General features: G+C 29.2%; 56 protein-coding genes and 1 tRNA gene (1 of these 57 running past the window's edge). 34 read left to right on the top strand and 23 right to left on the bottom strand.

Annotated features, from left to right (window positions below; translation table 11 throughout):
- Positions 1–663, top strand: the 3' portion of a protein-coding gene (lysA, locus tag EAH69_RS11995) for a diaminopimelate decarboxylase (protein WP_121935448.1). 549 nt of this gene lie to the left of the window's left edge; the window shows 663 of its 1212 coding nt (coding positions 550–1212); the start codon falls outside the window, past its left edge; the stop codon is at positions 661–663.
- An 88-nt stretch (positions 664–751) separates the two neighbouring features.
- Here lysA and EAH69_RS11990 read toward each other — a convergent pair whose 3' ends face one another.
- The 3 genes from EAH69_RS11990 to EAH69_RS11980 form a co-directional block, all read right to left on the bottom strand.
- Positions 752–1093 (bottom strand): hypothetical protein, encoded by a 342-nt coding sequence (locus tag EAH69_RS11990; protein ID WP_147439144.1) that lies wholly within the window; start codon positions 1091–1093, stop codon positions 752–754.
- An 87-nt stretch (positions 1094–1180) separates the two neighbouring features.
- On the bottom strand, positions 1181–1420 hold the full coding sequence (locus EAH69_RS11985) for a hypothetical protein (protein WP_121935446.1): 240 nt from the start codon (positions 1418–1420) through the stop codon (positions 1181–1183).
- Positions 1421–1552: 132 nt separating this feature from the next.
- A complete protein-coding gene (locus EAH69_RS11980; RefSeq protein WP_121935445.1) occupies positions 1553–2716 on the bottom strand; it encodes an MFS transporter in 1164 nt (387 codons plus the stop codon).
- Positions 2717–2908: 192 nt separating this feature from the next.
- On the opposite strand from EAH69_RS11980, the gene EAH69_RS11975 reads away from it, so the two are divergent.
- The 14 genes from EAH69_RS11975 to EAH69_RS11910 all read left to right on the top strand — a co-directional run bounded on the left by EAH69_RS11975 (position 2909) and on the right by EAH69_RS11910 (position 18437).
- Positions 2909–2993 (top strand) — tRNA-Ser (locus tag EAH69_RS11975).
- 302 nt (positions 2994–3295) lie between these two features.
- On the top strand, positions 3296–4537 hold the full coding sequence (locus EAH69_RS11970) for a site-specific integrase (RefSeq protein ID WP_121935444.1): 1242 nt from the start codon (positions 3296–3298) through the stop codon (positions 4535–4537).
- A gap of 64 nt (positions 4538–4601) precedes the next feature.
- On the top strand, positions 4602–5420 hold the full coding sequence (locus EAH69_RS11965) for an RteC domain-containing protein (RefSeq protein ID WP_121935443.1): 819 nt from the start codon (positions 4602–4604) through the stop codon (positions 5418–5420).
- A gap of 158 nt (positions 5421–5578) precedes the next feature.
- Positions 5579–5851: a helix-turn-helix domain-containing protein gene (locus EAH69_RS11960; RefSeq protein WP_121935442.1), complete on the top strand. Its 273-nt coding sequence runs from the start codon at positions 5579–5581 to the stop codon at positions 5849–5851.
- A gap of 899 nt (positions 5852–6750) precedes the next feature.
- The gene (locus tag EAH69_RS11955) at positions 6751–7416 is read left to right on the top strand and encodes a hypothetical protein (RefSeq protein ID WP_121935441.1); all 666 of its coding nucleotides are present in this window, start codon (positions 6751–6753) and stop codon (positions 7414–7416) included.
- A 15-nt stretch (positions 7417–7431) separates the two neighbouring features.
- Positions 7432–8037: an ATPase gene (locus EAH69_RS11950; protein WP_121935440.1), complete on the top strand. Its 606-nt coding sequence runs from the start codon at positions 7432–7434 to the stop codon at positions 8035–8037.
- A gap of 421 nt (positions 8038–8458) precedes the next feature.
- A complete protein-coding gene (locus tag EAH69_RS11945; RefSeq protein ID WP_121935439.1) occupies positions 8459–9445 on the top strand; it encodes a helix-turn-helix transcriptional regulator in 987 nt (328 codons plus the stop codon).
- Between the two features lie 61 nt (positions 9446–9506).
- A complete protein-coding gene (locus EAH69_RS11940) occupies positions 9507–9845 on the top strand; it encodes an HIRAN domain-containing protein (protein WP_121935438.1) in 339 nt (112 codons plus the stop codon).
- Between the two features lie 61 nt (positions 9846–9906).
- Positions 9907–11364, top strand: a complete 1458-nt coding sequence (locus EAH69_RS11935; protein WP_121935437.1) for a type I restriction-modification system subunit M — start codon at positions 9907–9909, stop codon at positions 11362–11364.
- Positions 11364–12467 carry a restriction endonuclease subunit S gene (locus EAH69_RS11930; RefSeq protein WP_121935436.1) on the top strand — a complete coding sequence of 368 codons (1104 nt, stop codon included), beginning with the start codon at positions 11364–11366 and terminating at the stop codon, positions 12465–12467. Before EAH69_RS11935 ends, EAH69_RS11930 begins: the two co-directional genes overlap by 1 nt.
- Positions 12468–12640: 173 nt before the next feature.
- A complete protein-coding gene (locus EAH69_RS11925; RefSeq protein WP_230466809.1) occupies positions 12641–13801 on the top strand; it encodes a Fic family protein in 1161 nt (386 codons plus the stop codon).
- 6 nt (positions 13802–13807) lie between these two features.
- The gene (locus EAH69_RS11920) at positions 13808–17152 is read left to right on the top strand and encodes a DEAD/DEAH box helicase family protein (protein ID WP_121935434.1); all 3345 of its coding nucleotides are present in this window, start codon (positions 13808–13810) and stop codon (positions 17150–17152) included.
- A gap of 126 nt (positions 17153–17278) precedes the next feature.
- On the top strand, positions 17279–18010 hold the full coding sequence (locus EAH69_RS11915) for a toll/interleukin-1 receptor domain-containing protein (RefSeq protein WP_230466808.1): 732 nt from the start codon (positions 17279–17281) through the stop codon (positions 18008–18010).
- A gap of 100 nt (positions 18011–18110) precedes the next feature.
- Positions 18111–18437 (top strand): hypothetical protein, encoded by a 327-nt coding sequence (locus tag EAH69_RS11910; protein ID WP_121935432.1) that lies wholly within the window; start codon positions 18111–18113, stop codon positions 18435–18437.
- 74 nt (positions 18438–18511) lie between these two features.
- On the opposite strand, the gene EAH69_RS11905 is transcribed toward EAH69_RS11910, so the two are convergent.
- From EAH69_RS11905 to EAH69_RS11880, 6 genes are all read right to left on the bottom strand, one after another.
- Positions 18512–20182 carry an ATP-binding protein gene (locus tag EAH69_RS11905; RefSeq protein ID WP_121935431.1) on the bottom strand — a complete coding sequence of 557 codons (1671 nt, stop codon included), beginning with the start codon at positions 20180–20182 and terminating at the stop codon, positions 18512–18514.
- Between the two features lie 108 nt (positions 20183–20290).
- Positions 20291–22081: a GmrSD restriction endonuclease domain-containing protein gene (locus EAH69_RS11900; RefSeq protein ID WP_121935430.1), complete on the bottom strand. Its 1791-nt coding sequence runs from the start codon at positions 22079–22081 to the stop codon at positions 20291–20293.
- Positions 22068–23411: a DUF262 domain-containing protein gene (locus tag EAH69_RS11895; RefSeq protein ID WP_121935429.1), complete on the bottom strand. Its 1344-nt coding sequence runs from the start codon at positions 23409–23411 to the stop codon at positions 22068–22070. Before EAH69_RS11895 ends, EAH69_RS11900 begins: the two co-directional genes overlap by 14 nt.
- A 15-nt stretch (positions 23412–23426) precedes the next feature.
- Positions 23427–23756 carry a hypothetical protein gene (locus tag EAH69_RS11890; RefSeq protein ID WP_121935428.1) on the bottom strand — a complete coding sequence of 110 codons (330 nt, stop codon included), beginning with the start codon at positions 23754–23756 and terminating at the stop codon, positions 23427–23429.
- Positions 23757–23832: 76 nt separating this feature from the next.
- Entirely contained in the window at positions 23833–24756 is a 924-nt protein-coding gene (locus EAH69_RS11885; protein ID WP_230466807.1) for a helix-turn-helix transcriptional regulator, read from the bottom strand.
- A 68-nt stretch (positions 24757–24824) separates the two neighbouring features.
- On the bottom strand, positions 24825–25046 hold the full coding sequence (locus EAH69_RS11880) for a hypothetical protein (RefSeq protein WP_121935426.1): 222 nt from the start codon (positions 25044–25046) through the stop codon (positions 24825–24827).
- A gap of 147 nt (positions 25047–25193) precedes the next feature.
- Between EAH69_RS11880 and EAH69_RS11875 the strand changes: the two genes are divergently transcribed.
- The 4 genes from EAH69_RS11875 to EAH69_RS11860 all read left to right on the top strand — a co-directional run bounded on the left by EAH69_RS11875 (position 25194) and on the right by EAH69_RS11860 (position 28299).
- Positions 25194–25508, top strand: coding sequence for a hypothetical protein (locus EAH69_RS11875; RefSeq protein ID WP_121935425.1), 315 nt, complete (start codon positions 25194–25196; stop codon positions 25506–25508).
- 87 nt (positions 25509–25595) lie between these two features.
- The gene (locus EAH69_RS11870; RefSeq protein ID WP_121935424.1) at positions 25596–25826 is read left to right on the top strand and encodes a beta propeller repeat protein; all 231 of its coding nucleotides are present in this window, start codon (positions 25596–25598) and stop codon (positions 25824–25826) included.
- 103 nt (positions 25827–25929) lie between these two features.
- Positions 25930–27966, top strand: coding sequence for an AAA domain-containing protein (locus tag EAH69_RS11865; protein WP_317124743.1), 2037 nt, complete (start codon positions 25930–25932; stop codon positions 27964–27966).
- A 60-nt stretch (positions 27967–28026) separates the two neighbouring features.
- Positions 28027–28299 carry a DUF3761 domain-containing protein gene (locus EAH69_RS11860; protein WP_230466806.1) on the top strand — a complete coding sequence of 91 codons (273 nt, stop codon included), beginning with the start codon at positions 28027–28029 and terminating at the stop codon, positions 28297–28299.
- 1336 nt (positions 28300–29635) lie between these two features.
- On the opposite strand, the gene EAH69_RS13995 is transcribed toward EAH69_RS11860, so the two are convergent.
- The 3 genes from EAH69_RS13995 to EAH69_RS13990 all read right to left on the bottom strand — a co-directional run bounded on the left by EAH69_RS13995 (position 29636) and on the right by EAH69_RS13990 (position 30247).
- Positions 29636–29776, bottom strand: coding sequence for a hypothetical protein (locus EAH69_RS13995; protein ID WP_230466805.1), 141 nt, complete (start codon positions 29774–29776; stop codon positions 29636–29638).
- Positions 29777–29786: 10 nt separating this feature from the next.
- Complete coding sequence (locus EAH69_RS11850) at positions 29787–29975, bottom strand: hypothetical protein (RefSeq protein ID WP_230466804.1); 189 nt, start codon at positions 29973–29975, stop codon at positions 29787–29789.
- A gap of 95 nt (positions 29976–30070) precedes the next feature.
- Positions 30071–30247 (bottom strand): hypothetical protein, encoded by a 177-nt coding sequence (locus EAH69_RS13990; RefSeq protein WP_230466813.1) that lies wholly within the window; start codon positions 30245–30247, stop codon positions 30071–30073.
- A gap of 193 nt (positions 30248–30440) precedes the next feature.
- Here EAH69_RS13990 and EAH69_RS11845 point away from each other — a divergent pair, with 193 nt between their 5' ends.
- The 7 genes from EAH69_RS11845 to EAH69_RS11815 all read left to right on the top strand — a co-directional run bounded on the left by EAH69_RS11845 (position 30441) and on the right by EAH69_RS11815 (position 41271).
- Positions 30441–30650: a hypothetical protein gene (locus EAH69_RS11845; RefSeq protein ID WP_121935419.1), complete on the top strand. Its 210-nt coding sequence runs from the start codon at positions 30441–30443 to the stop codon at positions 30648–30650.
- Between the two features lie 109 nt (positions 30651–30759).
- On the top strand, positions 30760–32298 hold the full coding sequence (locus EAH69_RS11840; RefSeq protein WP_121935418.1) for a T9SS type A sorting domain-containing protein: 1539 nt from the start codon (positions 30760–30762) through the stop codon (positions 32296–32298).
- Positions 32299–32301: 3 nt separating this feature from the next.
- A complete protein-coding gene (locus tag EAH69_RS11835) occupies positions 32302–35496 on the top strand; it encodes an RHS repeat domain-containing protein (protein ID WP_147439141.1) in 3195 nt (1064 codons plus the stop codon).
- A gap of 8 nt (positions 35497–35504) precedes the next feature.
- A complete protein-coding gene (locus EAH69_RS13985; protein ID WP_230466803.1) occupies positions 35505–39125 on the top strand; it encodes a DUF6443 domain-containing protein in 3621 nt (1206 codons plus the stop codon).
- A gap of 12 nt (positions 39126–39137) precedes the next feature.
- Positions 39138–39539: a hypothetical protein gene (locus EAH69_RS11825; RefSeq protein WP_121935416.1), complete on the top strand. Its 402-nt coding sequence runs from the start codon at positions 39138–39140 to the stop codon at positions 39537–39539.
- 349 nt (positions 39540–39888) lie between these two features.
- Entirely contained in the window at positions 39889–40146 is a 258-nt protein-coding gene (locus tag EAH69_RS14100; RefSeq protein ID WP_317124742.1) for a transposase, read from the top strand.
- A 588-nt stretch (positions 40147–40734) separates the two neighbouring features.
- Positions 40735–41271 carry a hypothetical protein gene (locus EAH69_RS11815; RefSeq protein ID WP_121935415.1) on the top strand — a complete coding sequence of 179 codons (537 nt, stop codon included), beginning with the start codon at positions 40735–40737 and terminating at the stop codon, positions 41269–41271.
- A gap of 225 nt (positions 41272–41496) precedes the next feature.
- Here EAH69_RS11815 and EAH69_RS13980 read toward each other — a convergent pair whose 3' ends face one another.
- Positions 41497–41727 carry a cold-shock protein gene (locus EAH69_RS13980; protein WP_230466812.1) on the bottom strand — a complete coding sequence of 77 codons (231 nt, stop codon included), beginning with the start codon at positions 41725–41727 and terminating at the stop codon, positions 41497–41499.
- 993 nt (positions 41728–42720) lie between these two features.
- Between EAH69_RS13980 and EAH69_RS11805 the strand changes: the two genes are divergently transcribed.
- Positions 42721–42912 carry a cold-shock protein gene (locus EAH69_RS11805; RefSeq protein WP_121935413.1) on the top strand — a complete coding sequence of 64 codons (192 nt, stop codon included), beginning with the start codon at positions 42721–42723 and terminating at the stop codon, positions 42910–42912.
- A gap of 404 nt (positions 42913–43316) precedes the next feature.
- On the opposite strand, the gene EAH69_RS11800 is transcribed toward EAH69_RS11805, so the two are convergent.
- Both EAH69_RS11800 and EAH69_RS13975 read right to left on the bottom strand, forming a co-directional pair.
- Positions 43317–43823: a hypothetical protein gene (locus EAH69_RS11800; protein ID WP_230466802.1), complete on the bottom strand. Its 507-nt coding sequence runs from the start codon at positions 43821–43823 to the stop codon at positions 43317–43319.
- Between the two features lie 69 nt (positions 43824–43892).
- Complete coding sequence (locus tag EAH69_RS13975; RefSeq protein WP_230466801.1) at positions 43893–44063, bottom strand: hypothetical protein; 171 nt, start codon at positions 44061–44063, stop codon at positions 43893–43895.
- An 867-nt stretch (positions 44064–44930) separates the two neighbouring features.
- Between EAH69_RS13975 and EAH69_RS11790 the strand changes: the two genes are divergently transcribed.
- Genes EAH69_RS11790 through EAH69_RS11780 form a run of 3 tightly spaced genes read left to right on the top strand, consistent with a single transcriptional unit; the run spans position 44931 to position 46380 of the window.
- Positions 44931–45137, top strand: a complete 207-nt coding sequence (locus EAH69_RS11790) for a hypothetical protein (RefSeq protein ID WP_121935410.1) — start codon at positions 44931–44933, stop codon at positions 45135–45137.
- The gene (locus EAH69_RS11785; RefSeq protein WP_121935409.1) at positions 45056–46036 is read left to right on the top strand and encodes an RHS repeat domain-containing protein; all 981 of its coding nucleotides are present in this window, start codon (positions 45056–45058) and stop codon (positions 46034–46036) included. Before EAH69_RS11790 ends, EAH69_RS11785 begins: the two co-directional genes overlap by 82 nt.
- 2 nt (positions 46037–46038) lie before the next feature.
- Entirely contained in the window at positions 46039–46380 is a 342-nt protein-coding gene (locus EAH69_RS11780) for a hypothetical protein (protein ID WP_121935408.1), read from the top strand.
- Positions 46381–46579: 199 nt separating this feature from the next.
- On the opposite strand, the gene EAH69_RS11775 is transcribed toward EAH69_RS11780, so the two are convergent.
- Both EAH69_RS11775 and EAH69_RS11770 read right to left on the bottom strand, forming a co-directional pair.
- Entirely contained in the window at positions 46580–48211 is a 1632-nt protein-coding gene (locus EAH69_RS11775; RefSeq protein WP_121935407.1) for an ABC-F family ATP-binding cassette domain-containing protein, read from the bottom strand.
- Positions 48212–48291: 80 nt separating this feature from the next.
- Positions 48292–48498: a (4Fe-4S)-binding protein gene (locus tag EAH69_RS11770; protein ID WP_121935406.1), complete on the bottom strand. Its 207-nt coding sequence runs from the start codon at positions 48496–48498 to the stop codon at positions 48292–48294.
- Positions 48499–48724: 226 nt separating this feature from the next.
- On the opposite strand from EAH69_RS11770, the gene EAH69_RS11765 reads away from it, so the two are divergent.
- Positions 48725–48967 carry a hypothetical protein gene (locus tag EAH69_RS11765; RefSeq protein WP_121935405.1) on the top strand — a complete coding sequence of 81 codons (243 nt, stop codon included), beginning with the start codon at positions 48725–48727 and terminating at the stop codon, positions 48965–48967.
- 28 nt (positions 48968–48995) lie between these two features.
- Here EAH69_RS11765 and EAH69_RS11760 read toward each other — a convergent pair whose 3' ends face one another.
- Positions 48996–50504, bottom strand: coding sequence for a carbon-nitrogen hydrolase family protein (locus EAH69_RS11760; RefSeq protein WP_121935404.1), 1509 nt, complete (start codon positions 50502–50504; stop codon positions 48996–48998).
- Between the two features lie 109 nt (positions 50505–50613).
- On the opposite strand from EAH69_RS11760, the gene EAH69_RS11755 reads away from it, so the two are divergent.
- Positions 50614–51660 carry a hypothetical protein gene (locus EAH69_RS11755; protein ID WP_121935403.1) on the top strand — a complete coding sequence of 349 codons (1047 nt, stop codon included), beginning with the start codon at positions 50614–50616 and terminating at the stop codon, positions 51658–51660.
- A gap of 45 nt (positions 51661–51705) precedes the next feature.
- On the opposite strand, the gene EAH69_RS11750 is transcribed toward EAH69_RS11755, so the two are convergent.
- Complete coding sequence (locus EAH69_RS11750) at positions 51706–52818, bottom strand: calcium:proton antiporter (RefSeq protein WP_121935402.1); 1113 nt, start codon at positions 52816–52818, stop codon at positions 51706–51708.
- 147 nt (positions 52819–52965) lie between these two features.
- Here EAH69_RS11750 and EAH69_RS11745 point away from each other — a divergent pair, with 147 nt between their 5' ends.
- Positions 52966–53265, top strand: a complete 300-nt coding sequence (locus tag EAH69_RS11745; protein ID WP_121935401.1) for a DUF3817 domain-containing protein — start codon at positions 52966–52968, stop codon at positions 53263–53265.
- Between the two features lie 43 nt (positions 53266–53308).
- Here the strand turns inward: EAH69_RS11745 and EAH69_RS11740 are convergent, their stop codons facing one another.
- The gene (locus tag EAH69_RS11740; RefSeq protein WP_147439140.1) at positions 53309–53860 is read right to left on the bottom strand and encodes a hypothetical protein; all 552 of its coding nucleotides are present in this window, start codon (positions 53858–53860) and stop codon (positions 53309–53311) included.
- Positions 53861–53871: 11 nt separating this feature from the next.
- Entirely contained in the window at positions 53872–56145 is a 2274-nt protein-coding gene (locus tag EAH69_RS11735; RefSeq protein ID WP_121935399.1) for a hypothetical protein, read from the bottom strand.
- A gap of 308 nt (positions 56146–56453) precedes the next feature.
- Between EAH69_RS11735 and EAH69_RS11730 the strand changes: the two genes are divergently transcribed.
- Positions 56454–56696 (top strand): hypothetical protein, encoded by a 243-nt coding sequence (locus EAH69_RS11730; protein ID WP_121935398.1) that lies wholly within the window; start codon positions 56454–56456, stop codon positions 56694–56696.
- A gap of 29 nt (positions 56697–56725) precedes the next feature.
- Here EAH69_RS11730 and EAH69_RS11725 read toward each other — a convergent pair whose 3' ends face one another.
- Positions 56726–57004, bottom strand: coding sequence for a hypothetical protein (locus EAH69_RS11725; RefSeq protein ID WP_121935397.1), 279 nt, complete (start codon positions 57002–57004; stop codon positions 56726–56728).
- A gap of 24 nt (positions 57005–57028) precedes the next feature.
- Positions 57029–57671: hypothetical protein (locus EAH69_RS13970; protein ID WP_230466800.1), on the bottom strand; the 643-nt coding region annotated here is incomplete at its 5' end.

Raw genomic sequence — 57671 nt, 5'->3', positions numbered from 1 at the left:
CATACAGGTTCTGATATTTTAGATATTGATGTTTTCTTACAAGGAGCAGAAATTTTATTTGAAGTTGCTGCAGAATTTAAAAACTTATCTTACATCGATTTCGGATCAGGATTTAAAGTTCCTTACTACCCTGGTGCTGACGAAACAGATATTGAGTATTTAGGTGAAAGATTATCAGCTCGTTTCAATGAATTTGAAAAAGCTTATGGTAAGCCATTAACATTAATGTTTGAACCAGGAAAATATATGGTTTCTGAAGCTGGATCTTTCTTAGCAAAAGTAAATGTTGTTAAACAAACAACTTCTACTGTATTTGCTGGAATTGATACTGGTTTCAACCACTTAATTCGTCCAATGTTTTATAACGCTCATCACGAAATTGAAAACATTTCGAATCCAGAAGGACGCAGCCGTTATTATACAGTTGTTGGATACATTTGTGAAACAGATACTTTCGGGTCTAACCGTAAGATTAATGAGATTAGCGAAGGAGATGTTTTATGTTTCCACAATGCAGGTGCGTACTGTTTCTCTATGGCATCTAACTACAACTCACGATTAAAACCAGCTGAAGTTTTATTGATTGATGATAAAGATTACTTAATTCGTCGTCGCGAAACTTTACAAGATTTAATCGGTACTACAGAAGAAATCAAATTCTAATTTAATATTACTTAAATAGAAATTTAATAGTTCAAGTTCATTTTTAAAGCCTTATCGAAAGATTAGGCTTTTTTATTTAGTTTAGATTTTACAAACGAATTGGTTTACTAAAAAACATTTCATGAATAACTGATCGTACAAAATTTTGACTGAATGACATCTTCTCATCATATTCATAAGGAATGTGTTCTTCGACTTTTTTCAGAGATGAAATTCTTGTTTTTTGATTGATTGAATTCATGAAACTTTGATTAATAAGTTCGTTGCTTTTTTCGAGTGATAAATCACTATTTTCTTTACGTTTTATTGAAACTGATGATTGATTAAACTCAAACCACAAGTTATTATTCACTGTATTATTTTTTACATCTACTTGAGCAAAACTACACATTGGAATGAATATCATAAATAATAAATATATCGTCTTCATATCTAAAGCTTAAAAATCAATTCTTTATACATTTTAAACATAAAAAAACTCAATCAAACGATTGAGTTTTTAAAAAAATATATTTAGTTACTTTTTCTTTCTAGCCTGAGATTCAACTCTTGCTTTTTCAGCTTCTACTTTTTTTCTTTTTTCTTCTTTAATTGCCGCTTCTTCTTTAGATACTTCTGCTAATTTAGCTGCTCTTGTTTCATTTTTTTTCTCAGCAGAAACTGTTGACTTTAAATCTTGTGTTGCTGCGCTTTTTGATTCTTGGGCAAAAGATGCAACTGGTAATAATACCAATGCTAATACTTTTAATAATTTCATATTTAGTGTTTTTAATTAATTTTATTAAATATACAAAAAACATTGATTTTCAATTTACTATTATTACATTTTTTTATTTAAAATTAAAAACCAATACAAATGAAGTAAGATCTTTATATAGTTATTAATGAATTATCCTTTAAATAATTTAATTTTAGTTACCATCATCGCTAAAATGTATCCGAAAATTGCGAATAAAGCATAAGAATATCTTAAATCAAACAACTCAGCAATGTATCCAATTAAAGGTGGTCCTAATAAAAATCCTAAAAAGGATATACTAGAAACCATAGCCAAAGCAACACCTGGATTAATTGTTTTGTGCTGCCCTGCAACGCTATAAACAGTAGGAACGGTACAAGCAACTCCAAGACCAACTAACATAAATGCCATTGTACAAAGTATCAACGTAGGAAAAAATACTGAAATCAATAATCCGGTTCCCATCAAAATTCCACTTACTTGTAACACGCGACGCTTACCGAATCTTTCAATAAACTTATCTCCAATAAAACGTCCTGAAGCCATCGTAATCATAAATGCTGCATAACCAAGTGTTGTCCATTTTTCAGGCGCTTGTACAATTTCGTGAAAATAAACACCACTCCAATCGAACATAGTTCCTTCAGTAGCCATACCTAAGAAACCAATAATTCCTAATTGAATTAAAGTTTTATCTGGTTTCACAAAACCTTTCTTTTCCTCATCTGAAACAGGTTCGTGATCGAATAAATATTTTTGTTGAGAAAAGAAGATTCCTAAAATAATAACTAAAATAATGATGAAATGAGTTAATATATCAATATCAAAATTCATCAGAACTAAACCAATTAATGCACCAACAAATCCTGCTAAACTCCACGCGCCATGAAATGACGACATAATTGATCGATTATACACCTTCTCTACATCAACACCTTGTGTATTGATTGCAATGTTACACGAATTACTAAATATTCCGAAACAAGTAAGAATAGCGGCAAGCGTCAAGAATGAAGTAGCAAAAGGAATCGCTAATAATAGAAATACATATCCTAAAATCCCAATACGAAAAACATTTTTACTACCATAAGTTGCAACCATTTTACCAACTAAAGCTAAAGTTACAACTTCACCGATTGGCATGACTAATAATAATCCACCTAATTCGCCTTCGGAAATTCCTAATGCATTTTTAATCGTTGGTATTCGACTTGCCCAAGAAGAAAAAATTAATCCTGTACAGAAATAGAAAATGGTAACAGCCAAACGTATTTGTTTGGATTGATATTTTGGCGTAGAAACTGTGTTTTGCATGTTGTATTAATAGAAGCGTAAAGGTAAAAAATCAAGTTTGAATAATTATTTTAATTTTTATTAAAAAATATTTCATTGATAATGAATTTAATAGATAATTTTATTAAAAAAAGTTTTAAATAGGATTTGGTAATTAAAATTATCGCTCTATATTTGCACCACAATTAACGCAATAGACCAGCGTTTACAACTGGAGAGTTGGCAGAGTGGTCGAATGCGGCAGTCTTGAAAACTGTTGAGGGTCATACCTCCGGGGGTTCGAATCCCTCACTCTCCGCAACTTATTTAATAAGTAACAGTAAAATCCCTTATTTCATATGAAATAAGGGATTTTTTTATGCCTTGAAATTAGATTCTACACATCTAAACACATTTCAAGAGCGACCCAATAGCGACCTAAAAAATAAAATCAAAAAAGGTCGTCAAAATCTCCCCTATCTCAATCGTACAATAGGATTACGGACAACTATCACTATAGCTGTACTCATAACCTAACCACGAACAAGTTCGATAAATGAACATCTTGATTCAAAACAAATAACCAGTTAATTTTTTACTAACCATTAAAAATTGAATCAAATGAAGAACAATTTTAAAATCCATGTCTACCCAAGACAAGCCAAAGCCAATAAACTAGGACAACAACCTATTTATTTTTGTGTACGAGTAAACGGAAAAAGATGGGAATTCAGTACAAAACAATACATTGATCCTAAAACTTGGGATGCTAAAAATTCCAAAATTAAAGGCAACAACAAAACAGCCAGTACAATAAATGCACAAGTTGAAATCACAAAATCAAAGATTAATACAATATTCTTAGAATACAATTTCAAGAACGAAACCCTAACTATTGACACATTAAAAGAAGAAATACAAGGAAAAACAAATAAGAATAAACGAACACTTATTCCAATATTCCAAAATCATAACAAACAAATGAAAGCCTTAGTTCCAAAAGAATATTCTCCAGGAACACTTGAAAGATACGAAACCTCACTAAGGCACACACAAAACTTCATCAAGCATCAATACAAAAAGGAAGATATTTCTCTGGACGAAATTAACCATGCGTTTATCATGGATTATGATTTCTACCTAAGAACAGAACGTAATTGCAGCAATAACACAACAATTAAATATCTTAAAAACTTCAAGAAAATAATCAATTTATGTATAGCAAACGATTGGATTCAAAGAGATCCATTTACAAACTACAAATCTAAGTTAGACAAAATTGAAAGAATATTCTTATCAACAGAAGAGATTCAATCCATATACAACAAAGAATATACAACAGATAGATTAACACTTGTAAAAGACATTTTCATTTTTTCATGTTTTACTGGTTTAGCCTATATAGACATTGTAAATCTTACAAAAAACAATATTGTAAAAGGTATCGATGGACAATTATGGATTCATACCTACAGACAGAAAACTTCAACTCCAACCAAAATTCCATTATTAGAAATACCACTTGCTATATTAGAAAAATACAAGGACAATCCAATATGTGCTACTGGAAAATTATTACCTATTTACTCGAACCAAAAAATGAACGAGTATTTAAAAGAAATAACTGCAATCACGAAAATTAATAAAGATCTAACCTTTCATTGCGCCAGACATACGTTTGCTACTACCGTTACTTTATCCAACGGAGTACCTATCGAATCTGTTTCTAAAATGTTAGGACATACCAATATTAAAACTACGCAACATTATGCAAGAATAACAGAACAAAAAATTAGCAATGATATGCAAAACTTAAAACAAGTAATTGAAAATAAATCGATTATAAATAAAAATGCAATATAGATTTATTGTTTAATTAATTATTTTTTGTAATTTATTCTAAATTAACTACTTAAATCCATATCTCATGCAATCGCCATTACTTGAAATGTATTACCAATTTGAAGAAGAAATTACTAAAATAGAGATGACTGATATTGATATTAACAAAAAAGCTTATCAAGCAATTAACATTTCTATTAAGTACTTAAATCTTTTAGAAGAACAATTATTAATCAATAAATTTCATTCAAAACAAAGTGAAATTGAATACTTCAAATTCTTTTATCCCAAATATTTCAATGTACATTATTATTACACCACGATATATAATTTAGAGAATGAAAAATATCAAAAATGTTTAACTAAAGAGCAAGAGATAGAATTTTATAACAAATTTAAAGAGAAACTAAAATATATTAACGATGCAAATTTAGACGTATTAAAACTGTTTAAACCAGAACCAGGTAATATCGATAAAAAATTATTTCTCAGGAAAAATTACAAATGGAGGCGTAAAAATTTCACTAATTTCATCAGTGAATCATTCGTATTTAATACTGTTTCAAATGTTGTCGGCAAGCACAAAGCCATTAAGAAACTTATTATTTATTCAGACAATAAAATTCACGAATTATCAAATTGCAGACCACCAACAACATATCAACTCAAATGGACAGCTTCAAAAGTATTATTAATGGAGCTTATATATTCATTATACCTTATCGGATTTATAAATCAAGGTAAAGTTGAATTAACAGAATTAGTTCTATTTTTTGAAACAAATTTTGATATTGAACTCAATAATCATAACAACATCATTCAAGATATTAAAATGAGAAAGATAAATAAATTCAAGTTATTAGATCAATTAAAAGAAGTCCTCTCAAACAAATTAGATACATAAAATAATCCGTAGTTGTTATTCAGCTACGGATTATTTTATTAACATAACTACCATAAATAAACACTTTCATTAAAAATAACACCATAGTATGTACCGTAGTATGGAAAAAATAAATTCTAAAGTTTTCAAATTTGTAAGAGTCATAAACCTAATAACAAATGAAAACAAAACGAATTAACCCAGAAGACATTCAACTAATTTCAGAAACTGTAATTAGCCTTCTAAAAAAAGAATTAGAAATTAAACAATCCTGCAAATGGATTACATCAAAAGAAGTTTCAAAACTTTTAGGTGTTTCAAATTCAAAACTCCAAAAGATGAGACAACAAAACCTCATCACCTATTCAAATTTTGGAAGAAACATTTATTACGACACAGACGAAATATTACATATACTCGAACAAAATAAAGTAGATAAAATTCTACAGTAAAATCTTATTTCATTTGGTTTTAAGTTGGTTAGGTTAGGCAGGTTTATTACGACAAAAAAGTAATTCTCCTGCCTTTTAATTTCAACCTAATCAATTACATCCTCTATTTAAGGGAAATTATAAATAAATGGCATAACGATTAGCAGACGAGTGTCAATTCATCAAAGTGAAATGTAAAAATGATTAGTGAGCGATAGCGAATCATTTAATCATTTTAATGTAACAAGATGCAAATTGACCGTCGAAAATCGAAGCCTTGATTTTTTGATTACTTTTTTATCAAGAAAAAAGTAATATACCTAAGCTCTACCAGAGCTTCTCCTTTTAATTTCAAATGTTTTTATGACGAAAAAAATGAACATAAAGTAAATATTAAAATCTGTCACCCTGAGCCTATCGAAGAATCTCTCGTCAGTTCGAGTGATTTTCGTTGCTCAGCAAAAGTGCATTGGAATAGAATGATAAATTTTAAGAATGGCATAACGATTAGCAGACGAGTGTCAATCCATTGAGTGAATCGCAAAAATGTTTACCGACTGAAAGGAGTGATTTAAACATTTTAGAGAAACGAAATGATGATTGACCGTCGAAAATCGTAGCCTTGACTTTTTTGTTTCGTTTTTGTGTCAAGACAAAAATGAAAGTAGAATAAATATAAACTAGTCATTCTGAACCTATCGAAGAATCTAAAATCTAAAAATATGAACTACATCAAACACCTTAATAACTTCTACAATAAAATACAAATAGATCCCGAAATAGCACCATGTCAAATCGCTTTGTATTTAGCACTATTTCAATGTTGGAACAAACAAAGGTTTGAAAATCCAATACACATCATTCGAGATGAAGTTATGCGACTAAGCAAAATCACATCCAAAAGCACTTATCATCGCTCCATGAAAATATTACACAATAATCAATACATCATTTACATTCCATCCTATAATCCATACATAGGAAGTCAAATCTATTTCAAAGACCTAACATTAGAATTAAAAAACAACAATACAACCCAACCAAAAAAGAATAAAGCAATAAACACAGTTATTGATACACCTTTAGAACAAACCAGTCCAAAAAAGAACAAACCAATAAACAAGGTTATAGACACACCTATAAACACACCCATAGAGCCTATATATAAACATATAAACAATAAACAGGAAAACATAAATAGCTTATGTAAGCAAGCACAAATTCCTTTTTTAATTTTTGATAAAAATTTTAAAAATAACATAGCTAAAAATCAATCAGCTGTTAAATCTGAAATGCTCCAAAAAGAAAAAAGTTCCGTCAAAAAAGAAAAAGGTACAAATCCAACATTAGACCAAGTCAAAGAATTCTTTCAAGAAAAAGACAATACATCAATCGAAGCTGAAAAGTTTTTTTACTATTTCGAATCCAATGGATGGTTAGTTGGAGGAAAAACCAAAATGAAAAACTGGAAGGCTGCTGCAAATAATTGGATGATTAACGCAACCGTATTCTCTAAAAATCAAAACAACGGATTACAAAAAACATTAGATACATCACCAAACAAAAAATACGACGAACCATTATAACCAAAATTTACAACCATGATCAATTACCAAAAACTTATATTTCACTTAGAACAACATGCACGTAAACAAATTCATCCAAATTATACCATTCACAAAGATGATTTTCCTTACATCGTTCGTTTAGCTGCATATTTTCTTAACGATGAAGAAAAGTGCAAAGAATTAAACATAGATCTCAGCAAAGGGATTTTATTAACTGGACCTATCGGTATTGGGAAAACAACCTGGTTTCGATTAATGCAAACGATTATGGTCAAAGAACAAAAATTCTATTACACAACATGCAGAGATATTTCATTTGAATTTATCCGAGACGGATATCAAACTATTAACAAGTACAGCAAAGGAATTCCTTTCGATTTCCCAATGAAAAACATTTGCTTTGATGATCTAGGAACAGAAAACAACATCAAATATTTCGGCAACGAATGCAATGTAATGGCAGAAATCATTCTTAGCCGTTACGATCTATTCATGAACCTCAACATCAAAACCCACATCACCACTAACCTATCAGCTTCCGAAATCGAAAAGTATTACACCGAACGTGTACGCTCTCGCCTTCGCCAAATGATGAATGTATTAGCAGTTCCTGCAGACCGTAAAGACAAACGATCCTGATGTCACCCTGAATTTATTTCAGGGTCTCATCACATCAATTCACTAATTTAATCAAATAGTAAATCCGGCATAACGATTAGCAGACGAGTGTCAATTCATCGAAATGAAATGTAAAAATGATTAGTGAGCGATAGCGAATCATTTAATCATTTTAATGAAACAAGATGCAAATTGACCGTCGAAAATCGTAGCCTTGATTTTTTGATTACTTTTTTATCAAGAAAAAAGTAATGTCATCGAACTCATATCAGGACCTCATCACATCAATTCTTCAATCTAATCAAGTAAACTAAATCATAATACCATTACACACAAAACATATAATCCAAAACCTAATAAAACATTTTACACACTTTTTTAATTATTTTGCCGTTCGAAGCATTTTTTATTTTATTAAATTTACAACTATTCGTATTCGTTTATGGCAGTCAATAAAAATGCATTAATTCGTTACAAAACATTAGACAAATGTTTTAGCAATCAATTTCGTAACTATTATATCGATGATTTAATCAATGAATGTTCTATTGTTTTAAAAGAACTTTATGGAGAAGATACATCTGTTTCTCGTCGTCAAATTTTATATGATATGGAGTTTATGGAAAGCGATGCAGGATATGAAGCACCTATCATTGGAATAAAAGACGGCCGTAAAAAATTTTACCGTTATGAAGATCCTAATTTTACAATTCAAAATAAACCATTAAACCAAGAAGAACAACTAGCCTTAGAAAATACGTTAGAATTACTTTCTCGTATGAAAGGGATTCCTGGGATTGATGCAATAGAAAATATTGAAGCTAAATTAAATGAAGTGAAAGATAACAAAGGCAATCAAAAATTAATTTCATTCGAGGAAAGCGAATTTTTGATAGGATTAGAACATCTAACACCCTTATATAATTTCATCAAAAACAACCAAACAATCAAAATAGTTTATCAATCATTTAAAACAGAAAATGAACAAGAATTCTGTATTTCACCTTATCACTTAAAACAATTCAATAAACGTTGGTTTTTATTTGGGTGGAACCATAAGGATCAATACCTTCAAAATTTGGCATTAGATCGAATTCAAGGGATCGAAATTAATAAGGAAACTTACATTCCAACAGAGGTGGATTTTGATGAGTATTTTGAGGATATCATTGGGGTTACAAATAATATAGAGAATAAACTTGTTTCTGTTAGGATAGAGCTGTCAGATCATATCATCCCCTACATCAAATCAAAACCGATTCATGGTTCTCAAAAAATAGCAGAGAATAGATTACAAATTAAAGTTAAGTTAAATTACGAATTAGAATCTTTAATTCTTTCGTATGGCGAAAATATGAAAGTAATAGAACCAATAGAATTAGTTCAGAGATTAAAAGAAAGAATTGAAAAATTACAAGATTTATACTAATGCAATTAAGCTGCATAGATCAAAACTAGTTTGCAAAATAATCTTTTAAAAAATTCAAATCATGAAAACAAAAAGAGAACATTTAGCAAACTTTCATATTGCAGGACTTACATTTTACGAAGCTGCATTATGTTTCAAAAAACTAAAAGTTGGAACAGAACTTAGGTTAGAATTAGAAACCGAAAATAAATTCGATGCCAGAGCCGTAGCTATATATTACAAAGATTACAAATTAGGTTTTGTACCACGTACCGAAAATAGAGTCTTTTATAAATTGCTTACGATGAACTATAATAAAATCTTTGACGCAGCGATACAACAAATAGATCCGACCGAGCATCCAGAACAACAAATTCGTGTGGTTGTGCATTTAAAACATAATAATCCAGAAAATATCTAATCAGTCGCAAACACTCATATACTATGCATTTTTATCTATCTTTACCCTTCAAACTTTTACCATGTTCACACAAGAATTACAGTCTAAAATAGACCAAGTTTGGTTAGCTTTTCACAGTGGAGGATTATCAAATCCTTTATCTGTTATAGAGCAAATCACTTTTTTACTTTTTATCAAACAATTAGATGAGTTACAGAATAGAGCCGAGCAACAAGCTATTATTACAGGTAATACATCAAACTACATATACACAGAAGAAAACCAGGATTTAAGATGGAGTAACTTTAAGAATGTTTCTCCTGAAGAAATGTATAAGCTTTTCCAAAAAGAGAATGGAGTCTTCGACTTTATGAAAAACTTTGGAGGGAAAAGTACTGCTTTTTCTAAGTTTATGAAGAATGCCAACTTTATGATTCCTACTGCTCGTTTATTAGCACAAGTGGTAGAGATGTTAGATAAAATTGACATGGATGACAAAGATACCAAAGGTGATGTATACGAGTATATGTTAGGTAAGATTGCTTCTGCAGGAAGTAATGGACAATTCCGTACACCAAGACATATCATCAAAATGATGGTAGAAATGATGAAGCCAACTCCTGAAGATACTATTTGCGACCCATCATCGGGAAGTTGTGGATTTTTAGTTGGTGCTGCAGAATATCTACAAGAAAATTATAAAGAGGATTTGCTAAAACCTGAAGTACAAAAACATTACTTAAATGAAATGTTTACAGGAATGGAGTTTGACCCAACCATGATTAGAATTGGGGCAATGAACTTAATTCTACATGGGATTGAAAATCCTCAACTAAAAGATGTAGATTCTTTATCACAAGCTAATGCAGATTTTGAAGAAAAAGTATCTTTAATCTTAGCTAATCCTCCTTTTAAAGGAAGTTTAGATAAAGATGCTGTAGACGAAAAAGTAATTGCTTTAGTTGATTCTAAGAAAACAGAATTACTTTTTCTTGGTTTAATACTAAAAGGACTAAAAGTTGGAGGTCGATGTGCCGTAATTATTCCTGATGGGGTATTATTTGGTTCTTCTACTGCACATAAAAAGATTAGAAAAGAAATTGTAGAAAACCAAGCGTTAGAAGCAGTTATTTCTATGCCAAGTGGTGTGTTCAAACCGTATGCAGGAGTTTCTACTGCCATCTTAGTGTTTACAAAAACCAATGCAGGTGGTACAGAAAATGTATGGTTTTATGATATGAAAGCAGATGGGTATAGTTTAGATGATAAACGTGCACCTGTTAAGGAAAATGATATCCCAGATATTATTACAAGATTCCATACAAGAGAGAACGAAGTGGACAGAGCAAGAACAGACCAAAGCTTTTGTGTACCAAAAGAAGAAATTGCAAAGAATGCGTACGACTTAAGTATTAACAAATACAAAGAAGTAATCTATGAGCAAAAGGTGTATGCAAAACCTGCGGATATTATAGCTTCTATTCAGCAATTGGATAAGGAGAGAAATGATTTGATTAAAATATTAACAGATTTATTATAATGGATATAGTATCAATTGAATCTATTGCTTTTATTGCAGATGGTAATTATTCGTCAAAATATCCTAGAAATGATGAATTTATAAGTGAAGGTGTACCTTTTATACGTGCAAATAATTTTGAAAACTCAACAATATCTGATAAGGATATGTTATTTATTTCAAAGGAAAAGCATTCTACAATTACAAAAGGACATCTAAAATATAATGATGTTTTAATTACTACTAGAGGGAATATTGGTAAAACTGCATTAGTTCCAAAAAGACATGAAAATTCTAATATTAATGCTCAGATAGTATTATTGAGATGTAAGGAAAATTGTTATCCTAAATATTTAATGCATAGTTTTTCTATACCATTTGTTAAAAATCAATTAGATAATAATACTACAGGTACAGCTTTAAAACAGTTATCTGTTGGAAATTTAAGAAAAATCCAAATCCCCCTTCCACCACTAGCAACTCAAAAAGCAATTGCAGAAAAGTTAGACAAAGCTGATGCTTTACGCAAAAAAGACCAAGAATTGTTAAAGCAATATGATGAGTTAGCCCAATCTATTTTTATCGATATGTTTGGTGACCCTGTGCAAAATGAGAAAGGGTGGGATTTAATAAATTTTGAAGAAGTTTTAAAGTTAAAAAGGGGATATGACTTACCAGTTCAAGATAGAAATCAAAATGGTAATATACCTGTTTATGGCTCAAATGGAATTTTAGATTATCATACAATTTCAAAAACTAACAAGCCTTGTATTGTTACAGGTAGATCAGGTACAATAGGGAAAGTTCATAGAACTGAACAAAATTGTTGGCCTTTAAATACTACATTATATAGTTATGAAATTTATGATAATAACATTACTTATTTAGAATATCTATTAAATAATCTAAGAATAGATAGATTTGCTCATGGGGCAGGTGTTCCTACTTTAGACAGAAAAATAGTTCATAAAGAATTCATACCTAATATTAAAGTTGAACTCCAAAACCAATTTGCAGAAAAAATCAAGAATATAGAAGCACAAAAAGAATTGGTGAAGAAACAAGCTGAAGCATCAGAAAACTTATTCCAAGCCTTGTTACAAGAAAGTTTTAGCTTCACATAAAAAAGCAAATAAAATTACGTAAATACGCAAATGTTTTATTTTAATCGTGCAAAAAATTGCACGATTTTTTTTTATATAAACTCTTGATAGTAGAGCATTTGTTGTTGTTGTTTGGCAAATAATTATTTTTTTATTGGCAAATAATTGTTTAATTTGGTGCAAATAATTTTATCATGTCAGCAACGTTTAGTCCTTACGAATTAAGTCTAATTCAACCAGATTTCGATTCGCCTCTTACCGACCTCATCATAGAGTTAGAACATTTACGTAAAAAAGACCTTGGTGGTTCTACACATCCTGCTGTTTTTTTTCAGTTAAAAAGTATTTTTCATTGGTTAGAAAGTATGGGATCTGCAAGGATTGAAGGAAACAATACAACAATTGCTGAATATGTAGAAACCAAAATTGATGATTCTCCAAGAGCGCTAACGTCAAAATTATTAGAAATAGATAACATTGATGAAGCAATGGAGTTTATAGAAGACAAGGTAAAAGAATATCCTATCAACAGAATAATGATTAGCGAATTGCATAAAATAGCTGTTAACAATTTACCTCCTCCACCTCATGGTGAAGGCGATTTAACACCTGGAGCATATAGAAATCATTCTTTAAAAATTAATAATTCTACCCATTTGCCACCAGAACCTTATTTGGTAGAAAGTTATATGGAAGAATTATTTTCGTTTATTAATTCAGAAAATTCAACCAAATACGATTTGTTAAAAGCAGCAATTGCGCATCATCGTTTTGTTTGGATACATCCTTTTGGCAACGGAAATGGAAGAACAGTACGCCTTTTTACTTATGCTATGCTTGTAAAAAGTGGACTTAACATAAATGCTGGTCGTATCATAAATCCAACTGCCGTTTTTTGTAGTAACAGAAACATATACTACGATATGTTATCAAAAGCTGATACAGGAACAAAAGAAGGAATCTTAGAATGGTGCGAATATGTATTGAGAGGATTAAAAGAAGAAATAGAAAAAGTAGATAAATTATCTGATTATAATTACCTGAAATCTAAAATTCTTATTCCTGCAATTAATTATTCTTTAGAAAGAAAATTTGTTACAGACGTAGAAGCAAAAATTCTAAAAAAAACGGTAGAATTACAAGTCATCAAAAACGATGATTTAAAAGATATTTTATCGAATAAAAACACTTCTCAAATTTCTAGAGAAATTAAAAAATTAGTTGATAAAAAGATGCTGATACCAGAAGAAGAAGGTGCAAGAAGATATATTTTGATGTTTCAAAACAATCACCTTCTAAGAGGAGTTATACATTTGTTAGATATAGAGGGGTTTTTACCAGTTAATGATAATTAAAACAACATGAGTAATTTTTATAATTATCCTACTGAATTCGAATTTGTTATTTCATCTGCCAAAGAAGCAGAAAAATACATCTACGAGAATTTAGACATTGCAGGTTTATATTTGAGGAAAACATTAGAAACGTGGGTAAACTTTATCTACGAGAGTGAGCCTACTTTGCGTTTGCCTTATGACACTTCCATCAATTCTTTGATGAAAGAACCTGCCTTTATAGAAATTATAGAAAGTCCAGAACTGTTGTCTATGATGCACGCTATTCGCCAATTAGGGAATAAAGCAGTGCATAATACAGGTAAAACCAAGATAACAGAAGACCAAGCTTTACATGTTTTGCAACTTTTGCATTCGGTTAGTTATTATTTAATGACCTTATATAGTGGAGATGTTGTTAGCAAACCTCTTTTTCAAGAAGATTTAATTCCACAATCTTTTTCTTCTCAGGTGAATGAGCAAAAAAAGATGATTCAACAACTGCAAGAAGAATTAAATGCAAAGACAGAACTTGAGAAAAAACAAAAAGAGGAACAAGAAGCTTTAGAAGCCAACAGAAAAGAAACCCAACAACAAATCTTACCACCTGCCGATCCTAATGAAGCCAAAACAAGAGAACTTCTAATCGATTATATGTTAGAGGAAATGGGTTGGGATATCTCTCAAGCCAATGTCAAAGAGTTTAGGGTAGAAGGAATGCCAAACAACAAAGAAGAAGGTTTTGCAGATTATGTCCTTTGGGGAGATAACGGAAAGCCTTTAGCCGTTGTAGAAGCAAAAAGAACTTCAAGAGATCTAAATTCAGGTAGACATCAAGCCGAATTATATGCCAAATGTTTAGAAAAAACTTTTGGTCAATTACCAAATATCTTCTTAACAAATGGGTACGAAATTTCTTTTTACGATTGGTTTTATCCAATTAGAGAAGTTCAAGGATATTACACCAAAGATGAGTTACAACTTAACATCCAAAGAAGAACCAATAAGCGTAATCTAAATGAGATGCCTATTGATGAAGATATTACCAATCGTTATTATCAGATAGAAGCTATTAAAGCTGTTGCCGAAAGATTTGAAGACAGACACAGAGGTGCTTTATTGGTAATGGCAACAGGTACAGGAAAAACAAGAGCTTCTGCTTCTTTGGTAGATGTGTTATCAAAAGCCAATTGGGCAAAGAAGATTTTATTTTTAGCAGATAGAACAGCTTTAGTTACACAAGCCAAGAACAACTTAAACGATTATTTGCCTAATCTTCCTTCTGTAGATTTACGAGAAGAAAAAGAAGATGTAGGAAGTAGAATTGTGTTTTCTACCTATCAAACGTTAATCAATTTAATAGACGAAGATAAAACAGGAGATACTCGCACTTATGGAGTTGGACATTTTGATGTGATTATTTTTGATGAAATTCACCGTTCTATTTACAACAAATACAAAGCAATTTTTAATTATTTTGATGGGTTAAAGATTGGTTTAACTGCAACTCCTGTCGATTTTTCTGAAAGAAATACCTACGAATTATTTGGATTAACTGTAGGAAATCCTACGTATAACTATGATTTAGATAAAGCCATAAAAGATGGATATTTAGTACCTTATAAGTCATTTTCTGTTCAGACAAAATTTCAACGTGAAGGAATTAAGTATAGTGAATTATCTCCCGAAGAACAGAAAGAATACGAAGAAGAATTTGCAGACCCAATCACAGGAGAATTTCCTGATGAAATAGAATCTACAGCTTTAGACCAATGGATTTATAACACCAATACTGCTGATGCCATTTTAGAGTATCTGATGGAGCATGGAATAAAAGTAGATGGTGGTAATAAATTAGGGAAGACCATCATATTTGCAAAGAAAAATAAACATGCAGAATTTTTAAGACAAAGGTTCAATGCTACTTATCCTGAATATGGAGATCAATTCTTAAAAGTAATTGATTATACAGTAGAATACAGACACGACTTATTAAATGATTTCAAGATTAAATACAAAAATCCTCAAATAGCTTGTTCTGTAGATATGCTAGATACTGGAATTGATGTGCCTGAAATTGTAAATTTAGTCTTTCTAAAACCTGTAAAAAGTAGGGTGAAATTCTGGCAAATGATCGGTAGAGGAACTCGATTATGCGAAAATCTATTTGGATTTGGTGAGCATAAAAAGGATTTCTTAATCTTAGATTTTTGTCAAAATTTTGAATTTTTTGAGGAAAATCCAAAAGGAATAGAACCTGTAAAACAGATGTCTTTAGCTGAACGTATTTTCAGAATAAGACTGAATCTTGCACAAGTTTTATTAATTCAAGAAGACGAAGAATTAAAAGCTTTAGGTGAAGAAATATTAGCTTATGTTCATCAACAAGTAGTAAATATCAACAATGAAAAGCGTAAAAGCTTTGTCGTAAAACCTTATCTAAAAACATTAGACAAATACCTGGAAAAGAAGAAATGGTATGACCTGTCTAAAGCTGATACTTATGAGTTATTAAATGACTTAGCTCCTTTAGTCTTTGAAAAGAGTCAAGATACTTCTGCATTATCTTTTGATTTGATGATGTTAGATTTTATGACAGCTAATCTTAATGGAGAAAGAAGACAAGTTTATTTAACTGAGAAAGTGATTGGAATATCGAATAAATTAAAGAAGCAAACTTCAGTTCCTCAAGTAAAAGCAAAGTTGAATACCTTAAATCATATTACACAAGAGGATTATTGGAGTGATATGAGTGTATTAGGTTTAGAACATATAAGAGTTGAACTAAGAGATTTGATAAAGTTTTTAACAGAAGAAGCGAAGAAAATAGTAACTACAAGCTTCGAGGATAATATAACTTCTGTTAAAGAATCACCTGAAATCTATGAAGCTCATTCATTTGATAAAGAAGCTTACAAAGAAAAGGTAGAAAGATATATCAAGGAGAATCAGTATGATTTAACCATAGATAAAATTAAAAAGAACATTAAGATAACTCCTGCTGACTTAAATTATATAGAAAGCTTCTTATTTGAGAAAGGAAGTCTAGGTTCTAAATCATTATTTCAGGAAGTTTATGGAGATAAGCCATTAGGTGAGTTTATACGTTCAGTAGTTGGATTAGATAAGTTAGAAGCGAAAAATGCATTTGCTAAATTGGTCAACTTTGCCAATTTAAATAATCAGCAAATTCAGTTTATGGACTTAGTTATAGATTACTTTGCAGTAAATGGAGTGATGGACTTAAATCAACTTTTTAATCCACCTTTTTCGGATGTGTATTCAGGAGGTATTATTAACTTATTTGGTCAAGAAGTTTCAACTAAGATTGCAGGAACTATCAGAGAAATAAATGATAATTGTGTTGCGTAAAATTAGATAACATATATTTTAAATATAAACCTCAACAGAAAACCTGTTGAGGTTTTTTTATGAACTAATATTTTAAAAATGTGGTTTATTTTTTAATAAAAACATCTATGCAAATAGACTGCACTGATGAGCTGTAAACTTGCAATAGAAATTAATAATAGTATTATGGCAAGATGTACAGCTCCAGTTAATGGACATCGCTCTGCAAGTGCAAGAGCAAACTGCCCTGCTTGTGGTGGTTACAGTAGTTATAGAGGCTACTCAGATTACTCATCGTCTTATTCTAGATCATACGGATCTACCAGAAGTAGTTCAGGCAATAGTAGTAGTGGTAAAACAAAAGCTAGATGGTCATCTCCTACTTCTATTGTTCTTTACACTCCTTCTGAAATTCGTACACTAACTCCAATTCGAGAAAATGTAGAAAAACGTATAGAATTACCTGACTTAAGAGATGTTTTTCTTTGTCATGCGTGGGATGATCGTAAAGAATCTGCAAAACAATTACATGACCTTTTAGAAGAAAAAGGAATTACAGTATGGTTTAGCGAAAAAGACGTTTTATTAGGATCATCTTTATTAAGAGAAATTGATAAAGGTTTAGCCAAATCTCGTGTTGGAATTGTGCTTGTAACTCCTTCTTTTTTGAAACGTATAAAAGGAGAAGGAATTGCGGATAAAGAACTTTCTGCTTTATTAGCACGTGATTTATTAGTACCAATTGTACATGAGACTACTTATGATGAACTGCGTGAAGTTAGCCCATTGCTTGGTTCAAGAAGTGGATTAAGCACGAAAGAAGATTCTTTAACTGATATTGCAAATAAATTGTTTGAACTTGTTAGTGTTGAAGAGTAATTTTTAATTATTTTTTTAAGTAAAATCCCTTTGAATAGAGATTTTTTAAACGTCACAGTATGTCTGTTTCTTAAGTTAATTTTAGAAATAAATAATACATATGGAAGAGCACTTTAATGAAATCGAAAAAGAAATTTTACAGAATGGTTTAAAGAAAACTTTTACTGGAGGATTGGAACAGGTAATAAACGAAATGACATCCTTTTTTAGTACAAATAGACTTGGAATTTCTATTCAAGAAAAAGTCCTCTTAATAATTAAATGTGATGAATCGAAAGAAGTTACTATGGATGATATTGGATTAATTAGTGACACAATTCAAGATGGAATGAATAATAAGGCTTCAATTGTTATGCATATTAATGATGAACCATTTTCCGAAAATAATGGCTTCGAATTAGCACTTTATTACTTGTTGGAAGAATAAATCTTATTATTAACCGCTGATAATATAGCTTTATCAGCGGTTATATTTAACTAGAAAATCTGTAAAATACTTACCTAATTGCTTTTCCCAAAACCAATTTTAGGACTTTCAGAATTTATTAATTCGTCATTACAAAATTGTTGTATTTCGTTAATATTACATTTCTTATCATAAAGCACTTCGTTAATCTCACTTTTACGGTAAATATTCTCAATTTGCCCTCCAGAGAAATTAAATGTTGCAGCTAATTTTTTGCAGGAATCTTTCGTTAAATAAGGAAATTTTGATTTCCAAATTTTAGCTTTAATTGATTCTTTTGGTTGATCAAAAAATATTTTATACAAAAACCTTCTTTCAAATGCGGTATCTAAATTCGTTGCCAAATTTGTAGTGGCCATCAAAATTCCGTCAAAATTCTCCAGTTCTTCCAAAAGAATATTCTGAATTGTATTTTCCGTTTGGGCAACATTAGAGCTATTAATTTCTTTTCTTGTAGAAAATATCGCATCAGCTTCGTTAAATAACAAAATAGGTGTGTGATTACATTCATTTAAAAACGATTTATATGATGTAAAAACACGTTTAATGACTTTTTCACTTTCGCCAAACCACATTGATTTTGATTGACTGATATCAACTTTCATGATTGAGCGATTTGTTGATTTTGCTAATTGTTTAACTACTTCTGTTTTACCTGTACCAGGAAATCCATGCAGTAATATTGAAATTCCTTTTGGTAAACCTTTTTCCTTTAATCTACTTTGTGTTTCTTTAAACTTGCTTTCTTCTAATAAATTTTCTAAAAAACTAAGTTGCTTCATCTCATCTTGATCAAAAATCAATTCACGTGCAACAATTTCTAATGGTTCAATAACATTATCTTTTTTTACTTTATTGTGCATTAATTTAATTCCACAATCAAATAGAAGTTGATACGATTTACTCGATAATTTCATTTCAGTATCGTTAAAAAACTTCGCTTCCACAATTTCAATTAAATTGTTTTCTAATAATACATGATTAGCATTTATTAAATTTTGCATTACATCAATTCGCTTACCAGCATTTTCATAGATTCCTTCTAATGCTCTACCAATATGTGTAGATTCTTTACCCGTAATTGTTTTCCAAATCAAATACAGGAAAAGATAATTTTCATCGATAGTAAAATTAAATTGTTTCACTTTTCTAATTAATGGAAAATCGACATGAAGATTAATTATTTGTCTTGTATATCTAAATAACTCAGAAGTAGAAATTTCGTCTTCATCTCTACGATTTCCCAAATTGTATATTTCTTCCAAACAATCTATGACATCATTTTTTCTCTCATCCAGAATTTTAGGAAAAGGTTTATTATTAAGAATGGCATTAGTAATTTCTTCATTGATTGTAAACTCATCATAAATTCCTTGAAGTTTTATTCGGTGTCTAGACTTCTCTTTTTTTATAAATTTCTGCTTTCGCAAAAAATCTAAATCGTCTGAAAATTCAAGAATTCTCATTGGATTACAATCAAAATATTGAATTAAATCATTCAAATCAACAGTTCTCCCTTTATAATTTAAAGCAATAATAACAGTTATGAATAATATTTGACTTTCAGATAATTTAAAATAACGTTGTAGTAAATTTATTTCATCTTTTGCTCTTTCAAAAAATGAGTTTTCTAATTTACAATTTTCAGCTTTTTCATATAAAAGACCAATATTTTCTAAGATTTGATTTTTGTTAAGGTTTTCCATTATCTAATTATTTGTAACAAATGTATTTTTAGATAAAGACAATATGTGTCTATTAAAAAATTAGAGAATAAAAAAAGACTCATCTAAAGATGAGTCTATATGTAGAAATTAATTATTATATTTCTCTAATAGTTGTAAAATTTCTTTTTCATGAGCTTTTATTTGAGTACTTCCCCAATTTTCGTTATCATAACTTTCAAACATCACTAAACGTTTTAAGGATGAATTATCATTAGCAAAATGCCTCTTCTTATATTCTGGGTGTTGGTCATTAGCTGATGAATTTTGTGAAACTGAAATCAAACATAAATTACCCAAGTTATTTAAGTAATTAGCTTCCTCCGTATTCTCATTTATTTTAGACTGTGGTAATAAATGCTCTTTAGAATTGAGTTGGCTAAATTTAAAATCCTTAAACCATAATTTTTTACGATTGATTTTTTCCTTTAATGAATATAATTTATCTTCTTTATTTAATTCATCTTCTTTATACAATTTCCAAAGTAAAAAATCAATGTAATAGAAATTATAAATAGTAATTTCTGGGTAGGTTATTTTTTTTCCATCATATTTATCTTTAGCAATGCTCAATAATTTTTCAATATATCCATTCAATGAAAAATCATTAAATTTTAAAATATCATGTAACCAATTATTATTTGAATTTGATGGATTCGAATAATATAACATTGTTAGAAGTTTTATTAATTCATCATCATTTTCAGAAAATGTTTTAACATTATAATCTAATGTTTCATTATATTTCCTAATCCCCCAATTTTGTCTATCTTCTTCTGATACTGTCAAATCTTGCTTAATGACATATTTATCAAAAACAATACGGTATTTCAATAAATAATTAATAAATTTTAATGAAAAGACTTCGTCTTTATGCTGAAAATATTCTAATAATTTTTTATCATCTAATGGTGTATTTTCATCTACAAGTTTTAGAACTTGCATTAAAAAATTTGGAAAGTCAATTATAGAACGATATTTTGCTTTTATTTCTTTTTTTTCTTGAGATAAACTGCTTAAGTCAATAGATTTTTCATCGTTAAGAATTTCACTCAATGTCTTTTCTTGATCTATTGAATAATTGGTTTTAAAATTAATCTCATCAAAAATTATGTTTTCCTGTTCTTTAAAAATTATTTCCCTTTCATCTGAATTAAAATTAGACCAAACGTAATCAGTCATATCAGAACAAGCGTCCCAAATTTTGGCAAACTTTTCCTGTTTTACTTGTTTTGTTTCATTATCATTATCATCAATTTTCCCCATTAACAAAGATTTTACAATTTCGTGTTTTTCTAACTGCTCTCCACGATTATTCATAATTTCAAAATAATGATTCAAATCGGTATCTTGAGGTACTTCAACCAAAAAAACTTTCACGTTCTCATAGAAGTTGGTTGAAAATTTCTGCATATCAATATGACTCAATTCTTCTTGTATAATATTGATTGCTGCTTGTATATTTTTTACACCTTGTGATGATATTTTATCGAAATCAGAAAAATTACTGTATAATTTTTCTATATAATTTTGAATATTTTTTCTTGAATCGAATTTTAAATTTGTTGATTTAACTTGACCGTAATCATTACTCATTAAAACAAGATTTATTAGTGTTAAAGTCGTGTGTCTTTGTTGACCATCAATCAATTCTAAATCTCCATTATCTCTTTTAAAATAAACTAAGGAACCTAAATAATAAGTTTTATCTCCATCTGTTTTATCTTCATCTGTTTTATCTCCCGAAAAATACTCTTTAATATCTGTAATCAACTGCGATATTTCTCCCTTTCCCCATGAATAATTTCTTTGATAAATAGGAATTACATATTGGTTTTGAGATAATATATTTTTTAACGAAATAGCTTTATTTTGATTCATTTTCTCTAAAATTATTTGTGTTTATGGCTTCTTTAATAAATTCAATATTATTCACTAAATCCAAATCTTCCTTAATTTTAATTGGTTTGAAAATATAGTTTCTCAATTGATTAGGATCTAATGAATTATTTATTTCTTGAATAATTTTTCTTGATGGGCTATTCAAAATTGTTTCTAAACGAATAGATTTAGAGTTACATCTAATAAAAAACACTTCTTTATAAAATGCTATGTAATAGTTTTCAAAATCACTCACAAAACCAAATCTATCTATAAATTGTAAAAGAATATTTTCGTATAAATTCCTTACTTTCTGATCTCCAGCGCGGTCAGATTGATAATATAAACAATACTTTTTATAAAACTTATTAAATGCAGACACCTCCATTTTTTGCTCTAACGGAATCAAGTTATTTTTTAGTTCTATATAATGTTCTATATACTCAAAAAATCGTTTACCATTAATAATAGGCATTGTTATAGAAAAAGGATAGGTTTGGGACATTTTATGATTCTTAAGATAATAATCATTTTGAGCATTTGTTATAACCCCATCAAGTGTACGCAAACTTTCTTCATAAGGAAATTGTTGCTTTTCATATAATGAAATCCCTTTAAATTCATCAATATCTTTTTTAGTAAAATTATAAATAGATTCATTTTTAGCCCATTTTCTAATTTTAAAAAGATGATTATCAAAAATTGGTTTCAAAGTATGGTTTTCGATAGATTCTTCCCATTTTTTCACACAATTAGATTTTTCTTCTTCAGTATTATACTTCATTTCTCTAAGATGAAATGCTTTTAAGAGATCATAAGGTTCTAATTCTTTTCCTCTTGCATTTTGAGAATCGAATAATTGAAATGCTTCATCTTGATTAAAAACCGTAAATAAAACAAACTCACAGTTCTCAATCAATTTATTATAGAAAAATTCGATATTTTCTTTTGATATTTTTTGTTTCCAATTATTAATAACTCTATAATTGTAAACAATATTTTCTTTCGATATTTTATGTTTATATTTTTGATTTAATAATAAACAATCTTCCTTGTCTAATGCTTTTAAAAGAATAGAAATAGTCGTTAAACGCTGTTGTCCATCAACAATATTTAATTCATTCTTATTTACTTCATGTAAAATAACACTGCCAATTCTATATGTTTTTTCTTGTATAATAATATGTTCATAAATATCATCTAATAATTGTGTTACGTGTTTTTCGTCCCATTTGTAAGGTCGCTGATATGGAGGTATTTTTAAACTATTATTAGAAATAATTTCTTTTAGTGATTTTATTTCTTGTTTTGCTATTCTTGATTCATTCATTTTAAAATTCTTTACTTATTCTCCAAAAACATTACGCCAACTCATATCATCTTCATCAAAATCATCATCATGTCTATTTGGAAACATCATATCTAATTCAGCTTCTTCATTATAAAAATCAAACTCTTGTTTCATTTCTTTTACTAAACTATTAAGTTCTCTAAGCTTAATTAATTCAGTTTCTTGATTTTCAAACATAGGTTCATCCTGAAAACTATATTCATCTAACAAAAGTCTTACCTCATCTTCTAACTCATAAACTTCATCTTCAACATCATAATTATCATTGTCAAGCTCTTCATATAATTTATTATAGGTATCAAAAAGCGACTCTATTTGTTTCATAATTTTGGTTTTAGTAATTATTCAAAAATATTTTATTTCTAAAAATTTATTTTACGGTTTTACGTAATTGAAAATTTTATTTTTGGTTCTTAAGATTATTTAATCCTACCTCCAAAAATTTTAAAAATTTCTCTCTTACAACTTTTGGTTCTAATGATAATAAACGTTCATTATGCGTTAAGATTTCTTGGTAAAAATCATAAGTTGGAACTAAATTTAGTTCAAGTTTCAACTCATTTTCATTGTCTACAAGAATCTTTTGAGAATGATGAATGGGTAAGGATTTTACATACATTCCTTGCCATGGAATCAGAGATAAAGTGATTTTAGTTGGCTCTTGTCCTAATGTCGAAATAATACCAAACGAATTGACAAACATATCTTCAACATTCACAATATTATTCTTTACAAAAGTTGAAGAATGAATTTCTAAATTTGAAATTCTGTCCAATCCATACGTTTTCAAAGTAAAGTCATTATCATTACGATCTTTAGCAATCAAATACCAACGATTTCTAAATTCTTTCATCGCATAAGGTTCTAAAACCTTTTTATTAGGAATACCTTCCCAATATTTCGTATAAGTGCAACTAATAATTTTTGTGTTTTTAATCGCATGAATTAGTCCATCAAGATTTTCCAATCCAGAAGCTTGTCTTTTTTCAAAAAGTAAGATGTTCGCTTGGTCAGCTGCCTTTTTATAAGCATTAACTAATAATAAATTATCAAAAATTGTTTGATTAGGTTCTATTTCATCTACAATTTGGTAAAGCATAGTAGAACGATTAAACTTCGTTTCTAATTTAAAAAGTTCTTTAAGTAATTTTCGATCACGCTTAAACGTTTTTTCACTGAAAGCTAATTCACCATCAAAGTCTTCATCATGATAATATTTTTCTTCTAAATAATTCTGTACTTCTCTAAAACTAACTCCTTTTGGTTTTGATTTTAGGAAGTTGGATATGTTCATCAACCGAAACATTTGTTCTCTTTTAGCCATATTTTGTAATTTTAATGCAAACATAAAATAGTTAACAGACAAGCAATGTCTTTTAGCTATTCTTAAAATTAAGATTCCAATAATTCTAATCGTTCTCGAATTCTTTTCAATACATTTTGATCAAGATCATGGTAGTTATCTCTCAAACCCTGAGTAAAATCGTCAGCTTTAAATTCGTTTATTTTTAAATTAAATAAGATTTGTGTAAATCGTTGTTCAGGATTTTTAGATGAATATTCTTTTATCAATTCTACTAATTCATCAACTTTGTTGATATTTTCTTCAATCATTTTTTTGAAATTTTTTATATCAATGTATGAGATATTGAGACGTGCATAATTTTTAAAAAAAAATTATTTTCAAATTTATTTAAAGCCAAGACCATACTATGTCCATACCTCAGATTAATTTTGAAATAAATAAATAAATAAATAATCATGAAAGAAGGCGAAGATAAAATTGAAAAGCACATTTTAGAAAATGGTTTAAAAGAAACTTTTAGAGGAGGTTTTGAACAAATAATAAATGAAATATCATCATTTTTAAATGATAAATCATTCCAAGAAAAAATTATTTTAAAAATTAGATGCGATCAATCTAAAGAAATTACGATGGATGATATTGGATTATTGAATGATACTATTCAAAAAGAAATGCTTAATAAAGCTTCTATTGTAATGCATATTGAAGAACATGATATTACAGAAAATTACGATTATGAATTATCACTTTATTATTTAAAAGAGAATTAAATAATACAATTACGTTAAACCGTAAAAATATATTTAAAACATGGATTAACCTATCCAAATTAACAAAAACTATAAATATTATAAATTATGTCACAAATGATTAATTACAATGGCGAAATGATTCGTATCAATTCAACAAACTCAAACAAATTAGAATATTCTAAAAATGATGGGAGAACATGGAACACAAGATTCTCAGGGTCTTCATATGGAAACTTTATAGAGTTAATTGATAATGGTAAAGAATTACTTGCCAAAACAAGTAAAGGATTATATTATTCTAAAAACGAAGGTAGAACTTGGAATAAAAGAAGTTAATTCTAACTTAATAAACCGCTGATAATATAGATTTATCAGCGGTTAATTTGATAATTATTGGATTATAAGTTAGTAATTATTCTCTAACATCTTCTGAAGTAAAATCATTAAAAAAAGTATTGAAGAGAAACAGATTGATAAAATAAACAAGATTTGGTATAAAAATCAAGAACTAGCTTTATTAAGATATAATGCTAATAATCCTTATTTACAAGCTAAAAATTTATATAATAAGAGAGGTTCAAATGGTGTTTCTAGAAATCCATTACGAAAAATTGTAGAAAAGGATATTGATCTATTTACAACTTATTTCCCTATCATTTTAACTACTCCTGAAGTAGCAAGTAATTTATTTAGAAATAGAAATAAATATTTTGATATAATAATCTTTGATGAGGCCAGCCAGTTAAGATTAGAGGATAATTTACCAGCAATGATGAAAGGTAAACAAATAATTATTGCTGGTGATGAACATCAAATGCCACCTTCAAGTTTCTTTACAAAAATTCTTGATGGTCAAATTGATAGTGAAGATGATTTAGAAGATGATGAAAATATATTTATTGACGATAAAAATAATTTTGAAGCGCAAATATTAAATGCTGTTTCATTATTAGACTTTGCATCTTTATTAAAATTTGAAAATATCTCACTTGATTTTCATTATAGATCGAAACACCCAGATTTAATAGAATTTTCGAATGCTGCTTTTTATAACAATAAATTAATTGCATTACCTCCGTCACATCAATACAATGCAATTCAATATGATAATATGGATGGGGCGTTTATTGATCGTATTAATAAAGCGGAAGCTATTAAAGTTTTAGAAATTTTACAAAATGACATTCATCCAAATAAAGATGGATCATATCCATCTGTAGGGATTGCAACATTTAACATAGAGCAACGTAATTATATTAAGAAGCTTATTTTGGAAAAACAACAAGATCCAAAATTGGTAAAATTTTCTAATAAAATAAATAAATTATTAGAGAATGGAATGTTTGTTAAAAACTTAGAAAATATTCAAGGGGATGAAAGAGATATTATAATTATTTCTACTACATACGGAAAAGATAAGGATGGCAGACAAAGTGAAAGATATGGATTATTAAATTTCCAAAAAGGGTACAAATTATTAAATGTTATTGTCACTCGTGCTAAAAATAAATGTTTTGTGGTTACTTCTATACCTGAAGATAAAATTTTAAATTTTAGACAGTACTTAGCATTAGAAAAATCAAATAACCGTAAAGCTGTTTTTATGGCATATTTAGCATATGCTAAGGCAGTTAGTGAAAACAATGAAGAACTTAAAAATAATGTTTTAGAAGCTTTAAAAGAAAATACTTTAAATAAGGTAGGGCCTTCTACTTTCTTATACGCAGAAACAGAATCTCCATTTGAAGATGAAGTTTATCAATACTTAGCAGAATATTTTGGTGTAGACAATCTGTATACACAGTATAAATTTGGAGGTTTCAGAATTGATATTGTGTATGATTTTAAGGTAGCTGGTATTCCTAAAATAGCAATTGAATGCGATGGTGCTAAATACCATTCAAGCGATGAAGCTTATCTACACGATATTCATAGACAAAAAATTCTAGAAGGTTATGGTTTTGTTTTTCATAGAATATGGAGTACAGACTGGTGGAGAAATCCAGAATTTGAATTTAATCGTTTAAAAGATTTTATTGAAACTTACAAAGACGAAATTGAGAAAAAACGTTTAAAGCTTGAAGAATTAGATTTTCAAGAAGAAGAAATTCTTTTTGAAGATAATAGTGATGAGATTTTATTTGATCCTAATGAAATTGAATTAAATATCCCATCAATAGAGAAAAATTATATTGATGATTTGATAGTAGAGGAAGATGAAGTATCTATAACAACTATAATTGATACTACTCCTAAGGTAAAAATAAACTCTCTTGTTACAGTCAAATATGCATTAGATGAAAAAATTGTAACCTTAAAAATAGTTGCTTTACCAAAAGATGCAATAACTAAAAATGATATTATTGGTATTCATTATACTACACCTATTGCCCAACAATTACTTGAGAAACAAGTGGGTGCTGTTTTAAATATTCCTAACACATCGAATTCAGTCGAAATTTTAGAAATCGAATAAATGAAAGGGTGCTTACAGATTATATTCTCATCTATTATTCTACTTTTATTTTGTTTATTTATGGCTATTGTAACCTCTTTATTCCAAAATAAAAATGAACCAAATAAATCAGATAATAAAGTATTAGAATCAAATTATGAAATAGATAAATCTATTGATTTTAAAAATAATTATGATGTGAATGATATCGAAACTATTCGGAATAATTATGATTATAATGAAACTAATTTTAATTATAGATCTGGAGCAATTTGTAATGATGGTACTCAATCTTCAGCTACTGGTAGGGGAGCTTGTTCTCATCATGGCGGTGTTGCATATTGGCTTAATTAATTTTGAACAATAATAAAATATAAATCCCCAACTCAATTTCAAATTCAGTTGGGGATTTTTTAGCTGCCAACAACAGCAAAATAACTCAAAACTCATCACTCAAAACCCACAACTCGAAGCCTAGCTAAGTTACATAACGTGGCATTATAGCCACCTGACGGGCTAACGGGGACAAGCCCGCTATAATCACATTATGTAAAATAGCGGCTCCTTTAACTGTCCGAAGATCTAAACATCTCATGTCGTTTTTTGCACTTGTTGAGGTTTTAAATTATCGCAACAAGCATTTTTGCACAAACGATTTACTCCGTTAGGTTCATTCCACTTTACTTCATTCCATTTTCAGTATGAAAATAATGTACTTCCATTTCATTACGTGTCGTTTCATTCACCAAACTCCACAAACCAGCCCTTGCATTCGTTGCTAAGAACTGTTTTTCACAAAGCAGAAAAACAAAAGCAACCAATGCTGATAAGGGCTTTCGTTCTACACAAAAAATGCTTGATAAGCGATAAGATTTCCACATTTCCCCGCCACCCCATTAGTAGCTACAGGCTCAGAAAAGCAAAGTTTTATACAAGGTTCATTTGTGATTGCGCTAAACAGCAAGTCGCATCACATCGTTCAGTACTCCATTGCAAGCAATTCGTAACCCCTCACTTTTGTGCTGCTTGATTGCTTATTAGCCCACACAAATTGGTTCGGTGTAGTAAAACATCCTGAAGGATGTTCCACTACATATCCTCACCACCTTTTTAAAATAGAAGCATGCTTTTCTTCGCCTGCGCATATTTCCCCGATTGAAATTTTTAATGCTAACAAATCCCACATTGAAAAAAGACAATTCCACTTCCAAATTAAAACCTGGAATCAAGACAATTCGATTTTCCAAAAATCCAACAAAAAGAACCGCAAAGGTCTATCAGTTTCATTTTTAGTCAAGGTCAAGCCTTGAAGATTTACATCAAAATCTCCACCTATACAGGTCGTATTTGGATGTAAAACCTTGCCTTAAAAAATGCTCCTGCTATATCGTAGAGCTTTCTTTTTTTTCCTTTTTTTAATTTTAAAATAGGCCTTAAAATGATACCGTTAAGAAAATCATTTTCATAAATAAAAACGGCATAATAATTCGCAGACGAGCGTCAATCCATTAAGAGTAACGTAAAAATGTTTACCGACTGAAAGGAGTGATTTAAACATTTTAGAGAAACGAAATGATGATTGACCGTCGAGAATTGAAGCCTTGATTTTTTTGGTTCCTTTTTTCATCAAGGAAAAAAGAACATAAAGATATTTAATAAATAAAGGCCCTTCCAACGAAGAGCCTTTTATTTATTTTTCTAATTTTTTAAGAATATACGAAACTACGAAACTCACAAATGCACCTACACCAGCTAAAACCGCAGTTTGTACTAAATCATTTATGCCTAAGTTCCCCGCAATACTAAATAGTGTACCCCAAAGTGTACCCATTTTCAATTGACTATCCTGAATCATGTGTATTGACACCATCTACAACGGTCAATTGACTGACAGAACTTAGTATTCCACCTGCAACAGTTAAGTATCCGCCAAGATCATTTAACCAACTTGGTAAATCTACTGGAGAGGCTAAAAGCGCTCCACCAATTGCAGCTAATACCAAACCAATATTTCGGAGCAATTGAAACAACTTAGGCGTCGGGGATTGAATTCGATCAACTATTTTCATCCGATAATTTTTAAAATTAAACATTACTAAAAAGCATTGGCCTTAAAACGATACCGTTAAGAAAATGAAACGTGAGTAGGATTAGAATAAATTAGTGACTGAAAGGAATCATTCATTATTCGGCTTTTATCCACGCCACCTTTCTCGCGTGCTAAAAAACCTTCCTTTGCTTTGTAAAAGGTAATGTCTCCAACAGTACCTAATAGCTTAATAATGCCCTTTTGTCTTGCCATTTCTTCAACATTTTAATCATTCAACATTCTATATTCTACCGGTATATAATACAAGTATAGAAAAAACCGTAACTTTATTAAAACCAGCAAATACCGAATGGCGTTTATATCATTTAATGTCCCTAAATGACCTATAGATGAAGTATATATACAGCATAGATGAAGTATGGATAGTATATGAAAATGTATAATTATGCAAAACAAGAAGCTACAACGGATTTGCGTTTACCCAAAGGACATTCAAATCATCACCGGTAAAAGTTATAGGCAATCACTTCGCATCTATAACAAAATCAAAGCGCACTACAACAAACAACCTCATCAAGTTATTACCTGGGAAGAATTAGGAGAGTATTTGGGGGTGAAAATTATTCGCAATCTACAAGATGCTGAAAATCAATAATATAAATTTTAAAATTAAAGAAATTATTCGTCAAAAAATACAAATATTTACCAACTAAATAATTGTTTATCATGTAATTACTTAATTTTATACGCAATAACACTAAAATATGAAAAGAAAATTTCTACTTCTTTTCACCATATCTTCTTTTATATATGCTCAAGATCATCAAAAATATAAATTTGATGATGTTTTATGGGAAAAAAGTATAGGTGGTGAAAATGGAGAATATCTTTTTGACGCAATTGCTACACCCGATTATGGTTTTCTACTTATCGGAAGTTCAACTTCAAATGCATCAGGAGATATTCAAAAAAATAACCAAGGTGGTTTAGATTACTTCATCTGGAAAATGGATGAAAACGGAAAACAAGAATGGCAGAATTCTTTTGGAGGAAATAAAGACGATATTCTTTCAACTGCCATTTTAACTAAAGATGGTGGATATCTTTTAGCGGGATATTCTAATTCCGATTTATCTGGCGATAAAACAGAGCCAAATTTTGGTTATTCTGATTATTGGATTATTAAACTAAATCCTAAAGGCGAAATCCAATGGCAAAAATCGATTGGTGGTTTAGGAAATGAATACCTAAATAAAATAATGCAAACTTCAGATGGTGGTTTTTTAGTTGCTGGTACTTCTGATTCTCCTAAATCTTCTGTAAAATCAGTAAGCGCAAATGAATCATTAGACTATTGGGTCATAAAACTAGATGCTAATGGGATAATAGTTTGGGAAAATTCATTCGGAGGTAATGGAATAGAAGAAATTATAGGTGTTACTGAAATCAATGATAGTTATTTTATTCTCGGTAATTCAAATTCTGAAACAGATATAATAAGAGAGAAGATTAAATATTGGCAAGTTTCTAAATTAAATGATAAAGGAGAATTAGTTGATCAATACAATCATTATGCAGAGAAGGAACAACAACTAGATAACATTTATGTTGATCAAAATTTAAATGAAATAATACTAGTAGGTACTCAAATTAAAGATGAGCAAAGAGAAATATTTGTTTCTTCGATTAATCAAGATTTGATATTAAATAAAAAATTTAAACAAAAAATAGAAACTGCAAATGTTATAAAGGATATTTCATTATTGGATTCTACAACCTTCTTAATCAGTGGAAACAATGTAAAATACCAAAATAAAAATGGTAACATTAATGCTGTTAGTAGTTTCAAATCTGAAATTTACAATAAAAACGGAGAAGTTATTTGGTCCAAAATAGTTTCAGGCGGACACTATGATTTTCTATCCAAAGCAATCACTACACGCGATGGATCATTAGTATTAATTGGAAATTCTGACTCAAATCAAAGTGGTAATAAATTTTCTTCAACAAATGGAGGGCAAGACTTCTTGATTGTTAAATTAGGCGACAAAACAACTACTTCATCGCGTCAATTTATAGAAGCTTATCCTAATCCTACTGCTGATTTTACAAACGTAATCATCAATAAAGATTTTGTAAACGCTACAATTGAAGTTTTCAATTTAAATGGTCAATTTATAAAATCTCAACAAGTTAAATACCATACTACTCCTATTAATTTAACTAATTTACCATCCGGAGTGTACATTGTAAATGTAAAATACGATGGTCAATCAGAATCTATTAAAGTTATTAAAAAGTAATATATGAAAAATCTTTACTTCATACTTTTCTTAAGTATGATGAATATATTGTTTGCGCAAGAACCAAATATTAATTTCCCTACAACTCCCGAATTTAAAAAGTTTTCAAAAAATATAGATTATCCTATTAATTTAAATACAGGTGGAATTTCATACAGTATACCTCTTTTTAATGTTCAATTAAAAAATAACGATATTAGTTTTAACTTAAATTATTCTTCTTATGGTGTTAAGGTTGGAGATATTTCAAATGAATTTGGTCATGATTGGTCTTTAAATATTCCTAAAATTTCAAGAGAAGTAAGGGGCATACCCGATGAATTTAGTTTTGGTTACTTAAATCCTCAAACTGGATATAGCACAGCAAACATGGCTGATAAAGCTTTTAGAGTAAACCCAAATAATCCTACTATACATCCTGATAATGATATTAGTATTCAAGTTGATATCTATAACCGTGCAGGCATAGGTGAATATGATTTACAAGCTGATAAGTTTTACTTTAACATTAATGGAAAAAGTGGTTATTTCATGTTTAAAGATGAAAATTATGAAATAATTACGTATCCTTTTCAAGATTTGAAAATTTATCCAGACCTCCCTAATTCAATAAAAATTGTTGATTCTAACGGAACTGAATATCATTTTGGAGATTTAGAAGAGTCTAGAGAAATAAATTCTAGTAATTATACAACAAGTTGGTATGTAACTAAAATAATTAATAATAACAACATTGTAACTTTTGATTATGATAATTTAAAAACTGTCTATCAATCTTTTGTAGATGAATATAAAACTATAGAAACCCATACGTTTCAAGGAAATGAACCATACAATCCATATCCTAGTAATAAATTATATTCAACTAATATTATCTATAAACCATATATTACAAATATTCATTATGAAAACCTCCATGTTAATTTTTCTTATATAAATAATGATAATCATACAGGCTTAAAAAAGATTGAAAATATAACAGTTTTACAAAATAGTAAAGAAGTTTATAAATATTTATTCAATATGAGTAATTACACTTCTTACGATCATACTAATAATACTACAATTCGTACATTTTTAGATAAAATTTCAATAAAGTATGATAATAATAAAATAGAAGATTATTATTCATTTGATTATTTTAACCCATCCGGTTTGCCAGGAAGATTATCTCTAAAGTTAGATTTATGGGGGTTTTACAACAATGCTAATAATTCAACTATAATACCATCGTATGTTTTTCAAAATAAAATCTATAATAATTCTGATAGAAAAGTTAATTCTGATAATTTGAAATTTGGAATTCTTAAATCTATTACATTACCTACAAAAGGTAAAATTCTAATTGATACAGAACCAAATGATGTTAAAAGAGAATTACTCGAGAATTTAAATATAGGATTGACAAATGTTGGTGGATTAATGTTGCATTTAGAAGATGAAGAAGATTATAATTATGAAAGCATTGCGAAAATTATAACAGAACCTGTATTAGGACCTGAGATGAATGAAAATAGTAATTTTCCTACATCTTACCATGAAAATTTTGCTTTGAATGAACGATCTTTAGTAAATATAAGGTTAATTAAACAATTTATTGGAGATGATAACTGTATTTCATTAAATAGTACTTGCCCAAAAGTATACATATTAGGAAATAATTTTTCAATTAATTTATATGAAATAGATGACAATTCTTTAACATGGTTAGAATCAGGTAACTACACTTTGGTGGTAGAAAATCTATCTCCAAATCAATTCCAAAGAAAAAACATAGTTGTTAGTATCGAAAACAAAATTAAAAATGAAGCTAAAAAAAATAAATATGCAAATGGACTAAGAGTTAAATCAATTTCTCATTATGACAACAATGGTGATAGAATTTTAGAAAAATTATATAATTATAATGATAAAAATGGAATTTCAACAGGTGAATATACTGATTTAGGTTTATTTTCAAGTGTTCATTTTACAGAAAATGCAGGGTATTATGTAAGATTGAATTCATATTCTAAGAATGCAATTAATTTTAATGGCATTATTTATACTAGAGTATCAGAAATTATTAAAGATGTAAAAAATAATCTAGAACATAAAATAATCAATACTTATTTTCCTCCATTAGAATTTTCACTTGTACCTAAGAGAAATACTCCTGTTCAAATTATTTTCAATCTGAGAGGACTCCCATTAATTCCAACTATATACCCTTATGTACCACAATGGAGACAAAATTTATTAAAATCTCAATTATTTTATAAGAATAATACTCTAATAAAAGAAATATCGAATAATTATATTTTTACATACGATGAATTAAATGGTAAATATGATTATAATTTTAATATAGATCAATCTATGGGATGGTCTGTACCATTAATTTCTCAATCATCTAGTGAACAAGTATATTTATCAAAATCAACTGTTACTGAATATTTCGAAGATTCTACACCCCCTGTCATAACAGAAATTAATTACAATTATGACAGCCAACATCATTTACAATTAACCAAACAAACTACAACCAACTCCAAAGGAGAAACAATTACTACAGAATACAAATACCCTGTGGATTTAGCATCCAATACAAATTCTATTTGGGATAAAATGGTTGAACGTAATATGATTGCTACTCCTGTTGAAACAAAAGTTTCTAACAACACAACAGTTCTTTCAGAGCAACGTACTAAATTCAATTACTACCCAGGCACAAACAATACTCAATTGATTTTACCTCAGTATGTATATACAAAAAAAGGTGCTATGGGTACCGATGTGAATAATGATGATCGTAAAATTACCTACAACAGTTATGATACTCAAGGAAATCTAACTCAATATACTGTTGAAAATGGTATTCCTGTTTCAATCATTTGGGGTTATAATGGTCAATATCCAATTGCTAAAATTGAAGGAGCAAGTTTTGATCTAGTTTCAAGTTTTGAAAATGATTTAAAAACAGCGAGTAATAGTAATTCATTAACTAAAACTTCTTTTGACGCTTTACGCAATGCATTCCCTAATGCGTTAGTTACAGGTTACATTTACAATCCATTAGTTGGAGTAACTATGATTATCCAACCGAATGGAATTGCTGAACATTACAAATATGATACAGCCAATCGCTTACAAGAAATCAAAAATGATCAAGGCGAAGTTTTAAAGAAATTCGAATACAATTATGCACAACCTCAATAACTAATGCAATGAAAAATCAATTAACACTAATTTTGAGTGCAGCTTTTTATTTTGGTTGTACACACGAAAATTTTGCACAAGATCGTACTAAAAATTATGTACTTAGCACAATTTGTCAAACAGATGATTGCGAAAACAAAACACAATCTATTGTCTATTTAGATGGTCTAGGAAGAGAAAAAGTGACCATTACTAAAGCGAATAACGACAATTCTACTTCTGCCATTGGATCCAAGATAACCTATGATGGATTTGGCCGCGTGGATCAAGAATTTTTACCAGGTAGTTTATCTCCTTCTTTAGGCTATACAGAAAGTTTTAACTATACTGATTACCCTGAAACGTCCAATTTATATACTCAAAAGCAATACGAGAATTCTCCTCTTAATCGTGTTGAAAAACAAGGTGCTCCAGGTGCAACGTGGAAAGTTGATGGTGGTAAGGCTATAGAATTCAAATACGAAACAAATAATACTGTTGATAATGTTTTAAGATTTGAGGTTACTTTATCTAATAATTTAACACCATCATTAAATCAAAATGGAACATATCAAGATGGTACCTTATACAAAACTGTTACCATCGACGAAAATGGGCAACCAATACAAGAATTTAAAGACAAAGAAGGTAAAGTCATTTTAAAACGTATTGATATTGAACCTACAAAAGATGGGAATTCTTCAGGCAAACACGATACTTATTACATTTATGATGTTTACGGAAATCTTACTTACGTTCTTCCTCCTTTATTGGTGCAATCAGGTAGTTATACTACTCATTTAAACGAATTAGGTTATCAATATGTTTATGACCATAAGAATCGCTTAATCGAGAAAAAACTTCCCGGGAAAGAATGGGAATACATGGTCTATGACAAACAAGATCGTCTTGTAGCAACACGTGATAGTATGAATGATTGGATCATTACTAAATACGATAAATTCGGGCGTGTAATTTATTCGGGTACTTATCCAAAATCAGAACGAAGTAGTTTACAAAGTATTTATAATAATGCAACTATATTATTTGAAGAGAGAGTAACTTCAGCTGGTTCCAATTTAGGAAATGCAAAAGCTAAATTTTTATATACGAATAATGCGGGCGCACTATTAGAGTTGGATAAAATTTTAACTGTAAATTATTACGACACCTACGATAATTTAGATCCTGATTATAACAGCTTAGATGGACAGTTATTAGTACAAGGAAATAACATCAAATTAAAAGGTTTACCGATAGCATCATTCGCTCGTGTATTAGGAACTAATAATTGGAATATAAATTACTCTTTTTATGATGCGATCAAAATTCGTCCTGTATATGCAATTAGTTATAATCATTTAGAAGGCTATACCAAGACTTCAACTGAATTAGACTTTGCGGGTAAAGTAACAAAAACCATAACAAAACATCGTCAAAAAACAAATACAGAAGAGGTTACAATTATAGAAGAATTTTCTTACGACGAATTTGGACGTGTATTAACGCATACACATCAAATCAATGGAGGTAGAAAAGAATATCTGGCCGATAATACATACAATTCCATTGGGCAGCTAATGACTAAAAAAGTAGGGAATTTAAAAGACGATCCTTACCAAACCATTAGCTATAAATACAACGTACGCGGATGGCTAACGGATATTAATAATGTAGATCAAACCAATAATTTAAACAAAGGAGGACAATTATTTAGTTTTAAATTAAGTTATGATAAAATTAAATATCCTGGTCCAAGATCTCAAACTTCTAAACCTTTATACAATGGGAATATCAGTCAAACATTTTGGAAAACGCCAAACCAATCAGTTAGAAGCTATGATTATAAATATGATGGGCTAAATCGCTTAGAAGATGCTTTTTTCTATAAAGGATCTGGAGGAACTCAAATTAAATACTATAATGAAGGATTAACCTATGATAAAAATGGTAACATTCAATCATTAGTTCGTTATGGTAGCAATGAAACACAACCTATTTTAATTGATCAATTAAGCTATAAATACGCCAATAAAGAGAATCAATTAACGGAGCTCTCAAATCGTTTAAATCGAGTAACTGATTCATCCAACAATACCAATGGTTTTTCGGATGGCAATACTAATGGATTAGATTACGATTACGATGTAAATGGGAATTTAACCAAAGATTTAAACAAAGGAATTACCAATATTGTTTATAATTACTTAAATTTACCTACAGAAGTTATTTGGAATAGCACAAAGAAGATTAAGTACGATTATGATGCAACAGGGGTTAAACTTCGTAAGATTGTAACGGATGGATCGAATGTAACAACAACAGATTACTTAGGAAGTTTCCAATACGTGAATAACAATTTACAATTCTTCCCAACAGCCGAAGGATATGTAAATGTGGTAACGTGTGATACTTGTCAGAATAGTAGAACTTACAGTTATGTGTATAACTACAACGATCATTTAGGTAACGTAAGAACATCTTATGCTTGGGATGACACAGAAAATAAATTAAAGATTCTGGATGAATCCCATTATTACCCATTCGGTTTAAAACACACAGGGTATCAACCTTTACAACAAGTAATTATTACACCAACAGATCCGATAGATGGTGCGCGTACATCAATTGTTGCTAAAGCTGCTATAGGTGGTGATTTTGGTTTAATTGAAAATAGTCCTATCACAACAGGTTCTGCGACGTATAATTACAAATACAACGGGAAGGAACTGCAAACAGACTTAGATATCAATCTTTACGACTACGGCGCACGAAACTACGATCCTGCTATCGGACGTTGGTTTAACATCGACCCGCTGGCAGAAAAAATGAGACGTCATTCTCCTTACAACTACGCTTTTAATAATCCTGTTTTCTTTATAGATCCTGATGGGATGCAGGCTGAAGGTTGGGGTAATAGAATAGATAAAAATGGTACGTCATATTGGGAATACAGTAAACATATAACTAAAGATAATTTTGAAAGTTTAGGATTTTCTGAATATATGGAAGCGGGAAATATATTTAGTACAACAAATGATGAAGCTAATGGTAATTATAACTATTCCTTAAACGCTGATGGTTCAGTTATGGATAATCAAGGTTCATCTATGAGCAGTGAATTTAAAACAGGGGCAGGAACTGTAATATCAAATATAGATAATGATACTTCAATGACAGGATTTGCCCGTAGAGCTTACATGAGTGGTAATTATGATTCTAGATTTTCTCCATATAATCCTGATGCTGTATCTTTAAATTTTGGCGCTGGTGCAAATGGTATTGTGGGGCATTATGATGTTTCTATATCTTTAATATTTGCTCCAGGAGAAATTGCTGGTGGTTTTAATTATTCTGGTGGTTTTGGATTTTCGGGTATAAGTCCTTCTGTTGGTCTGTATGGATCTGTTGGCTTTCATGATAAATATGGCACAACGACAGATGTTATAGATGGTATGCAAGGGAAAGCTTTAAATACTAATACTACATTAGGGCCACTTAATACTAATTATTCACAATCAATGACAGATAATGGTACTTATAATACTAGAACAGGTACAAAAAGTGTTAGTTTAGGATTAGGGAAACCAGGGTTAGGAGTTAGTCAACAATTTTCTAATTCTATAATATGGAGACCTTTCAAAAAATAAAAAAATAAAAAAATGAAAAAAATATTATTATTAATCACATTATTTGTATTTTATTCGTGTGGAAAATATGGCTGTGAAAAAAGTCAAGAATTATTACTCAAAGAACATTGTAACCTCATTATAGATAAAAATTATAATACAGAAAAGTCTTCTTTTGCTTTAGGTACTCTAAAAATTCAAGGAAGAAATATTAAAACAAATGAAAATGAAAAATTTCATGGAGACAGAGGATGGCAGCCATTCGCACAATATATTTCAATAGGAGATACAGTAATAAAAAAGAAAGGTGAAGCTATTATGTATATTTATAAAAAAGATACTGTCGTTTCTATAAGCTATGAAAATTTTTGTGATAAGACTAAATATGACCAAAACAAAGTTTTAAAGATTAAGATAAGAGATAGTATTAAATAAGCTGGATACTTTTCAAAATGTATTGTTTTTACACAACGTTTTAATTCACAATAACACAAAAGGCAAACAAACGTTTGCCTTTTGTTATTTTATAAAGTAGCTACATTTTTATTGAAAAATTACTTGAACTTAGATTTAGTCAGCATAGTATCTATAATACGATAAACTGCATTTTTATCCTCTTCTTCAAGTTGTTCAAGTAATTTTAAACGTTCATTAGCCCCCGCTACCGCACGATTGTATCTTGTAGCAAGTAATAATAAAACAATCCTACAAAGTAATATTTGTAGGGTTTGTTATTTTATAAAACTATTATTTTTTAATATCTTCAACTAAAAACCTAAGACTAATGAGCAGAAATTATAAATTTCATAATCCCAACGGATTATATTTTGTCAGTTTTGCTGTGGTAGAATGGTTAGATGTCTTTACTAGGAAAGAATACAAAGATATTTTGGTTGAAAGCCTTAACTATTGTCAGAATGAAAAAGGAATGAAAATCATAACATGGTGCATTATGACCAATCATGTACACCTGATATTTAGAAGTACTGAAGGAATAAAAACCAGAATTACTTTTAGGAGATTTCATACGATTTACAAGTAAAAAAATTGTAAAAGCTATAACAGAAAATCCAGCAGAAAGTAGAAAGGAAAATCTTTTAGAACAATTTGCCAAAGCAGGTGCAGCATCTTCTAATGTTAAGAAATATCAATTTTGGAGACATGACAATAAACCTATTGAACTTTGGAGCCATGGTGTTATTATAGAAAAAATCAACTATATTCATTATAATCCCGTGAAAGATGGAATTGTTAGTAAACCAGAAGATTATCTTTATAGTAGTGCGATAGACTATGCAGGTAATAAAGGAATGGTAGATAATTTGATAGTTTATGCTTTATAAGTAAAATCAAATCTTTAAAGTCTAAACGATACAATAATACAAAAGGCAAACATTGGTTTACCTTTTGTTATTTTATAAGTTTATAAATAATGCCCAAAAGCAAAATGAATACTCTGCATCATAATTTTTAACGTTTACTTTACCAAAATTCGGCTAAGTAAATCACTATTAAAACAATAGATTTCATACCTTTGTAACTCAATCAAGAAGTTCATTTTACATCAATTTTTAGAAATAAGCGACCAAATAGCGACCTTTTAAAACCAAAGGTTTTCATTCAGCTATTAATGGTACTTTCAAAATATAGTTCCGGAGCCTCACTCTCCGCTGAAAGCCTTGAAGTATTACTTCGAGGCTTTTTTTATGGATTAAGATTTTCAATCTACGCTTTGCCTACATTCAAACAAACTTTAACTGGAATTAAATTTTTAAATATTTATATTTATCAAAATGAAAAGTATATCAAGAACGAGAGTAGTGTTTGGATTATGACAAAAGAAATAAAAGATAAAATTTTAAGTTTATTAACTATTTTACTACTATCTCTTATAATAATGGGGATTTATTTCTATTTAAGAAATTCAAGAAAAGAAGATATAGAAATAATAAATAATTCGTTTGATTTTACTAAAGGTATAGTCATTAAGAAAACGGTTTATAAAAGTCGTTCTATTAATGTAAAATATATCGTAAATGGTAAATCTTACATAGAATCTGACGGAATAGATGAAAGAGATAATATAAATAAAGGAGATAGTGTAATGGTTAAATATTCAACAGAAAAACCAGAACTTATGATAACTCAGTTTAATGATAATTTCTAATTATTTAAAATTGTAGAGAAATTGGATATAAGTACTCATGTACATTGAAAAAATCTCAAATATTTTATTTTACAACAATCTATTAGAAAGATTTTATAAATAAGAAATAATATTTTCAATCATAATTTTAATAATAACTTGATACGAAGAATTAAAATGAGTTATTATTAAAATTGATTAAATAGTATAGCTGAATGCTATAAAAGTTTTGTAAAGTATTGCGGTTTAATGATGATTATTAGCTAATCTAACATTTACTGCATTAAGACCATTATTACCAGTTTCGATTTCAAAAATAACTTCATCATTTTGTCTGATATTATCTTTTAAACCACTAATGTGTACAAAAATATCTTTTTGATCAGTTGTAATAAACCCGAAGCGTTTAGTCTTATTAAAAAACTTCACAGTTCCTTCTTGCCTATTATTATTTGATAATAAATTTCCCCAATCAATTACAGTAAAATAATCCGTAATCTTTGAAGTTAAATTCTGAAGATAATTTGTAATAGCCGGCGCTACCTGAAGTAACCATCCGTTTGCACTATTGTTTATGATATAATCTTCTAATGTAATGTTTGATAATGTTGTGTGTTGTTGTTTTCTATTCATAAATTAAATTTTGGTTAATGCGATTTCTAAAAATTCTGCATATAAATAAGCGATTATAACGTAATGTTATATTAAATTGTTTGTGAAAATAAATAAGTACCAATGTATGAAGAAGTAAAATCCAGATTAATGAGGATTGTAATTTCATTATTAAAAAATCACGAAAAGTGATGAAAGAAGTAACTTTTATTTGATGCAAATATACAATAAATATTTTATGGAACTAATCTGAAATAAAAATTTAATAATAAATTAAAGCTTTTGTTAGAAGATATAAATAATTATACGCAAAAATTAAGAATTATATAATCATAACTTATATTTGATATTTTACAGAAATTAAAAAGCAACTTTGTTAAAATTCAATTCTTTGTAATTTACCTGATAGAGATGAATTCGACGAATAAAAAGCGTTAATTAAGCACCAATTCAAAACATTAAAAAACTATTAATTATCTAAACGAAATTTTATATAAAATTCAATAAAATATTTATTTCATTATTAAATTGTTATTTATTTAAAAATTCGTCATACATTTGTACCAATATCAGAGATAAGATATTATTTATTAACAAACAAAATAGTTTGACATACCATTTTTTATACTTTTGGCGTAAAGCTAAACACTTCTTAAACTATCGTATTCTTCTTTTTTCAATTTATAATTTAAAATATTTCAATTCCAAAATTGATTCATCTCAAATATTAAACGTTTTTTATCACACGTTAAGTTGATATTATTTTGAGAATAATGATGAACGATTTTGATTAAAAAATAGTTCCTTTAAGTATGAATGATGTTTTGATTTATTCTCTTTTTTTTAAAAATATATATTATGCAAGAAGGTACAGTTAAATTTTTTAATGATGCAAAAGGTTTTGGTTTCATTACAGTAAAAGAAACAGGAAATGAAATTTTTGTTCATACATCACAAATAATTGATAATATTAGAGAAGACGATAAGGTTTCTTTTAAAATTGAGCAAGGTCAAAAAGGGCTTATGGCTACAAATGTGAAAAGAATATAAATTGAATTTCTTTAGTGATTAAATATGGAGTAAACATCTAAACGTTGTAAACTTAAATTTAATTTCGAATAAATCATAATAAGCTGTTTCCGTAAGGGAATCAGCTTTTTTTTTTACAATAAAAAAATACTTAACTAAGATTAAACTCTAAGAATATCTATTATTCATTTCATTAATTAAATTAATTACAAATCCAACAAAAAAATCGCAGAGGTCTATCAGCTTCATTTTTTGCCAAGGTCAAGCCTTACAGGTTTACATCAAAATCTCCACCTTAATAGGTCGTATTTGGATGTAAAACCTTGCCCTTAAAAATGCTTCTGATAAAGCAGATTAGCTTTCTTTTTTTATGTTTTTTCTTTTCAAGAATCTGGCATTAAAACGATACCGTTAAGAAAATCATTTCAGAAATAAAAACGGCATAACAATTCGCAGACGAGCGTCAATCCATTGAGAGTAACGTAAAAATGTTTACCGACCAGAGGGAGCGATTTAAACATTTTAGAGTAGCGAAATGATGATTGACCGTCGAGAATTGAAGCCTTGATTGCTTGTGCTGAGCCTGTCGAAGTATTGATTACTTTTTTATCAAGAAAAAAGTGATAAAGAAATTTAGAATACCTAAGCCACACCGTCGCTTCTCCTTTTAATTTAAAATGAGTTGTTCCTGAAGGAGCATTAATCATATTAATCGGAACGAATGCCGGTATATCTACCACCACTTCCCCATCAACACGATCTAAACTTGTCGTATACGGAGCATAAAGGGTTGTAGATAATTTCCCATTGATATTGAAATCAAAACCTTTCAACAACGATAAATCACCGTTATTCACATTACATTGACCACGTTCACTCACCGTATCAGTCTTAATCACTTTGACCATATCACGCGTTAAACTACCAACCATTCTCGAATCAGCTGATTTCAACAACACCGCACGAAACACAGTTCTCAACATCTTTCCAGATGCACCTGCTCATCCAAACTCTGCTCCATTTTCACGAGTACGCTGAAAATTTGGATCATTCATAATTCGGCTTTTATCCACGCCACCTTTTTCTCGTGCTAAAAATCCTTCTTTCGCTTTATAAAAAGTAATGTCACCAACAGTACCTAATAGCTTAATAATGCCCTTTTGCCTTGCCATTTCTTCAACATTTTAATCATTCAACATTCTATATTCTACCGGTATATAATACAAGTATAGAAAAAACCGTAACTTTATTAAAACCAGCAAATACCGAATGGCGTTATTATCATTTAATGTCCCTAAATGACCTATAGGTGAAGTATAGATACAGCATAGATGAAGTATGGATAGTATATGAAAATGTATAATTATGCAAAACAAGAAGCTACAACGGATTTGCGTTTACCCAAAGGATATCCAAATCATAACAGGCAAAAGTTATAGGCAATCGCTTCGCATCTATAATCAGATCAAAAAGCACTACAACAAACAACCTCATCAAGTTATTACCTGGGAAGAATTAGGAGAGTATTTGGGGGTGAAAATTATAAGTAATTAAATCTTATGAACCATATTTTTTTATTAAATTGACTCTAAATAGATATTGTATATTAAATTATAATTTACAAGCTTCATAAACTTAAAACAAAAAGTAATAACTTAGAATTACAATTCTTTCCTACCGCAGAAGGTTATTTAAACGGAAATCTAATAAAAGATTTAAACAAAGGAATCACCAATATTGTTTATAATTACTTAAATTTACCAATAGAAGTTCTTTTTAATAATGATGGTGTACTAAGTAAAATTCTATATAATTATGATGCTTCTGGTGTTAAAGTTTCAAAGTATGTATATAACGATTTATTAATCCTTTATTCTGAAAACACTTTCTACGATAATGGGTTCCAATACAAACAAGTACCAGGACGTAGTAATAACATCGCTTTACAATTCTTTCCTACTGCAGAAGAATATGTAAATGTAAATGAAGGTGTTTTTGAATATGTCTATAATTATACCGATCATTTAGGAAACGTTCGCGTGAGTTATAAGAAAGGTGAAGATGGGAACCTTAAAATAGTAGATGAAAATAACTATTATCCATTTGGATTAAAGCACGATAACCAAACAATTGCAAATACAGCTAATCCGAACTATAAGTACAAATACAACGATTATGGAGCAAAAAATTTAATAAAGTTTTTGACGAACATACCAAACGAAGTGATGAACTGCAAGATGAATTAAACCTAAATCTTTACGACTACGGTGCTATAAATTACGACCCCGCAATCGGGCGTTGGTTTAACATCGACCCGCTGGCAGAAAAAATGAGACTTCATTCTCCTTACAACTACGCTTTTAATAATCCTATAAGGTTTATAGACCCTGATGGGATGATAGCAATTGACGTAATTGATGAAGATCGAGAACAAAAAATATTTAATCTTAATAGAGAACCACATTTTATAGGAAATCCAGACCCTCCTATAGGAGGAAATCCTCAAAATGGTCAAGTTCATAAAGATAGTACTGGGCAATGGGAATTTGATAGTAAACAAAATCTTTGGGTAGGAAAAAATGGTTCTGAAAATATATTAAATGAATCTTATAGTTTGGGAGAGACTGTTATACAGGGTTCACAAACTAAAAGTTCTTTAGGTAATTTATGGGATAGTAATCTTGTAAGGAGTGTTATAGGCGATTTTGTAAATATAGGAGTAGGTTTTACAGGTATTGTAGGTACTGGTTCTGGAGCAAGTTTTGAATTTAATTGGGTTTTACATGGACCTGAAGCATCTATTTTACCTATATTAAGCACTACAACTCCTGTTGGTGGTGGTTTTAATTTAGACGCTACTTTTAATATAGGAAAATCATATTATTTAGGTTCTTCAAATGATATTACTAGAAGTATGATTCAAACTAATACAGCAAATGGAGATTTCCCTACTCTTTGGGGAAGTGCAGGGTTAACAGAAGGAGGTAAAATAGGTGTAACTAGAACATATACAACTACAACTACTGGTTATGGAATAATTGGAGGTCAAATTAACATAGGATTAGGTATACCTGCAGGTCCATTTCCTGTTAATGGTTCGGGAGGTATTAGCAATACTTTCATTCTAAAAGATTTTAAAAAATAATTATGAAAAAAACAATGACGATTGGATCCATTATTTTTATAATTATGGGTGTATTAGTTACTTTAATACAGGTTAAATATAGACAAATAGGGAAAAAGGAATTTGAATTATTTTATTCAACATCAATAAATTCAAAACTAAAATCTATATCTGCAGGAACAGGTGGTACTAAAATAACTTTAGTAGACAATAGAAAGTTTGTTTTCTTACCTTACACAGATAAAGGAGTTATTTTTGATCATATGGCAAAAGAGGGAGATATAATAATAAAAAAAGAATATTCAGATTCTCTTATCCTAATAAAAAATAATGAAAAATTTATTTTTTTGTTTAAAAAGTTATAGAAGATACAATTCTCAACCCAATGTTCACAATAATACAAAAGGCAAACGTTAGTTTGCCTTTTGTTATTTTATAAAGTTTTTATAAATAATGCCCAAAAGCAGAATGAATCCCCGCTCCCGCACGACTGTATCGTGTGGCAAGTAATAATAAAACAACCCTACAAGGTAAATTTGTAGGGTTTTCATTTTTTATATAATTTTATTTATCAATCTCGTTAAGAGATTCCATTTTCTTCGTTTCTAAGAAACCTTTAATATCTTCAAAATGTTCTTTCACTCGTTTGTTTCCAAATTCGAACACCTTTTCAGCTAAACCATCTAAGAAATCACGGTCGTGAGATACTAATATCACAGTTCCTTCAAATTCACGTAACGCATCTTTAATGATATCTTTCGTTTTCATGTCTAAGTGATTCGTGGGCTCATCTAAAATTAAAACGTTATAAGGTTCTAATAATAATTTCACCATTGCTAAACGAGTTTTTTCACCTCCTGAAAGCACTTTTACTTTTTTATCGATATCATCACCTTTAAACATAAAAGCACCTAAAATACTCTTAATTTGAGTTCTGATATCTCCTTTAGCGATTTGATCAACCGTTTCAAAAATTGTTAAATCTCCGTCTAATAAAGCCGCTTGATTTTGTGCAAAATATCCGATTTGTACATTATGACCGATTTCTAATTTACCTTCGAAATCAATTTCGCCCATAATTGCTTTAATCATTGTCGATTTACCTTCACCATTTTTACCAACTAAAGCTACTTTCTGACCTCGTTCAATTACCATATCAGCATCTTTAAACACCACATGATCTCCGTAGTTTTTAGACAACGCTTCCACCGTAATTGGATATTGACCAGATCTTGCTGCAGGTGGAAATTTTAATTTTAAAGCAGAAGTATCTACTTCATCAATCTCGATAATTTCTAACTTCTCTAACATACGAACACGCGATTGCACTTGTTCTGTTTTTGAGAAAGTTCCTCGGAAACGTTCGATAAATTGTTTATTTTCTGCAATAAATTTTTGTTGCTCGTCGTAAGCTTTTTGCTGATGAATTCTACGATCTTGACGTAAAACTAAGTAATCTGAATATTTCGCTTTATAATCATAAATACGTCCCATTGTTACCTCAATTGTACGATTTGTAATATTATCCACAAACGCACGGTCGTGAGAAATAACCATTACCGCTTTCGCTTGATTTTTTAAGAAATCCTCTAACCACTGAATCGATTCGATATCTAAGTGATTGGTTGGCTCATCTAATAAAATTAAATCAGGTTGTTTTAATAATATTTTAGCTAATTCGATGCGCATACGCCAACCTCCAGAAAATTCAGAAGTTGAACGATCTAAATCTTCTTGTGAAAATCCCATTCCTTTTAAAACCTTTTCTACTTCGGCTTCGTAATTTACTTCTTCAATAGAATAAAACTTTTCGCTTACTTCAGAAACACGTTCAATCAATTTCATGTACGCATCACTTTCGTAATCTGTTCTTACAGTTAATTGCTCGTTAATCTCGTCAATTTCGTTTTTCATTGCAAGATATTCAGCGAAAGCTTTAGATGTTTCTTCGCGAACGGTACAATTATCTTCGGTCAATAAATGTTGTGGTAAATAAGCAATAACGGCATCTTTTGGCGCAGCAATATTTCCTTGAGATGGTTTATTGATTCCGGCAACAATCTTTAATAAAGTAGATTTACCAGCACCATTTTTTCCCATTAAGGCAATCTTATCATTTTCGTTTACCACGAAACTTACACCACTAAATAAAGTTGTAGAACCAAATTGAACGGCGATATCATTAACTGTAATCATAAATTCTATAAAAATAAGTGGTGCAAAGATAATAGAATCAAAAGAAAAAACTCTTCCATTTAAAATGAAAGAGCTTTCTATTATTCTTTGATTGATAAAGCGCCTGATGGGCATTTTGATACTTGATTTCGTAATTCGTCTGAAGTTGCGTTTTCTGGTTGAATCCATGGTCTTGCTTTTGGATTATAAACCTTGGGTAACAATTTAACGCAAATTCCGGCATGTTCGCATAATTTTGGCTTCCATACAACAGTGATTTCACCATTTGAATAAAAATGTTCTTCCATATAATAATTATTAATAGTTGATTAAAAATAAAGCAACAAATATCGAACCAGATAAAATTACCTATATAATTTATTGATTTAATATTTTTTTGTAAAAAATCATTTTAGCTAAAATTTTAAATATCATTATTTTATCTATTTAAAACAGATAATTAACATTTATAAAATTGATTTAACAACACTTTATCATGATTATATCTTAAATTTGTGCCCTATTTGAATAATCATGGAAGAGATTAAAGATGAAAATACTTTAAAATTTATTAAATATTGGGAACAAAGATTTAATCGAATTTTAGAACAAAACACAAATTGGACAAAGTTATTTTTGACATTAGAACAAAACTCATTGCCAACTAACTTAAATATTGACAAATTTTGTTCAAAATATAGTCAAGATTTCCAATTGACAATCAACTACAAATTAGACGTAAACTCTAACAATTTTGATTTAACAATTACAAGATAAAATAAGACTCAGCATTAGCTGAGTTTTTTTATTTCCTTAATATCACATCATACAAATCTTTGCGTCTATCTTTCATAGTTTTTACAGTTCCATATTCATGTAATTCTTTCAATAAATAAAGATCTACATCCGAAATTAAAACCATTTCAGCATTAGGAGTTGCTTCTGATTTTACTCCATTATTTGGAAATGAAAAATCTGAAGGTGTAAAAACTGCCGATTGCGAATACTGGATATCCATATTATTTACTTTGGGTAAATTACCCACAGAACCTGCTATTGCAACATAACATTCGTTTTCTATGGCACGAGCTTGTGCACAACTTCTTACACGTGTATATCCATTTTGCGTATCAGTCATATAAGGAACAAATAGAATCTGCATACCCTGATCTGCTAAAATGCGGCTCACTTCTGGAAATTCAACATCATAACAAATCAAAAGTCCAACTTTTCCACAATCTGTATCAAAAACTTTAATTTCATTCCCTCCTTCCATCGCATAATACTTAAACTCGTTTGGTGTAATATGTATTTTACTAAACGAATCTAATTTTCCTGAACGATGACACAAGAAACTTGTATTGTATAATTTTTCATCAATCAGATTTGGCATCGATCCCGCTATTATATTTACATTATATGTAATTGCAAATTCTTGAATTTTCTTAACAATTTCATCTGTCATACGAGCCAATTGATGCATAGCATCTACTTCTTTTAAGTGATTATACGGGCTCATTAATGGCGTATTGAAAAACTCTGGAAATAAGATAAAATCGGAACCATAATCACTAACAGTCCTAACAAAAAATTCTACCTGATCATAAAAATCTTGTAATCCATTAAACAAACGCATTTCCCACTGAACAAGTCCTAAACGTATGTTACGCTTTGTTGGAGAATTAGAATATAAATTAGGCTCGTAATAAATGTTATTCCATTCTAAAAGCGTTGCATATTCCATCGATTCTTTATCATCTTTTAGATAATTTTTTAGAATCTTTTTCACATTAAAATCATTGGATAATTGAAAAGCTAAAGTTGAATCATAAATCTCTTTTCGTTTCACTTTTTCAATATATTCTCGTGGAGACATCTCACTAGAATATTGATGATAATTAGGAATTCGTCCACCAGCAACAATAGATTTCAGATTTCGCTCCTCACATAATTCTTTACGAATATCATACAATCTACGTCCCAATCGTAACTGACGATAATTGGGATGTACGAAAACTTCTATTCCATACAAAATATCACCTTCAGGATCGTGCTTTAAAAACTTTCCGTTAGAAATAATAGAATCGTAATTAGAATGAAGATTTGTTTTCTTAGAATTAATAATAATACTAAGAGCTGTTGCAACAACTTTGCCATCAACAGATACACAAATCTGACCTTCTGGAAAAATAGCTAACAATTCAGAAATTTCTTCTTTAGACCAAACTCCAAGCTTATTTTCGTAGGCTTCCAAAGTCGATTGAGTTACATCATTATAATCTTCTATAGTCAATTTTCTAACTTCTATATTCATAAAGTTTAATTTTAAGTATTTAGGATATTGTAGTATCAAAATCTGAACCAACTATATTATCTTGAAATTAATCCATAAACTACTTAACTTCGTAAAATAGAACTTCGCTATGAAAGATGTAAAAATTGAGTTTAGAAAACCTATATATCCAATTAATAAAGAATTAAATGAGTATTTGAACAAATACCATCGATTAACAAAAACTTCGTTGCAATACGACGATTTATTACGTTTTACCGACTTTGTAAATTTAGAAGATAAAGAAGGAAATGACACGCATTGGTTGGGAGTTTACTATACAGAATTTGAGCATAAAGAAATTGAAGCGAGCCTGAATAAGATTTATACGTTATTACATTCGGACGGCGATGAGGATTCTTTACCATATCTAACAGTTGACTCTATCGATTATTGCACTTTCGGAAATTCGAAACCATTTAGAATTCGAGTTCGAAATATTCTGAATGATAATTACACCAATTATTATATTAAAAAAGCAGATGCATCCAGAATTTATGGTTTAGAAATGGAAGAAATTTTATCTCCACACCGAATTAATTTTTTAGTTGATAGCGATACTTTAATTGAAGAACATATTCTTGGAATACCAGGTGATGTTTTTATAAAAAAATATTTGGATGATTGTGGCGAATTAGAGAAAAATCAAATTGCAAAAGAGTTTGTAAAATTTAATGAACGTTGTTTTATTGGATTACTTGGCGATATGCGTTCGTATAATTATGTGGTGATTCCGATGCACGATTTTGACCAAGTTTTTTATCGCATACGACCGATAGATTTTGACCAACAGAATTATGAAGGAAACCTTAAAATCTATCGTCCACAATATTTTAAGGAAAATAAAGCAATGGTAGAATTGGTTAATAATAGATTAAAACCAAATTCTATAGAACAATACCGTAAAGAAGTTAGAGCTATTACTGTAAAAAGAATTTCTAATAGTCAAAAGCGAATTAAACATCTTTTAAGGGTAATGAAAGGAGATAATATTTCACCAACTGAACATATTGATCAATTGAAAACTGGTTTTAAAAAATTATATAAAACAACACAGTTTGATGACTGCACATCTATGGGCGATATTTTAGAACAATCCATTATACATACGATTAATCAGTACAATACTTTAAAATAACAAAGCCTCCCGATTGGGAGGCTTTTTGTTATTTTATAAATTCTATTAAGGTACAATTGTCGTAAACAAATATGTCGCAAACAATACTAATAATACAATTCCTTGCTGAATGTTAGTTCGGCCAGAGATTAATGATAGGAAAACTGTAAACAATGATAAGACTAACAATAAAACAGATTTAGCATCGATTCCTAAAGTCACTTGCATTCCGGTAAAGTAACATACAATTGCTACAGCCGGAATTGTTAATCCAATAGATGCTAATGCAGATCCTAGGGCCAAGTTTAGGCTTGTTTGTAAACGATCTTGTCTTGCAGCCTTAAAAGCAGCTAATCCTTCAGGCAATAAAATTACAGTTGCAATAATAATACCTACTAAAGATTTAGGAGCACCTAAATTAAACACCATGTCTTCAATAGTTGGCGATAATTTCTTCGATAACAACACAACAGCTACTAATGCTATTACTAACAATACTAATGATGCAGTAGTTGTTAAACCATTAGGTGGAGCTACGTGTAACTCTGATGCAGTACCATCCTTATTTTGTTGTGGTAAAAAATAGTCACGGTGTCTAATTGTTTGTAATGAAATAAAGCCACCATATAATATTAATGAAATAATTGCAACGAATATTAATTGACTTTCTGAATATACACCTACAACTTCAGAAGTAGTGAAGTTTGGTAAAATCAATGTTAATACAGAAATAGCAATTAATGTAATTAAAGCTGTAGAAACACCTTGTTTAATAAAGTTTTGTTCACGATATCTCACACTTCCAACCCATAGACAAACACCTATAATTCCGGTAAGAATAATCATAATAGCAGCAAAAACAGTATCTCTTGCTAATACAGAAGGTGTATTTCCAGTTTCAGAAATCATTAGAGCAACAATTAATGAAACTTCTATAACAGTTATTGCTAACGCTAAAATAATTGTACCAAAGGGCTCTCCTACTTTATGTGCAACAACCTCTGCATGATGTACGGCAGATAGAACAGAAGCAATTAATGCAGCTCCTAAAGCAATTGAAACAAATATACTATCACTAGAAATTGTGAATATAGCCAAGACAGCCACTATTGGACACAATATGGTCCAAATAGGTAAGTCAAGATTTAATTTTTTTGATAAAATGTTATTAACTTGCATTAAATATATGAATTTTGAATAGTTCAAATTTAATAAATATTATTGATAAAGTAAATAACAATTATCATTTTTATATATAATACAAAAAGAAATAGTAATGTGATAAATGTTAGATATTTTGGAGAAAGAAGAATGTAAATTTGCAACATGAAAAATATATCCGAAGAAAAATTAAAAAAATGGTTTAGAATCACATGTACATGGGAAGCTATTAGTTGTGCAATTCTATTTTTGATTGCTATGCCTATAAAATATCAATTTGGTTATGTACTTCAAATGCCATTTGCTGGTATTTTTCATGGATTTTGGTTTTCAGCATACTTAATATTACTATTTGTGACTAAAAAGTTTTATAAATGGGATGATGAAGATTTTATATTCTATATAATGTTTGCATTTATACCATTTGCAACATTATCACTTCATAAAAAGATAGACAAAAAATAATAACAAAAAAAAACGCTTAGATTTTCTAAGCGTTTTTTTTTATTTATTTCCAATAATGCCAATATGTTCCATCGAACATAGCTATTGATTCAGTAACTGTATCATAACACATAAACCCCATAATAGGTCGTGTTACATTCAAATGAGGATTTTTAATATGAGGTAAAACTAAAGCTTTAGTTTCAGACACTAATTCTAAACCTCCTTGAGACTCATAATTTTCTGAAACATTCTTATCATCTGTAATTAAGACACCTTTACCAATATTATTACTATCATCATTTCTGATTGGCTTTCTCAAAATATTTCTATCTGTTGGAGTTAAGAATACCCATTTATCATTTTCATATACTTTTATTTGATTAGATGCATAATCAACTACAAAAGTTCCATTTTTAATATTCTCAAGAGATCTTCTAGATGGTGGCATATAATAAACTGGTAAAACTATACCTTTTTTATTAGCCCCATTTAAATTATCAAATTCTAATAAGACAGATGAGTTAGTAATTTTATTATTTTCACCTATTTTCATTTGAGCAGATGTAAAATTTGCTAAGCAAAATAGTGACAACAAATATATATATTTTTTCATTTTTAGGTTTATTAGTAATTATTAGTTATATCACATGTTGATTTAATACATTTCCATTCTTTACCATTACGTAACTTGATACATTTATCTTTTGTATCATAAATTAACATTCCTGGTAATGGCTCTTTTATATCTTCAGCTATTGCATTAGTAATAATAAATCCTTTATTTCCAGTATCTAGATGTAAATATGCATTTTTAACTAATTTTGGCCATGATTCTCTTTGTTTAGTTGTACTATCTCCATTAATAAAAGCATTTGCTGTTGTAGAGAAAGTAGATATACCAACAACTGATTCCTCAAAAGCCCCAAGACTAGTTGCTGAATTAGTACAATGAGCTAAAGTTTTACACACAGAAATTGCAACATCTTTTGAGCTACCAACTCCATTTCCTCCATTAGCTAAAACAGGAACCCCATTATTATCTACATCTCCGATAATACTACCTTTACTATCTAAATTTGCAATAATAATTTTACCTCCTCTCACTGCAGCTTCTAAAGCATCTGGACAACCATCTCCATCAGAATCTGTATCTAAATAATCAGGAATACCATCTCCATCAGTATCCAAATCTGGTCCATAACATAATCCTTCAAAGTCATATACAGCAGTTGGAATAACGTTATCTCCAATGAACGGAGGCGTTTCTGTTGTAAATACAAGTTCTATACGATCTATAAAATCAAATCCTGATTTAACGATAATATTTTCCTCATTACCACCTTGTAAAGCTCTCAAAGTTAATTCACCTTGCGAAATAGATGTAGTAATTGAGCTTGAACTTTTAATTAAGTTATAAGAGTTTATAGGTACAATCTTTCCGTTATTCTTAAATCTAACTTTTATAACTTCACCTTCATTAAGTTCTGATATTTTAAAACTTACATTCTTAGCTATCTCTGAAAAACTATATGAAATTTCAGATCCCCTAACAGCTTCAATTGGAGAATTAGGTTCATATTGAGTTGGAGAATATTGAGATCCAGTATCAACTGTTACATCAAATCCATTAAAACTCCATACTTCTTCATTTAAATCTCCATTTAAACCTGAAATACAGCTTCCTCCTATACCTTCATCAATATCTAAAATTCCATCATTATCATTATCCAAATCAATATTATCTGGAATACCGTCTCCATCTATATCTGGAACTATTTCTACATCATCTCCTACAGTAACAAAAACCTTAGCACGAGAACATTCAACACTATTACAAATTAAGTAATTAATTATATATTGACCATCAGCTAAATTTTCTAAAACAGATACTGACCCATCTAAATTTAATCTAAAGTTTTCATTTTGATCTAATTGTACAAATTTAATACTATTATAGTCTGTAATTAAGTTTCCATTATTAATATCATTTTTAATAAAATCTAATACAGTAACACCAGATAACATTACTAAATTATTAGATGTATCATTAACATAAGTACCAAAATCATCATTTGCTACAATAGTTGTTGTTGTTGGATCGTAACAATCGATTGGCGGAATATCTTGATCTTCTACTTCTTTTAATATAATATTATCAACATAAAAATCATTTCCAGAATTTCTTGCAACGGCATTTCTTATTGATACTGCAATTTGATCTGAACATCTTGAATCTTCAGGTACTTTAAATACCCATTTCTTATTTTCCCAAGTACGAATATTTTGTAAAGTTAATGCTTTAGTTGTTTTACCTAATACTTTCTCTGTTGTTAAACTCTGCGCTTCAAAATGAATTCCAAAACTAGTATCTAAAGCATAAAAATCTGCCGAAAGTTCATAAGTTTTTCCGCGTTCTAATTGCACTCCACGACGATAATATTGATTTAAAACCATCCCTCCGTTAACTACTAACACATTTCCTTGTTTATAATCATCTCCATTATAACGCGGAGGTTGATTATAATATGGAACTGTATATTCTCCATCTAAAGTCAACCACCATTTGTGTGGAAAATTAACTTTTGGAAAAACAGATTCTACATATTTATAAATTCTCTGTGGCTTAGTAACAGCGTAATACCCATCATCAATTGATAATGATTTAAATTCTTCATCTACAGTTTTTGTAATTTTTGCAAAACGATAAAACTTTGAACCGTGAGAAAATTGTCCAGATAACAATAAATCTAATCCAGATTGAGGAACATATTGTGAAACCTCTCTAATTTCAGATTCTCCAAAATCTTCATTAAAAATAATATTATTCTTGGGTGTAATTGATTGAGCTTGTGCTATTATTATAATAAATAGCAATAAAAAACTAAATGTTTTCTTCATAATTTGATATTCTTTGGTCGTAACTTTTTTGTTATTAATGAAAATTAATTAGATGTAAGTATTTATTTTTAGGAATTAATTAAACGCGGCAAATATACTTAAAACAACTTTATAAATCAAAAATTTATAATATTTTTAAACTCTTATTCAACAAGTAATAACTTGTATTACAATTAGATATAATACAATAAATCAAATAAACAAAACCTACTGCATATCAATAATTTACGTTTTAATACAATATTTATTATGTTAATTATTTAAATAAAATAATTAATGTATTTTTACAATCTAACAAACTAACTCCTATGAAAGAAACAATTAAAGCCAAAGAAAATCACTTTTTAAAATACTGGGAAAGAAGATTTGATTTAATTCTACAACAGAATACAAATTGGAATAAACTGTATTTTAGTTTAAATAAAGATATTTTTCCTGAAACAATTGATATTGATTATTTCTGTATAAAACACAGTCAAGAATTAAATCTTAAATTCAATTATAAAGTTGACCAAGATGCTAAACATTATAATATAACTATTACTAAATAAAAAAAGCCTCTTTAATAAGAGGCTTTTTTTTATTTAGTAACTATATTCTGTAAATCTTTTTTATAGTAAAGTGCTAATCCAATCGCACCTAAAAATAATAACGGATAATAATCATCAATTGGAGCATAATCATCATTATCCATAGGATCTCCATCTCCGTCTCCATCTCCGTCACTACCTCCTCCTGTTCCTGGATTAGATGTAGTCTGGAAAAATGAAACATCATCAGAACCTTCATTTAAATCATTAGCTTTCAATGTAGATACACTCAAAGAAAAACCTAATAATATTAGTATTAATTTATTCATATCGTTTAAATCAAATCTTATTTATTACAAAACTATTATTTTTTTATTGAATACGTTATTATTTTTTAAAATAACTTTTATAAAATATATTCCTGATGTTAAATTTAAAGATAAAACTTTAGAATTTAAATTATTCTTCAAATAAACCAATTGACCATTTTGATTGTAAACAAATAGATCATGTAATAAATCAATATTAGACTTTATAATAACTCCCGTAACATCATTATAAATTAATACATTCGAATTCTCATTAATTTCATTTGTTGTACTTAAACTTCCTTTTGTATATAAAACTTCAAATCGATTATCAAACTTTCCTTCCTCAGATTCAAATACATAATCAGAATCTTTTAAATCATGAATAATACCTAATAAATTATCTTTTAAATAAACACTCTGCTCATTGCCAAAAATCCCTTCAGTATCACCTAATGAAATTTTTAATTGACCGTGTTTATCTGTTACAAATCCTAATTTAACAACATCCTCTTGATTTAATGGATAAGTTCTTGATTGAATTGAAAACTGATTTTCATCTATTAATGTATAGATTTTTTTTGATCCCGTTTCTACAGTACGTGCATCTCGCTGAAAATCTTCATCATCAGTTGCACCTTCAAAATAACCAATCATAACTTGATTTATACGCGTATCTCCTTCAGAA

The organism is Faecalibacter macacae, from assembly GCF_003687725.1.
Classification (GTDB): domain Bacteria; phylum Bacteroidota; class Bacteroidia; order Flavobacteriales; family Weeksellaceae; genus Empedobacter; species Empedobacter macacae.
Note: the sequence above shows the minus strand (reverse complement) of the source record. Positions and strands in the feature narration are given on the sequence as shown.

Excerpts from the sequence above, each read along its gene's own strand:
- EAH69_RS11990 (WP_147439144.1), bottom strand. The coding sequence starts at position 1,093 with ATGAAGACGATATATTTATTATTTATGATATTCATTCCAATGTGTAGT.
- EAH69_RS11985 (WP_121935446.1), bottom strand. The coding sequence starts at position 1,420 with ATGAAATTATTAAAAGTATTAGCATTGGTATTATTACCAGTTGCATCT.
- EAH69_RS11980 (WP_121935445.1), bottom strand. The coding sequence starts at position 2,716 with ATGCAAAACACAGTTTCTACGCCAAAATATCAATCCAAACAAATACGT.
- EAH69_RS11970 (WP_121935444.1), top strand. The coding sequence starts at position 3,296 with ATGAAGAACAATTTTAAAATCCATGTCTACCCAAGACAAGCCAAAGCC.
- EAH69_RS11965 (WP_121935443.1), top strand. The coding sequence starts at position 4,602 with ATGCAATCGCCATTACTTGAAATGTATTACCAATTTGAAGAAGAAATT.
- EAH69_RS11960 (WP_121935442.1), top strand. The coding sequence starts at position 5,579 with ATGAAAACAAAACGAATTAACCCAGAAGACATTCAACTAATTTCAGAA.
- EAH69_RS11955 (WP_121935441.1), top strand. The coding sequence starts at position 6,751 with ATGAAAATATTACACAATAATCAATACATCATTTACATTCCATCCTAT.
- EAH69_RS11950 (WP_121935440.1), top strand. The coding sequence starts at position 7,432 with ATGATCAATTACCAAAAACTTATATTTCACTTAGAACAACATGCACGT.
- EAH69_RS11945 (WP_121935439.1), top strand. The coding sequence starts at position 8,459 with ATGGCAGTCAATAAAAATGCATTAATTCGTTACAAAACATTAGACAAA.
- EAH69_RS11940 (WP_121935438.1), top strand. The coding sequence starts at position 9,507 with ATGAAAACAAAAAGAGAACATTTAGCAAACTTTCATATTGCAGGACTT.
- EAH69_RS11935 (WP_121935437.1), top strand. The coding sequence starts at position 9,907 with ATGTTCACACAAGAATTACAGTCTAAAATAGACCAAGTTTGGTTAGCT.
- EAH69_RS11930 (WP_121935436.1), top strand. The coding sequence starts at position 11,364 with ATGGATATAGTATCAATTGAATCTATTGCTTTTATTGCAGATGGTAAT.
- EAH69_RS11925 (WP_230466809.1), top strand. The coding sequence starts at position 12,641 with ATGTCAGCAACGTTTAGTCCTTACGAATTAAGTCTAATTCAACCAGAT.
- EAH69_RS11920 (WP_121935434.1), top strand. The coding sequence starts at position 13,808 with ATGAGTAATTTTTATAATTATCCTACTGAATTCGAATTTGTTATTTCA.
- EAH69_RS11915 (WP_230466808.1), top strand. The coding sequence starts at position 17,279 with ATGAGCTGTAAACTTGCAATAGAAATTAATAATAGTATTATGGCAAGA.
- EAH69_RS11910 (WP_121935432.1), top strand. The coding sequence starts at position 18,111 with ATGGAAGAGCACTTTAATGAAATCGAAAAAGAAATTTTACAGAATGGT.
- EAH69_RS11905 (WP_121935431.1), bottom strand. The coding sequence starts at position 20,182 with ATGGAAAACCTTAACAAAAATCAAATCTTAGAAAATATTGGTCTTTTA.
- EAH69_RS11900 (WP_121935430.1), bottom strand. The coding sequence starts at position 22,081 with ATGAATCAAAATAAAGCTATTTCGTTAAAAAATATATTATCTCAAAAC.
- EAH69_RS11895 (WP_121935429.1), bottom strand. The coding sequence starts at position 23,411 with ATGAATGAATCAAGAATAGCAAAACAAGAAATAAAATCACTAAAAGAA.
- EAH69_RS11890 (WP_121935428.1), bottom strand. The coding sequence starts at position 23,756 with ATGAAACAAATAGAGTCGCTTTTTGATACCTATAATAAATTATATGAA.
- EAH69_RS11885 (WP_230466807.1), bottom strand. The coding sequence starts at position 24,756 with ATGGCTAAAAGAGAACAAATGTTTCGGTTGATGAACATATCCAACTTC.
- EAH69_RS11880 (WP_121935426.1), bottom strand. The coding sequence starts at position 25,046 with ATGATTGAAGAAAATATCAACAAAGTTGATGAATTAGTAGAATTGATA.
- EAH69_RS11875 (WP_121935425.1), top strand. The coding sequence starts at position 25,194 with ATGAAAGAAGGCGAAGATAAAATTGAAAAGCACATTTTAGAAAATGGT.
- EAH69_RS11870 (WP_121935424.1), top strand. The coding sequence starts at position 25,596 with ATGTCACAAATGATTAATTACAATGGCGAAATGATTCGTATCAATTCA.
- EAH69_RS11860 (WP_230466806.1), top strand. The coding sequence starts at position 28,027 with ATGGCTATTGTAACCTCTTTATTCCAAAATAAAAATGAACCAAATAAA.
- EAH69_RS13995 (WP_230466805.1), bottom strand. The coding sequence starts at position 29,776 with ATGGGTACACTTTGGGGTACACTATTTAGTATTGCGGGGAACTTAGGC.
- EAH69_RS13990 (WP_230466813.1), bottom strand. The coding sequence starts at position 30,247 with ATGGCAAGACAAAAGGGCATTATTAAGCTATTAGGTACTGTTGGAGAC.
- EAH69_RS11845 (WP_121935419.1), top strand. The coding sequence starts at position 30,441 with ATGCAAAACAAGAAGCTACAACGGATTTGCGTTTACCCAAAGGACATT.
- EAH69_RS11840 (WP_121935418.1), top strand. The coding sequence starts at position 30,760 with ATGAAAAGAAAATTTCTACTTCTTTTCACCATATCTTCTTTTATATAT.
- EAH69_RS11835 (WP_147439141.1), top strand. The coding sequence starts at position 32,302 with ATGAAAAATCTTTACTTCATACTTTTCTTAAGTATGATGAATATATTG.
- EAH69_RS13985 (WP_230466803.1), top strand. The coding sequence starts at position 35,505 with ATGAAAAATCAATTAACACTAATTTTGAGTGCAGCTTTTTATTTTGGT.
- EAH69_RS11825 (WP_121935416.1), top strand. The coding sequence starts at position 39,138 with ATGAAAAAAATATTATTATTAATCACATTATTTGTATTTTATTCGTGT.
- EAH69_RS14100 (WP_317124742.1), top strand. The coding sequence starts at position 39,889 with ATGAGCAGAAATTATAAATTTCATAATCCCAACGGATTATATTTTGTC.
- EAH69_RS11815 (WP_121935415.1), top strand. The coding sequence starts at position 40,735 with ATGGTACTTTCAAAATATAGTTCCGGAGCCTCACTCTCCGCTGAAAGC.
- EAH69_RS11805 (WP_121935413.1), top strand. The coding sequence starts at position 42,721 with ATGCAAGAAGGTACAGTTAAATTTTTTAATGATGCAAAAGGTTTTGGT.
- EAH69_RS11800 (WP_230466802.1), bottom strand. The coding sequence starts at position 43,823 with ATGGTTGGTAGTTTAACGCGTGATATGGTCAAAGTGATTAAGACTGAT.
- EAH69_RS13975 (WP_230466801.1), bottom strand. The coding sequence starts at position 44,063 with ATGGCAAGGCAAAAGGGCATTATTAAGCTATTAGGTACTGTTGGTGAC.
- EAH69_RS11780 (WP_121935408.1), top strand. The coding sequence starts at position 46,039 with ATGAAAAAAACAATGACGATTGGATCCATTATTTTTATAATTATGGGT.
- EAH69_RS11775 (WP_121935407.1), bottom strand. The coding sequence starts at position 48,211 with ATGATTACAGTTAATGATATCGCCGTTCAATTTGGTTCTACAACTTTA.
- EAH69_RS11770 (WP_121935406.1), bottom strand. The coding sequence starts at position 48,498 with ATGGAAGAACATTTTTATTCAAATGGTGAAATCACTGTTGTATGGAAG.
- EAH69_RS11765 (WP_121935405.1), top strand. The coding sequence starts at position 48,725 with ATGGAAGAGATTAAAGATGAAAATACTTTAAAATTTATTAAATATTGG.
- EAH69_RS11760 (WP_121935404.1), bottom strand. The coding sequence starts at position 50,504 with ATGAATATAGAAGTTAGAAAATTGACTATAGAAGATTATAATGATGTA.
- EAH69_RS11755 (WP_121935403.1), top strand. The coding sequence starts at position 50,614 with ATGAAAGATGTAAAAATTGAGTTTAGAAAACCTATATATCCAATTAAT.
- EAH69_RS11750 (WP_121935402.1), bottom strand. The coding sequence starts at position 52,818 with ATGCAAGTTAATAACATTTTATCAAAAAAATTAAATCTTGACTTACCT.
- EAH69_RS11745 (WP_121935401.1), top strand. The coding sequence starts at position 52,966 with ATGAAAAATATATCCGAAGAAAAATTAAAAAAATGGTTTAGAATCACA.
- EAH69_RS11740 (WP_147439140.1), bottom strand. The coding sequence starts at position 53,860 with ATGAAAAAATATATATATTTGTTGTCACTATTTTGCTTAGCAAATTTT.
- EAH69_RS11735 (WP_121935399.1), bottom strand. The coding sequence starts at position 56,145 with ATGAAGAAAACATTTAGTTTTTTATTGCTATTTATTATAATAATAGCA.
- EAH69_RS11730 (WP_121935398.1), top strand. The coding sequence starts at position 56,454 with ATGAAAGAAACAATTAAAGCCAAAGAAAATCACTTTTTAAAATACTGG.
- EAH69_RS11725 (WP_121935397.1), bottom strand. The coding sequence starts at position 57,004 with ATGAATAAATTAATACTAATATTATTAGGTTTTTCTTTGAGTGTATCT.